This is a genomic window from Mammaliicoccus sp. J-M41, assembly GCF_022385935.1.
Classification (GTDB): domain Bacteria; phylum Bacillota; class Bacilli; order Staphylococcales; family Staphylococcaceae; genus Mammaliicoccus; species Mammaliicoccus sciuri_A.
In genome coordinates this window covers 1-57671 of the sequence record NZ_JAJNIR010000007.1, presented here as the reverse complement: position 1 = coordinate 57671, position 57671 = coordinate 1, and the positions used below count along the sequence as shown (strand labels likewise).

The 57671-nt window shown below is 30.2% G+C and carries 67 protein-coding genes, 1 other RNA gene and 4 pseudogenes; 15 read left to right on the top strand and 57 right to left on the bottom strand.

Going from position 1 to position 57671, the window contains the following annotated elements; all coding sequences use genetic code 11:
* Positions 1 to 87: 87 nt before the first annotated feature.
* Both aroD and LQ686_RS04425 read right to left on the bottom strand, forming a co-directional pair.
* Complete coding sequence (gene aroD, locus LQ686_RS04430; RefSeq protein ID WP_239733192.1) at positions 88 to 825, bottom strand: type I 3-dehydroquinate dehydratase; 738 nt, start codon at positions 823 to 825, stop codon at positions 88 to 90.
* Positions 826 to 937: 112 nt separating this feature from the next.
* Positions 938 to 1351 (bottom strand): universal stress protein, encoded by a 414-nt coding sequence (locus LQ686_RS04425; protein WP_025904362.1) that lies wholly within the window; start codon positions 1349 to 1351, stop codon positions 938 to 940.
* Between the two features lie 271 nt (positions 1352 to 1622).
* Here LQ686_RS04425 and LQ686_RS04420 point away from each other — a divergent pair, with 271 nt between their 5' ends.
* Entirely contained in the window at positions 1623 to 2405 is a 783-nt protein-coding gene (locus LQ686_RS04420; RefSeq protein ID WP_107565559.1) for a DUF4352 domain-containing protein, read from the top strand.
* Between the two features lie 69 nt (positions 2406 to 2474).
* On the opposite strand, the gene LQ686_RS04415 is transcribed toward LQ686_RS04420, so the two are convergent.
* Positions 2475 to 2657 (bottom strand): CsbD family protein, encoded by a 183-nt coding sequence (locus LQ686_RS04415; RefSeq protein ID WP_037588806.1) that lies wholly within the window; start codon positions 2655 to 2657, stop codon positions 2475 to 2477.
* Positions 2658 to 2738: 81 nt separating this feature from the next.
* Entirely contained in the window at positions 2739 to 3707 is a 969-nt protein-coding gene (locus tag LQ686_RS04410) for a DMT family transporter (protein WP_107565560.1), read from the bottom strand.
* Positions 3708 to 3846: 139 nt separating this feature from the next.
* On the opposite strand from LQ686_RS04410, the gene LQ686_RS04405 reads away from it, so the two are divergent.
* Positions 3847 to 4263 carry an organic hydroperoxide resistance protein gene (locus LQ686_RS04405; RefSeq protein ID WP_025904358.1) on the top strand — a complete coding sequence of 139 codons (417 nt, stop codon included), beginning with the start codon at positions 3847 to 3849 and terminating at the stop codon, positions 4261 to 4263.
* A gap of 57 nt (positions 4264 to 4320) precedes the next feature.
* Here the strand turns inward: LQ686_RS04405 and LQ686_RS04400 are convergent.
* The 6 genes and pseudogenes from LQ686_RS04400 to LQ686_RS04375 all read right to left on the bottom strand — a co-directional run bounded on the left by LQ686_RS04400 (position 4321) and on the right by LQ686_RS04375 (position 9555).
* A pseudogene (locus tag LQ686_RS04400) lies at positions 4321 to 5722 on the bottom strand (MFS transporter).
* A 196-nt stretch (positions 5723 to 5918) separates the two neighbouring features.
* Positions 5919 to 6851 (bottom strand): nucleoside hydrolase, encoded by a 933-nt coding sequence (locus LQ686_RS04395; protein ID WP_025904356.1) that lies wholly within the window; start codon positions 6849 to 6851, stop codon positions 5919 to 5921.
* 47 nt (positions 6852 to 6898) lie between these two features.
* Positions 6899 to 8089, bottom strand: coding sequence for a DUF4352 domain-containing protein (locus LQ686_RS04390; RefSeq protein ID WP_119475495.1), 1191 nt, complete (start codon positions 8087 to 8089; stop codon positions 6899 to 6901).
* Between the two features lie 166 nt (positions 8090 to 8255).
* Positions 8256 to 8393: a hypothetical protein gene (locus LQ686_RS04385; RefSeq protein ID WP_239733191.1), complete on the bottom strand. Its 138-nt coding sequence runs from the start codon at positions 8391 to 8393 to the stop codon at positions 8256 to 8258.
* A gap of 116 nt (positions 8394 to 8509) precedes the next feature.
* The gene (locus LQ686_RS04380) at positions 8510 to 8791 is read right to left on the bottom strand and encodes a hypothetical protein (RefSeq protein ID WP_239733190.1); all 282 of its coding nucleotides are present in this window, start codon (positions 8789 to 8791) and stop codon (positions 8510 to 8512) included.
* Between the two features lie 74 nt (positions 8792 to 8865).
* Positions 8866 to 9555 (bottom strand): MBL fold metallo-hydrolase, encoded by a 690-nt coding sequence (locus LQ686_RS04375; protein ID WP_119475420.1) that lies wholly within the window; start codon positions 9553 to 9555, stop codon positions 8866 to 8868.
* Between the two features lie 142 nt (positions 9556 to 9697).
* Here LQ686_RS04375 and LQ686_RS04370 point away from each other — a divergent pair, with 142 nt between their 5' ends.
* Positions 9698 to 10099 carry an NUDIX hydrolase gene (locus tag LQ686_RS04370; protein WP_065381021.1) on the top strand — a complete coding sequence of 134 codons (402 nt, stop codon included), beginning with the start codon at positions 9698 to 9700 and terminating at the stop codon, positions 10097 to 10099.
* Here LQ686_RS04370 and LQ686_RS04365 read toward each other — a convergent pair.
* The 11 genes from LQ686_RS04365 to LQ686_RS04320 form a co-directional block, all read right to left on the bottom strand.
* Complete coding sequence (locus tag LQ686_RS04365; RefSeq protein ID WP_025904351.1) at positions 10096 to 10596, bottom strand: GNAT family N-acetyltransferase; 501 nt, start codon at positions 10594 to 10596, stop codon at positions 10096 to 10098. The two genes, LQ686_RS04370 and LQ686_RS04365, sit on opposite strands and share 4 nt — an antisense overlap.
* Before the next feature lie 149 nt (positions 10597 to 10745).
* Positions 10746 to 12374: a peptide ABC transporter substrate-binding protein gene (locus LQ686_RS04360; RefSeq protein WP_239733189.1), complete on the bottom strand. Its 1629-nt coding sequence runs from the start codon at positions 12372 to 12374 to the stop codon at positions 10746 to 10748.
* 404 nt (positions 12375 to 12778) lie between these two features.
* Positions 12779 to 13282, bottom strand: a complete 504-nt coding sequence (locus LQ686_RS04355) for a GNAT family N-acetyltransferase (protein WP_119475418.1) — start codon at positions 13280 to 13282, stop codon at positions 12779 to 12781.
* 11 nt (positions 13283 to 13293) lie between these two features.
* Positions 13294 to 13800 carry a GNAT family N-acetyltransferase gene (locus tag LQ686_RS04350; RefSeq protein ID WP_107566061.1) on the bottom strand — a complete coding sequence of 169 codons (507 nt, stop codon included), beginning with the start codon at positions 13798 to 13800 and terminating at the stop codon, positions 13294 to 13296.
* A 131-nt stretch (positions 13801 to 13931) separates the two neighbouring features.
* On the bottom strand, positions 13932 to 15131 hold the full coding sequence (locus LQ686_RS04345) for a GTP-binding protein (protein WP_107566060.1): 1200 nt from the start codon (positions 15129 to 15131) through the stop codon (positions 13932 to 13934).
* Positions 15132 to 15179: 48 nt separating this feature from the next.
* The gene (gene rpsN, locus LQ686_RS04340) at positions 15180 to 15449 is read right to left on the bottom strand and encodes a 30S ribosomal protein S14 (protein WP_025904347.1); all 270 of its coding nucleotides are present in this window, start codon (positions 15447 to 15449) and stop codon (positions 15180 to 15182) included.
* A 277-nt stretch (positions 15450 to 15726) separates the two neighbouring features.
* Positions 15727 to 16278: a hypothetical protein gene (locus tag LQ686_RS04335; RefSeq protein ID WP_107566059.1), complete on the bottom strand. Its 552-nt coding sequence runs from the start codon at positions 16276 to 16278 to the stop codon at positions 15727 to 15729.
* 184 nt (positions 16279 to 16462) lie between these two features.
* A complete protein-coding gene (locus tag LQ686_RS14175; protein ID WP_275066766.1) occupies positions 16463 to 16585 on the bottom strand; it encodes a P-loop NTPase family protein in 123 nt (40 codons plus the stop codon).
* Positions 16586 to 16629: 44 nt separating this feature from the next.
* Entirely contained in the window at positions 16630 to 16950 is a 321-nt protein-coding gene (locus tag LQ686_RS04330) for an AAA family ATPase (protein ID WP_107573006.1), read from the bottom strand.
* A gap of 48 nt (positions 16951 to 16998) precedes the next feature.
* Positions 16999 to 17535 carry a GNAT family N-acetyltransferase gene (locus LQ686_RS04325; protein ID WP_239733188.1) on the bottom strand — a complete coding sequence of 179 codons (537 nt, stop codon included), beginning with the start codon at positions 17533 to 17535 and terminating at the stop codon, positions 16999 to 17001.
* A gap of 11 nt (positions 17536 to 17546) precedes the next feature.
* A complete protein-coding gene (locus tag LQ686_RS04320; RefSeq protein WP_239733187.1) occupies positions 17547 to 18290 on the bottom strand; it encodes a hypothetical protein in 744 nt (247 codons plus the stop codon).
* Positions 18291 to 18427: 137 nt separating this feature from the next.
* Between LQ686_RS04320 and LQ686_RS04315 the strand changes: the two genes are divergently transcribed.
* Positions 18428 to 19387: an arsenic resistance protein gene (locus LQ686_RS04315; RefSeq protein WP_119495267.1), complete on the top strand. Its 960-nt coding sequence runs from the start codon at positions 18428 to 18430 to the stop codon at positions 19385 to 19387.
* 51 nt (positions 19388 to 19438) lie between these two features.
* On the opposite strand, the gene LQ686_RS04310 is transcribed toward LQ686_RS04315, so the two are convergent.
* The 3 genes from LQ686_RS04310 to LQ686_RS04300 form a co-directional block, all read right to left on the bottom strand.
* Positions 19439 to 20428 carry a LysM peptidoglycan-binding domain-containing protein gene (locus LQ686_RS04310; RefSeq protein ID WP_119493957.1) on the bottom strand — a complete coding sequence of 330 codons (990 nt, stop codon included), beginning with the start codon at positions 20426 to 20428 and terminating at the stop codon, positions 19439 to 19441.
* A 135-nt stretch (positions 20429 to 20563) separates the two neighbouring features.
* Positions 20564 to 20941 (bottom strand): YxeA family protein, encoded by a 378-nt coding sequence (locus LQ686_RS04305; RefSeq protein WP_158011184.1) that lies wholly within the window; start codon positions 20939 to 20941, stop codon positions 20564 to 20566.
* A 166-nt stretch (positions 20942 to 21107) separates the two neighbouring features.
* Positions 21108 to 21314, bottom strand: coding sequence for a hypothetical protein (locus tag LQ686_RS04300; protein WP_239733186.1), 207 nt, complete (start codon positions 21312 to 21314; stop codon positions 21108 to 21110).
* 234 nt (positions 21315 to 21548) lie between these two features.
* On the opposite strand from LQ686_RS04300, the gene LQ686_RS04295 reads away from it, so the two are divergent.
* The 5 genes from LQ686_RS04295 (at position 21549) to LQ686_RS04275 (ending at position 25743) form a co-directional block, all read left to right on the top strand.
* Positions 21549 to 22088, top strand: a complete 540-nt coding sequence (locus LQ686_RS04295; protein WP_107566130.1) for a GNAT family N-acetyltransferase — start codon at positions 21549 to 21551, stop codon at positions 22086 to 22088.
* A gap of 116 nt (positions 22089 to 22204) precedes the next feature.
* A complete protein-coding gene (locus LQ686_RS04290) occupies positions 22205 to 23464 on the top strand; it encodes a Y-family DNA polymerase (protein WP_107566129.1) in 1260 nt (419 codons plus the stop codon).
* 197 nt (positions 23465 to 23661) lie between these two features.
* A complete protein-coding gene (locus tag LQ686_RS04285) occupies positions 23662 to 24465 on the top strand; it encodes a S8 family peptidase (RefSeq protein ID WP_107566200.1) in 804 nt (267 codons plus the stop codon).
* Positions 24466 to 24483: 18 nt separating this feature from the next.
* Positions 24484 to 25233 (top strand): SAR2788 family putative toxin, encoded by a 750-nt coding sequence (locus LQ686_RS04280; protein WP_107566199.1) that lies wholly within the window; start codon positions 24484 to 24486, stop codon positions 25231 to 25233.
* 3 nt (positions 25234 to 25236) lie between these two features.
* On the top strand, positions 25237 to 25743 hold the full coding sequence (locus LQ686_RS04275; protein ID WP_107572999.1) for a phage tail protein: 507 nt from the start codon (positions 25237 to 25239) through the stop codon (positions 25741 to 25743).
* Between the two features lie 396 nt (positions 25744 to 26139).
* Here LQ686_RS04275 and LQ686_RS04270 read toward each other — a convergent pair whose 3' ends face one another.
* The 10 genes from LQ686_RS04270 to LQ686_RS04225 form a co-directional block, all read right to left on the bottom strand.
* Positions 26140 to 26523: a hypothetical protein gene (locus tag LQ686_RS04270; RefSeq protein WP_107566159.1), complete on the bottom strand. Its 384-nt coding sequence runs from the start codon at positions 26521 to 26523 to the stop codon at positions 26140 to 26142.
* Between the two features lie 18 nt (positions 26524 to 26541).
* Positions 26542 to 27429, bottom strand: a complete 888-nt coding sequence (locus LQ686_RS04265; RefSeq protein ID WP_107566158.1) for a DNA/RNA non-specific endonuclease — start codon at positions 27427 to 27429, stop codon at positions 26542 to 26544.
* Between the two features lie 5 nt (positions 27430 to 27434).
* Positions 27435 to 27788, bottom strand: a complete 354-nt coding sequence (locus LQ686_RS04260) for a hypothetical protein (RefSeq protein ID WP_084756559.1) — start codon at positions 27786 to 27788, stop codon at positions 27435 to 27437.
* A gap of 142 nt (positions 27789 to 27930) precedes the next feature.
* Entirely contained in the window at positions 27931 to 28128 is a 198-nt protein-coding gene (locus LQ686_RS04255) for a hypothetical protein (RefSeq protein WP_084756558.1), read from the bottom strand.
* A 19-nt stretch (positions 28129 to 28147) separates the two neighbouring features.
* On the bottom strand, positions 28148 to 28468 hold the full coding sequence (locus tag LQ686_RS04250) for a hypothetical protein (protein ID WP_107566157.1): 321 nt from the start codon (positions 28466 to 28468) through the stop codon (positions 28148 to 28150).
* A complete protein-coding gene (locus tag LQ686_RS04245; RefSeq protein WP_107566156.1) occupies positions 28469 to 28885 on the bottom strand; it encodes a hypothetical protein in 417 nt (138 codons plus the stop codon).
* 105 nt (positions 28886 to 28990) lie between these two features.
* On the bottom strand, positions 28991 to 29209 hold the full coding sequence (locus LQ686_RS04240) for a hypothetical protein (RefSeq protein WP_107566155.1): 219 nt from the start codon (positions 29207 to 29209) through the stop codon (positions 28991 to 28993).
* A gap of 334 nt (positions 29210 to 29543) precedes the next feature.
* A complete protein-coding gene (locus tag LQ686_RS04235; protein WP_107596634.1) occupies positions 29544 to 30761 on the bottom strand; it encodes an MFS transporter in 1218 nt (405 codons plus the stop codon).
* A complete protein-coding gene (locus tag LQ686_RS04230) occupies positions 30761 to 32212 on the bottom strand; it encodes a formylglycine-generating enzyme family protein (RefSeq protein ID WP_239733185.1) in 1452 nt (483 codons plus the stop codon). The genes LQ686_RS04235 and LQ686_RS04230 overlap by 1 nt, the downstream gene beginning before the upstream one ends.
* Before the next feature lie 285 nt (positions 32213 to 32497).
* On the bottom strand, positions 32498 to 33043 hold the full coding sequence (locus LQ686_RS04225; protein ID WP_107566050.1) for a TcaA NTF2-like domain-containing protein: 546 nt from the start codon (positions 33041 to 33043) through the stop codon (positions 32498 to 32500).
* A gap of 58 nt (positions 33044 to 33101) precedes the next feature.
* Here LQ686_RS04225 and LQ686_RS04220 point away from each other — a divergent pair, with 58 nt between their 5' ends.
* Positions 33102 to 33296, top strand: coding sequence for a hypothetical protein (locus LQ686_RS04220; protein WP_107566049.1), 195 nt, complete (start codon positions 33102 to 33104; stop codon positions 33294 to 33296).
* Positions 33297 to 33415: 119 nt separating this feature from the next.
* Positions 33416 to 33664 carry a GlsB/YeaQ/YmgE family stress response membrane protein gene (locus tag LQ686_RS04215; RefSeq protein WP_025904335.1) on the top strand — a complete coding sequence of 83 codons (249 nt, stop codon included), beginning with the start codon at positions 33416 to 33418 and terminating at the stop codon, positions 33662 to 33664.
* 728 nt (positions 33665 to 34392) lie between these two features.
* Here LQ686_RS04215 and LQ686_RS04210 read toward each other — a convergent pair.
* The 10 genes and pseudogenes from LQ686_RS04210 to LQ686_RS04165 form a co-directional block, all read right to left on the bottom strand.
* Positions 34393 to 35790: pseudogene (locus LQ686_RS04210) on the bottom strand (MFS transporter).
* Between the two features lie 169 nt (positions 35791 to 35959).
* Positions 35960 to 36880 carry an AEC family transporter gene (locus tag LQ686_RS04205; protein WP_239733184.1) on the bottom strand — a complete coding sequence of 307 codons (921 nt, stop codon included), beginning with the start codon at positions 36878 to 36880 and terminating at the stop codon, positions 35960 to 35962.
* Positions 36881 to 37019: 139 nt separating this feature from the next.
* Positions 37020 to 37487 carry a GNAT family N-acetyltransferase gene (locus tag LQ686_RS04200; RefSeq protein WP_107566047.1) on the bottom strand — a complete coding sequence of 156 codons (468 nt, stop codon included), beginning with the start codon at positions 37485 to 37487 and terminating at the stop codon, positions 37020 to 37022.
* An 11-nt stretch (positions 37488 to 37498) separates the two neighbouring features.
* Positions 37499 to 38092 (bottom strand): histidine phosphatase family protein, encoded by a 594-nt coding sequence (locus LQ686_RS04195; RefSeq protein ID WP_107566046.1) that lies wholly within the window; start codon positions 38090 to 38092, stop codon positions 37499 to 37501.
* Positions 38093 to 38543: 451 nt separating this feature from the next.
* A complete protein-coding gene (locus tag LQ686_RS04190; protein WP_239733183.1) occupies positions 38544 to 39473 on the bottom strand; it encodes a thermonuclease family protein in 930 nt (309 codons plus the stop codon).
* A 184-nt stretch (positions 39474 to 39657) separates the two neighbouring features.
* Positions 39658 to 39816, bottom strand: a complete 159-nt coding sequence (locus LQ686_RS04185) for a hypothetical protein (protein ID WP_158011185.1) — start codon at positions 39814 to 39816, stop codon at positions 39658 to 39660.
* A 20-nt stretch (positions 39817 to 39836) separates the two neighbouring features.
* Entirely contained in the window at positions 39837 to 40190 is a 354-nt protein-coding gene (locus LQ686_RS04180; protein WP_107634375.1) for a hypothetical protein, read from the bottom strand.
* 122 nt (positions 40191 to 40312) lie between these two features.
* Positions 40313 to 40960 carry an SdpI family protein gene (locus LQ686_RS04175; RefSeq protein WP_107566043.1) on the bottom strand — a complete coding sequence of 216 codons (648 nt, stop codon included), beginning with the start codon at positions 40958 to 40960 and terminating at the stop codon, positions 40313 to 40315.
* A 17-nt stretch (positions 40961 to 40977) separates the two neighbouring features.
* Positions 40978 to 41232, bottom strand: a complete 255-nt coding sequence (locus LQ686_RS04170; protein ID WP_049319759.1) for an autorepressor SdpR family transcription factor — start codon at positions 41230 to 41232, stop codon at positions 40978 to 40980.
* Positions 41233 to 41595: 363 nt separating this feature from the next.
* Entirely contained in the window at positions 41596 to 41745 is a 150-nt protein-coding gene (locus LQ686_RS04165; RefSeq protein WP_182476238.1) for a hypothetical protein, read from the bottom strand.
* 126 nt (positions 41746 to 41871) lie between these two features.
* Here LQ686_RS04165 and LQ686_RS04160 point away from each other — a divergent pair, with 126 nt between their 5' ends.
* Positions 41872 to 42492 (top strand): LysE family translocator, encoded by a 621-nt coding sequence (locus LQ686_RS04160; RefSeq protein WP_107634417.1) that lies wholly within the window; start codon positions 41872 to 41874, stop codon positions 42490 to 42492.
* 162 nt (positions 42493 to 42654) lie between these two features.
* Positions 42655 to 43899, top strand: a pseudogene (locus LQ686_RS04155) (MFS transporter).
* Between the two features lie 111 nt (positions 43900 to 44010).
* Here the strand turns inward: LQ686_RS04155 and LQ686_RS04150 are convergent.
* From LQ686_RS04150 to LQ686_RS04140, 3 genes are all read right to left on the bottom strand, one after another.
* Entirely contained in the window at positions 44011 to 44616 is a 606-nt protein-coding gene (locus LQ686_RS04150) for a hypothetical protein (RefSeq protein ID WP_119494220.1), read from the bottom strand.
* 364 nt (positions 44617 to 44980) lie between these two features.
* Complete coding sequence (locus LQ686_RS04145; protein WP_239733182.1) at positions 44981 to 45391, bottom strand: hypothetical protein; 411 nt, start codon at positions 45389 to 45391, stop codon at positions 44981 to 44983.
* A 647-nt stretch (positions 45392 to 46038) separates the two neighbouring features.
* Positions 46039 to 46227 (bottom strand): hypothetical protein, encoded by a 189-nt coding sequence (locus LQ686_RS04140; RefSeq protein WP_107591091.1) that lies wholly within the window; start codon positions 46225 to 46227, stop codon positions 46039 to 46041.
* A 585-nt stretch (positions 46228 to 46812) separates the two neighbouring features.
* On the opposite strand from LQ686_RS04140, the gene LQ686_RS04135 reads away from it, so the two are divergent.
* Both LQ686_RS04135 and LQ686_RS04130 read left to right on the top strand, forming a co-directional pair.
* On the top strand, positions 46813 to 47346 hold the full coding sequence (locus tag LQ686_RS04135; RefSeq protein WP_107591090.1) for a hypothetical protein: 534 nt from the start codon (positions 46813 to 46815) through the stop codon (positions 47344 to 47346).
* A gap of 56 nt (positions 47347 to 47402) precedes the next feature.
* On the top strand, positions 47403 to 47855 hold the full coding sequence (locus LQ686_RS04130) for a GNAT family N-acetyltransferase (protein ID WP_107566212.1): 453 nt from the start codon (positions 47403 to 47405) through the stop codon (positions 47853 to 47855).
* A 324-nt stretch (positions 47856 to 48179) separates the two neighbouring features.
* Here the strand turns inward: LQ686_RS04130 and LQ686_RS04125 are convergent, their stop codons facing one another.
* The 10 genes and pseudogenes from LQ686_RS04125 to aroA all read right to left on the bottom strand — a co-directional run bounded on the left by LQ686_RS04125 (position 48180) and on the right by aroA (position 57327).
* The gene (locus LQ686_RS04125; protein WP_049320665.1) at positions 48180 to 48608 is read right to left on the bottom strand and encodes an Hsp20/alpha crystallin family protein; all 429 of its coding nucleotides are present in this window, start codon (positions 48606 to 48608) and stop codon (positions 48180 to 48182) included.
* Between the two features lie 181 nt (positions 48609 to 48789).
* Positions 48790 to 49197: a plasmid mobilization protein gene (locus tag LQ686_RS04120; RefSeq protein WP_107591180.1), complete on the bottom strand. Its 408-nt coding sequence runs from the start codon at positions 49195 to 49197 to the stop codon at positions 48790 to 48792.
* Between the two features lie 124 nt (positions 49198 to 49321).
* A complete protein-coding gene (locus LQ686_RS04115) occupies positions 49322 to 49507 on the bottom strand; it encodes a hypothetical protein (protein ID WP_016998735.1) in 186 nt (61 codons plus the stop codon).
* 419 nt (positions 49508 to 49926) lie between these two features.
* Positions 49927 to 51472: pseudogene (locus LQ686_RS04110) on the bottom strand (IS3 family transposase).
* A 78-nt stretch (positions 51473 to 51550) separates the two neighbouring features.
* Positions 51551 to 51907: a transfer-messenger RNA gene (ssrA, locus tag LQ686_RS04105) on the bottom strand.
* A gap of 79 nt (positions 51908 to 51986) precedes the next feature.
* Positions 51987 to 52454 carry an SsrA-binding protein SmpB gene (smpB, locus tag LQ686_RS04100; RefSeq protein WP_037560253.1) on the bottom strand — a complete coding sequence of 156 codons (468 nt, stop codon included), beginning with the start codon at positions 52452 to 52454 and terminating at the stop codon, positions 51987 to 51989.
* Positions 52455 to 52464: 10 nt separating this feature from the next.
* Positions 52465 to 54813 carry a ribonuclease R gene (gene rnr, locus LQ686_RS04095; protein WP_239733181.1) on the bottom strand — a complete coding sequence of 783 codons (2349 nt, stop codon included), beginning with the start codon at positions 54811 to 54813 and terminating at the stop codon, positions 52465 to 52467.
* Positions 54814 to 54850: 37 nt separating this feature from the next.
* On the bottom strand, positions 54851 to 55591 hold the full coding sequence (locus LQ686_RS04090; protein WP_025906374.1) for an alpha/beta hydrolase: 741 nt from the start codon (positions 55589 to 55591) through the stop codon (positions 54851 to 54853).
* 89 nt (positions 55592 to 55680) lie between these two features.
* Positions 55681 to 55914 carry a preprotein translocase subunit SecG gene (secG, locus tag LQ686_RS04085; RefSeq protein ID WP_025906376.1) on the bottom strand — a complete coding sequence of 78 codons (234 nt, stop codon included), beginning with the start codon at positions 55912 to 55914 and terminating at the stop codon, positions 55681 to 55683.
* Positions 55915 to 55983: 69 nt separating this feature from the next.
* Positions 55984 to 57327: a 3-phosphoshikimate 1-carboxyvinyltransferase gene (gene aroA / locus LQ686_RS04080; RefSeq protein ID WP_239733180.1), complete on the bottom strand. Its 1344-nt coding sequence runs from the start codon at positions 57325 to 57327 to the stop codon at positions 55984 to 55986.
* Between the last annotated feature and the right edge of the window lie 344 nt (positions 57328 to 57671).

The window sequence follows — 57671 nt, the reverse complement described above, 5'->3', positions numbered from 1 at the left end:
TCATAAAATAAAGAAGCGAGATAGAAATCTAAAATTATCCTAAAGATTTCTACACTCGCTTCATCATTATTATGCTTAATACAGTGATTAATTTTGATATAAAGCTAACTGCTCTTTAATATCTTTAACATGAATTTGTCCTGGTGCCGCTTCTTTACCTACGAAACCATAAGTAAATTTAGATCCAAACATACCACCAGTTATTCTTGTCACCTTACCTAATTCACCCATAGATATACCAATTACATCAATATCTAACTTATGAAAAGCTCTATTCATAGCATTTAACATCGATAATAAATGACGTTCGTTCTGTGGCATCACAGCTAATTTACCAATATCTGCACCTAACTCTGCCATTTTCTCATATGTGACAAACATTTCTTCAACGTCAGGTGTTGATTTAAAGTCATGATGTGAAATAATAATTTTCACATCATTATGCTGAGCTTTCGTAATGCAGTTCATAAGATTATCTTCATACGTATCGAGTTGAATATCGACGTATTCAGCTTTCTTGTTACATATAATATCTTGCATGATTTTGTAATATGTTTCATGATCAAAGTCGCCATGACCACCTTGTCCTACTGAACGATAAGTGAACAGAATTGGCACATCATGATATGCACTTTTAAATTTCTCTAATGTTTCATTAATGTTTTCAATTGAAGTGTTTTTTAAAGTATCTGCTCTAAATTCAACAATATCTATTGAATCCTTATGAGCATTGAGTTCTTGCACAGTTTTTTCAATATCATCTTGAGTTTCTAATGAAATCGTTGCAACGATATACGGAAACGCTTTCTTTTGTTCATCAGTCATAGTCATTCCTCCAATATGCTTCTATTTTCATTTTACATGAGTCAAGGACTTTTTTCTATGAAACGATGCATGATGATTCAAGAAATCTATTACTTAAATCAATGTGTGCTTACTACTTCACAATTAATACAGGAATTTTAGCTCTTTTAGCGACTTTATGGCTGACACTTCCTAATACCATTTTATCTGTGTCTTCTGCTTTTCTATTACTCAACACAACGATATCAAAATCACCACTATTTGCTCTATGCACTAATTCTGTTTTAGGATTCCCTTTCGCAAATTCAATTTTATATTGAATGTTTTGCTCATGGAAATAATCTAAGACATGTTTCATAGCTTCTTGGCGTTTTTCTTGAATTTCATCTAAATGAACACCCATTCTTACTGAAGCTTGAAGGTCTTTATCAGCGACAACATTCAGTAATGTAACCTGAGAACCTTCTCCGACAAGGTGATTAATTTGTTCTAAAACCTTTTGATTTTTCATTTCTGTATCAATGCCAAACAAAATATTTTTATACATATTTATCACTCCTTTATAACTATATTACCCCTTTTTGCATAAAATTTACAAATATTCATATTCTACAAAATCATTAAATATTAAAGTACTATAAATTTTTTATAAATTTAATAATAAGCCTAGATTTATTTCCCAGTTTACTATAAACTAAAAATAATTAATAAATAACACAATTGTTTATCAATAGTTGAAAACTTTCACACAAGAATTTCGATTAAGTGGAAACAATAATTTTTTATTAAAATAAAGTAATGAATAAGGGGGAAATATTATGGCTAATTCTAATCAATCAGATCAGAATCCTTTTAATCAGAACACCTCAGAACAACAAAGTAATCCATTTAACGAAACAAATGGTAACAATCAGCAACAACAATCGGGAGACGGCAATGGCTCTAGTATGAAACCTTTGTTATTCGGCTGTGGTGGATGTTTAGTTATATTCATTATTTTAGCTGTTATTTTAGGTGCATGCGCTGCTGGTCCAATTAAAGACCAAATCGATGAGTTCACAAACAAAACAGAAGAAAATTCTACTGAAGAGAATTCAACAGAAGAAGAAACAACTGAGGAAGAAACGACTGAAGAGTCTACTACTGAAGAATCTACAACAGAAGAAAAAACAGATGAAGATGATAACGATTCATCTATTATCGATAGACAAACATCAGTTGGTAACGGGATTAGTGCAATCGGTACAAAGATTACAGTTGAAAGAGCTGAATTTGTTACTCCACCATCTGACGGTACTAAACCATTAAAAGATAAAATATTAAAAGTTAACTACAAACTTGAAAATATTAATAACTCTAGCTTAATCGTTGGAGATGCTAACTTCGGTGTTACTGCTGATGGAAGCAGAGTTTCAAAATACTATGGTATGAATGACAAAAATGATGGATTCTCATTCAGTCTAAAACCTGGAGAATCTGATACTGGTTATGTATACTACGATGTTCCTGAAGCGGATCAATATGACGTACAATTACAATTACGTTCATCTGATAAACGTTACAAAATGAAATGGGAAATCGATAAAGACGATGTAAAGTAAATAAAAAGCCATTAGACAGTCATCGTGTCTAATGGCTTTTCTTATGTTATCTGAGAAGTTAAAAATGTATTATTTCTTAAATTTATCGATAACTTCGTTCGCTTTATCTTTAACATTTTCTACTGCTTCTTTAGCTTTACCTGAAGCTTTATCTTTTTTACCTTCAGTTTCTAAGTCCTTGTTATCTGTTGCATTACCAACTGTTTCTTTAATGTTACCTTTTGCTTGTTCGAATTTGCTTTCATCAGCCATTTTATATCACCCTTCATTAAACTTTATTGAATGATTGACCATTCATGTATATTTCACCCTGTAAAAGGATTTTTAAACATCTCACTCCACGATTTTTTTGAAAATTTTACCAATAGAAATATGATCGATAAAACTATATATACACATACCTATTATAATGAGTGCTACCCCTATCATACTTAAACCATTTGGTAATGGTAAGCCTAGGAGAATCATTTCACCAATAATGGCAAATACAACTTCTAATGACTGTGTTGCTTCAACTGCTGCTAATTGTTCTTGGTTATCTTTCACAATATTTGTAGCATAGAAAAATAGAATTGTTGCGATGATGCCTGAAAATAGTGCGACGATAAATGCTTGTACAACTTGACTAGAAGAAGGTAATCCTTCTTTAAGTACGCCCACAATAAAAATGACTACCCAAATAGGCAATGTGACTAACGTCATACCAAATACACGTTCAATAGTACCGAGCTCACCGTTCACAACTTGCATCATTTTTCTATTTCCTAAAGGATAACTAAAAGCTGCAATTAAAATCGGTAAGAAACCTAATAAAAACAAATTCAATTTAATTTCACTTGCTTGAGGAATTTGGATAATGATAATACCGATAAACATAATGCTTGAAATCAATAAGGAACGCCATGGAATTTTATGTCTAACGATTGTTTCTTTACCATTTATAACAACTGTTTCTACAAATAATGGCGCGAGTATCATGCCGCAAATAATTGTTATTTGCCAAGTACCTGAAATCAACCACCCCGGACTATACTCTGCTGAAAAAGTTATCGGTACATAAAACAATACAAATCCAACTGCACTCCAAATGAACCAAGCCTTTTTCTCTTGTTGAATATGCTTTAAAACAAATTTTGTTCTTCCTTTGATTAATACAAACAAATATAAAAATGGCAGCATAAAAATAAAACGTAAAGAGGAACTGAAATACCAACTTCCGCCATCATTAGCCATCATATGATTAACGACAAATGTAACTGCAAAAAATAAAGCTGCCAAGACACCTATTAAGATTGCTTTCATGTTGTGACCTCTCTTATTTTGATAATGTATATTATTTCATATTTCCGACAATTTATATATGAAAATTTATAATTTATAAATGATTTAAAAAAATATATACGGGTAAACAGATAATATACTTTAAAGGAGGTATTTTTTTATGGCAACTCATTATGAAACAAAAGCTACAAACACAGGTGGACGTAAAGGTCATGTTTACACTGACGATAAAGCAATCGATGTAGATGTATTACCACCACAACAAGCAGATGGTAATGCCACTAATCCAGAACAACTTTTCGCAGCAGGTTATGCTTCATGCTTCAACGGTGCTTTTGATTTAATTTTAAAACAAAACAAAGTTCGTGATGCTGAACCAGAAGTTACGTTAACTGTTCGTTTAGTAGATGACGAAAATGCTGAAAGTCCTAAATTAGAAGTAGATATTGCCGCTAAAGTAAAAAACGTATCTCAAGAAGACGCAGAGAAATATTTAAAAGCAGCGCATGATTTCTGCCCATACTCTAAAGCAACACGTGGAAATATTGACGTGAATTTAGAAGTAGAAGCTGTTTAATTGAATATAAGTTACACAAATAAAGACTGAGACAAATTTTGTCTCAGTCCTTATTTTTTATGATTTATTTGGTTCTTCGTGATTCCACCATAATGCATCTTTCGGATTTTCATAAACTTCTTGTAAGTCTTCTTTATTATCTACATTAGGATAAGATCCTCTTAATGATTTATTAGACGTTGTCTTAAACATAAATAAGAAAATGACAAGTCCAACGACATTAATCAATGTTAAATAATAAGATGGTGCAATTTTTTGACCAGTTGTTTCAACTAAAGTTGTTAAAATAAATGGTGTTAAACCACCAAATATCGCTGCGCCAATATTATAAACAAGTGATAATGTTCTTAATCTCACTTTTGTATAGAAAATACTTGGTAATACAGATGGCATAACGCCTTCAAATGTAGACATAAACAGTGCAATGATAAATAGTCCTAAAATAACAATTGGTATTGAAGGAATACTCATTAACCAGAAGGCTAATACTGAGAATAAACTAAATCCTATTAATCCAAATAAAATGGTATTTTTATTTCCAACTTTATCACTGTACCAACCAAAGAAGAATACTGCTGGTATCATTGCTGCCATCGTTAACGTGCTTAATAAACTACTCATCGTACCACCTAAATCTAAAGTTCCATTTAAGAATGAAGGCATATATGATAATACCATGTAATTAGCAACGTTTAAGAAAGCTACACCTGCGAAACAAACAATGATATCTCTCCAATATTTTCTGAAGATATCTTTATAAGAGTATTCAAGCTCTTCTTGCTCTTCAAGTGTTGTTTCATAAGCTGGACTTTCATCTAAATTATTTCTTAAATAGACACCTATAATACCAAGAGGTGCAGCTATAATGAATGGGATTCTCCAGCCCCAAGCTGCCATTTGATCATCACTCAATAGTGCATACATAATCCCTACTAAAGCAGCAGCTAAAATACTACCTGATAAAGTTCCAATTTCAAGTCCACTACCAAGTCTGCCTCTCGTCTTATCTGGTGAAATTTCTGCAATATAAGTCATTGCACCGGCATACTCACCACCAGTAGAGAATGATTGAATCATTCTAATAATTAATAATAAAATTGGTGCCCAAATACCGATTTGGTGTTGTGTCGGTAATAGTCCTAAAGCAAGCGTAGATAATGCCATCATAATAATTGTAGTTGAAAGGACGACTTTACGACCATGTTTATCTCCTAAATGACTAAAGAATATACCACCAATCGGTCTTACTATAAATGCAAAAGCAAATACCGCAAATGTTGATGCAAGCTGAATTTCTTTAGGCATATTACCAAAGAAATTCATACTGATAATGACGGCTAGTTGAGCGTATAGACCGAAGTCAAACCACTCAATCGCATTACCAATACCTGTTGCAACGACCGTTTTTTTTCGTTTTACTGGCGTCGACAACATTAACGTTCTTTCTTTTAAATTTCATAATTATAAACACTCCCCATTTTGTCTATATAATCATATAACCTAATAAAATGGTTTTAATCAGAAAATTCACTATTTTATGAGTTGAACAGTGTTGAGCCCTATCATTATGCAATTTAAAATTTTAATTTTTTCATAAAAAAACTTCATTCAGCTCGCTATTTTATCCTAACGACACTGAATGAAGTGCTTATTTGTTATATTTTTTTAGCTAAATCTGTCATGTAATCAAAGAATCCATCTCTATCAACATCATTAATGATATTAATCATTCTTCCTTCATCACTTTTGAATGTTCTACCTTGACTAGGTCCATCTGTAATGACAGATACTTTATGTGATTCTTTCTTAACGAGTTCAGGTTTACCAACATATGCCGTTGTTAATACATCCCATAAGAAATAAGTTGAATTTGTTACAAAATGCGTTAATGGTGGCACAAGCGCATAACATATACCTAAGAAATCAACACCTTCATATTGTCTTTCATTCGCCCATCGTTTACGTACATCAGGTGTTAAAGGTACTTTATTCGTGCTTTCTAATGCTACAATATCAATCGGTAATTGTGTATCAAAAACAGTCTTCACTGCTTCTGGATCCCAAAAAGCATTCCATTCAGCTGTACCATCATGTTCAGGTTCTTCAACATTACCTTTATTCAGCAATGTACCACCCATCCATACAACTCTTTCAATACGACTTTCAATTCTTGGTTCAACTTTCAAACTTTTAGCTAAATCTGTTAACGGTCCCGTAAACAGCATTGTTACCTTTTCAGAACTATTCATTACCTTTTCAATGATATCTTCATATGCTTCTTTTTCAGAAATTGTAGAATTTACTTCAACATCTTCATTTAACATTGGCATCGCATCTACAAAGAAGGCGTGCATTCTCCAATCTTTAGGAAATGGATTTTTCCCTCTTTCTTTCGAAGCTGCAACATTTAGTTTTTGTGATGAAAATCGATTAATGATTTTACAAGAAGCGTTTGTTGCAGGTTCTACATAGCTATCTGCACCAATTGCACTTACACCTATCAAATTAACATCTTCCATTTGTAATAATAAAAATAATGAAATTAAATCATCTACGCCACCATCATGGTTGAAATATACTGTCGTCATTTGGTTACCTCTTTCTTATGTTACGCATAAATTGTCCATTTGATTAACTAACGTTCTTTTTGTTCATTTGAATTATTTTGAGATTGTCTTTGCTCTGTTGATCTTTCTTTTGCTTTTTGTGCTGCATCTTGAGCTGCACGATCTTTCTCTCTTTGTGCCTCTTGATTTCTTTGTTGTTGCTGTTGTTGTTTTTCACGTTCAGCTGCTGCTTGTTCATCACGTTTTTTCTGCTCTGCTGCTTGTTGAGCTTTTTCTTTTTCAGCTGCTGCTTTTTCGTCAGCTTCTTGTTGTTTCTTTTCAGCTTCTTCAGCTTTTTTATCCGCTTCTTCTTGACGTTTTTCTTCTTCCTCTTTAGCTGCCTTTTCTTCTTCAGCTTTCTTCTCTGCTGCTTCTTTATCTGCTTTTTCTTTGGCCGCTTTATCTGCTTCTTCTTGTTTACGTTTTTTCTCAGCTTCTGCTTTTTTCTTCTCTTCATCAGCGTTATTGTTAGGTTGTTGAACCGTTCTTTGCTCATAAGTTGGCGCTTCTTGAGTAGAATTGATTTCTTCAGTTGGATTCTCTTTAGGCGTATTATCTTTAATATCCTTATCATTTATACGCCAATTAGCATTATACGTTTTCTTAGAAGTTTCGTAATTCATTTTAACATCATATTTATCAGCGTCCGCTACATCATAGTATAAATAACTTGATTTGCTGTCATCTTTATCAAGTTGATGTTGGAATCCACCTTTATTATCTTTCATACCATTAAATTGCGGTTGTACCGCTCCACCAATAGTAAGTTGAAAATTAGAATTATCGATTAATTTTTTATCTTTTTCTAAATTTTTGAACTTATAAGTGACTTTAAGAATTTTGCCATTTTGCGAATAAGAATAACCGTCATCAGGTTGAACAACTTCTGCTTTCGTAACGGTCACTTCTAGACCATCAACAATAATTTTATCACCTAGTTTGATATTTTTTAATTCTTTTTTAGGTGTGTCGGAAACATGTTTAACAGCTTTAGGCTTATCTTCTTTAAATAATTGTTGATATGAATATTCTTTATCGAATGACAGACTGACAAATATACATACAAAACTAATCACACCGATTACAAATAGTAAAATTGTGCTCACTAAATAGCTACTATACTGTTTTTCTTTAGCATATTTAACGACTGTAATAATCAAAGTCGTTATAAAGGCAATCGAAATAACAACCCATAATAACGCAAAAAGTAGACTACTCATTTTTTCTCTCCTCTACAAATGATTAATAATTTCATCATAGCATGAATTATTTAAAATAATAGTGCAAAATCAAATAATTATTAACTATAATTGACCTATTTATATATGCCTTCACTTTAAAAAAACAGGTTAAAAAATAAATTCAAAACCTGTTGATGTAATACCTTTATTCTTCTAATTTTTCAAAAGTTATTTCATATAAATCTTTATCATCCATATTTACAAAATCATCGATTGATATTCTATATTCATTGGAAGATCGTTTTTTAGAAACTTGACCATCATACTTCAACTCAATTGTCATATTCGTTTCAAAATAGTGATTGTCGATTGTCTTCTTAAATTCATTAAAGACTTTTTGGTTAAGAGGAATTAAATAGAATTGATTATTAGGTAAAATATTAATACGTTTACGTTGTATTATTCATCGCCATTTAACTTTAACACGACTTCAATATTTTTAGCAGAACCGCCGCCTAAATTTAATAGCTTAAAAGCCGTATTTAAATATTCATGATCAGACGAAGTTAAATTCATCACTTTAATACCACTTTGTTTCTTCTCCAATATAATCTGATCAAAAGACAAATAAGGTATAAATGATATTTTAATTTGGCGAATTTGAATCATGACGGATATAAAATATAGAATCGCCATAATAAAGGTCCCTATAGAACCAATCGCTTGAATAATATTAATCATGCGCTCACCTCACAATATAACCTTGTCCTAAATTATACCCTTTTGTGTACATGTAAATCATAGATTTATAATCTTCAAGCTTTCTCTAACAATCCGCCGTGGAAACAATAATATTTCTCAGCATTTAAATCTTTAATTTTCTTTAAGGAATTTTCCGCGTCTTCTAAATTCATACTATATTCAGGATTCGCTACGTTTAAAGTCTCTCCTTCTTTCACAGCAGCATCTCCAGTAATGACGCTATTGACTGATTGTATATATAATGAAATATGCCCTGACGTATGTCCTGGTGTCGCAATAACTTCCACTTCATTATTTAATATGAGCGCCCCGTTTGTAACTTCTACATCAACATCGACATGCTCTAATTCTAGTAGCATATTAACAAATGCTTCACCATATGGTTTTTCATCTTCTGACATTTCATTTAACAAATTTTCAGCTTGAATCAATCGTTCTGATTTAGCATGTCCACCTATATATTTAGCTTCTACAAAGCTACTTATAATTTGTGTATTAGGATATTTATCTTTAAAAGCTTTTAACGCACCGATGTGGTCATCATCATAATGAGTAATAATAATATTTTTCAAATTTTCTATATTGTAATTTAATCGTTTAATTTCTCGTTCAATTTTATCCATGAAACCTGGATAACCTGTATCAACGAGTGTCAATTCTTCATCTTGGATGATCAGCGTAGGATGTATTTCGTAGTTATCTCCTTCATAATCAAAATTTATATTTAACTGTTCTACTTTAATAGGCATAAAAGTTCTCCTTTATAAAATGACGTATATTTATATACATTTAAGGTAATTATATGACAATTTAGTCATTTAATCATAAAATATTATTTGTACGACTTTTGATTAAATAGAATCTAATTTTCACAGGAGGTTACTTATGGTTCCAAAACATATTGTTTCAGCTGCTTGTATTGTCTTAAATGACGAAGATAAAATATTACTTATTAAAGGTCCTAAACGTGGTTGGGAAATGCCTGGAGGTCAAGTTGAATTGGGTGAACCTTTATATGATGCGGCAATTCGCGAAGTTAAAGAAGAATCTGGTGCTGATATCGAAATTATAAGATTTTGTGGTATTTTCCAAAATACAAAAAGTTCTATCGTCAACACATTATTTTTAGCGCGTTATACAGGTGGCACGCTTCAAACGAGTGATGAGAGTTTAGAGGTAGGCTTTTTTACTTATGATGAAGTTATGAATATGGTTACTTGGAAAAACTTTAAAGAAAGGTTCGAGTACTGTTTAAATCGTACTGAACCTTTTGTTGTTAATTTTTAATATTCTTCTTTTAAAATGCTATAAATCAATGAATCTCTGTAGCCATCTTTAAGCTTTGTATCTTGTCTTAAGATGGCTTCATGTTTCATACCTAGCTTTTGTAGAACAATTTCAGATGCTGTATTACGAATATCTGTTGATGCCCAAATTCTATTAAGTTTCAATACTTTAAAACCATATTTAATAATCGTTCTACCAATATCCGTTGCGATACCGTTACCCCAATAATCAGGATGAATGATATAACCAAGTTCTCCGCTTTTATTTTTCGTATCACATACTAATTGCACTGCGCCAATGACTTTATCATGTTCTGCATCTACTATGACGTTGTACATCCAATTTTCATCTCGATTTAATAACATCTCAACAAATGCTTCTGTTTCTTCATAAGTTTGTGGCTCCCATGCTTGATACTGACTCACTTCAGGTAAAGCATTATATGCATGAATATCTTCTATATCTGATCGTTTCAAATCCCTAGTATAGTAATCCATTTAAAATCCTCCAATGATGATATGTAATTTAATGATTGGGAATATCTTATCATAATTTTCAAACTATACAAAACTATTCTTATAAGAATACTCAACTTTGCAAAAAATAAAGTGCTAGGACATTGAATCATGCCCTAGCAATAAATAAATTATCTATCTAATTTTACATGTTTGTACTCTTTCGTACCTACGTAATGAATGATACGCCCGTGTACTTCTTTTTTCGTTAATCTCGCTTTACCTTTTTGATAAAGTGGGATAACCATTGCATCATTCAATAACATTTCTTCTCCTCTAGCGAGTTCTTGCCATCTCTTGTCTGGATCTTGAAGTAATGAAGATTTACCTTCGTTGATAATTTTGTCGTATTCAGGGTTATTATATCCCGTTTCGCCTTTAGTTGTTTCACTATGGAATAAATCTAAAAATGTCATTGGATCTGGATAGTCTGGTCCCCAACCTGTAATTGCTACATCATAGTCACCTTTTTTAGTCAGTGCTATTTTCTGTTTGTTCGGTTGTTGTTTAATCGACATTGTTACACCAGGTAAATGTTTTTCAACTTGTTCTTTAAAATACTCTGCATCTTTTTTAGCATTATCTTGATCAAATGTTAAAAATTCTATATCAATTTTATCTTTACCTAATGCTTTTTTAGCTTTTTTCAATGAAGCTTGTGCTTTTTTAATATCATACGTATAAGGTGCATTGACTAACTTGTTATAATCTTCTTTTTTCTCATTTGTAAATACTTTTTCAGGTGTAAATGTATCTATTGGTTTCGAACCATCATTTAAATTATGTTCTACGTAAGATTTTTTATCGATTGCTTGTGCAAGTGCAGCACGTAAATCTTTATTTTGTAAGTCTTTATTCGTTTGTGTATTAATTTGAATATAATAAGTAGCAGATTCTAACTTCGTATCGAAGCCTTCTTTATCTTTGTTAGATTCGACATTTTGCGAACTTAATTCCGTTGTATCCACTTTATCATTATTATATAAATTGAGTGCCGTTTGTTCGTCTTTAATGACTCTATAATTGATACCTTTTAGTGATACATGATCTTTATCCCAATAATGTTTATTTTTCTTAAGCGAGTAATTATCTTCTACTTTCCAACTCTTCATTACAAATGGTCCACTATATAACGTCTTATCAACAGTCGTCCCATACTTACTGCCTTGCTTTTTAACAAACTTCTCATTCAACGGCATGAATGTTCCAAATGTTAATAGTTCTTTATAATAAGGTAACTCTTGATTGAGCGTTAACTGTAAAGTATGATCATCAATTGCTTTCACACCTAATTCTTCAGGTTTTTTCTCACTTTTGTTAATCGCTTCGGCATTTTTAATATCATACATGATGTATGCATATTCTGATGCAGTCTTTGGATCTACAACTCTTCTCCATGAATAAACGAAATCATGAGCAGTAATTGGATCTCCATTAGACCATTTCGCGTCTTTTCTTAATTTAAATGTCCAAGTCTTCCCATCGTTTGATTTTTTAGGATCACCAGTTGCAATCGCTGGTTCTGCTTTATCATCTTTGTCTAAACGATATAACCCCTCTTGTGTCGCATTCATCACTTCAAAAGCACCAGCTTCAACAGCCAAACTAGAATCTAATGTCGTTAAATCAGACGGTGCAATTAAACGTAGCGTATCCTTTGAATCACCACTCGCACCATCACTATCCCCACCACTACTACAACCAGCTAAAAATAACGCTAAAACTAATACATAAATCCCCACTTTATAAATATTTTTCATCAAATCAATCCCCTTTGTTTGTTTGATAATGTTTAATTGTGTTTATTCTATCATAATATTTTGAATATTCAATTGATTATGTTCGATTAATTTAATATACCAACAATAACGAACTGTTATGTAGTGTGTAGAAGCTGATAAGATGAAAATAAGCTGAATCGTCTTATGGACAATTCAGCTTATTACAATTTTCGGGTCGATAAATTTTTTTATCGGCCTGGTAATGCCGTTTTCGGGTCGATAATTATTTTTATAGGCCTGCAAATCCCGTTTTCGGGTCGATAATTTATTTTATCGACCTGGTAATCCCGTTTTCGGGTCGCTATTTTATTTTATCGGTCCATATTTTCCGTTTCTGGACCGGTAATTATTTTTATCGGTCCATATTTCTCGATCCAGTCTCTTCACTCTATTTCATATCTCATCATGTCTTCATCATGATAATCTTTTCCATCTAATATTGCATTAGGTTCAGTAGCATATTTGTTAAAGCCGACTTTATTATAAAATTCTACTGCGCGTTGATTATTAGAAAGGACACTTAAATCAATGTATTTTAAACCTGTTAACTTGGATGCTTCAATAATCAATTTATTGACTACTTTTTCAGCAATACCTGTACCTCGATAATCAGGATGACAATACATCGCCACTAAATTTCCTTTATGATGCATCTTCTTAACCGCTTCTCTATAAAAAGTAGCTACACAAACCAAATTTTCATCTTCAAAACCACCTATTGTAAATTTTGTATCACTACATTCTAATCGCTGTTCAAATTTACTAATCGGATAGTTTATTTCAATATCATATAAAGACGCAAATGCAGATGGATCTGTCTGCAAACTTAGTAACCTAAGACTCCTAAATGCATTTACATCATTTTTATTTAGTAACCTTACTTCCATCCCACCACTCCTTATTCACTAAAGTAATACACATTGCCTTGTCCGTCGTAATCATCTAGTTCTGGGTTATGTTTAAATCCTAATTTTTCTGCTGTCTTTATTGAAGGTGTGTTTTCTTTTTTAGTTAATGCTACGATTTTATATTGGTTATTTGTTAATTCTTTGACGTGCTCGATTATTTTTCTACTTGCTTCTGATACGAGTCCTTGTTGTGTTTCTGCAGCTTCTATTCGATAGTAAATATTCAAATATGTTTGTCCTAATATTTCTTTATACTGCAACCCACATACGCCAAACGCGAGATAGTGGTCTTTTTTAATCAAGACGTAATATCCAAATCCATGGTCTTCATAATGTTTAATCCATTGATCTAATGTTTCTCTAAAAGCTTCTATTGTTGTTGCTGGACCTGCTGGGTTGTATTTTTGATTTGCTGGATCATGATGAACTTCAAATAATTTTTCAAGATATGTATATGCTGGGGGTACGAGTTTGATTCTTTCCGTTTCTAATATCATTGTAATGACTCCTTTTTAGTTACAATTTAGTTATTTAATATCATAACATTAAGCATCTCATATTGGGAGGTCGTAGATATTTTTATGCATACAAAAAAGCATGAGCAATTACTTATACTCATGCTTTTAACTTATACTGTTGATAGTTGCCATTGGTAAGGTTCGTTTAACTTTGTCCAATCTGCATCAATTTCTTCTGAATTCAATAAGCATTGATCTAATGCTTTTGTAATTTCTTCTTTATTTAAGTCACTACCGATAATGACAAATTGTGTTTCTCTGTCGCCATATTCTGGATCCCAATCAGCTTTAATTTCTGGTCTAGAAGCAAAGATTTCTTGTTTCGCTTCTTCTTTCATCGCATCAACCCAGAATGTAATTGGGTGAATATTTACAAAAGAACCTGCCTGAGAAAATAGACATGCTACATGATTATATTGAGCTAACCAAACGATACCTTTAGCTCTTATAATATTCGTTGGCATATTTTCCATCCATTGATTAAATCTTTCTGCATGAAATGGCAGTCTTCTCTTGTAGACAAATGATGAAATACCATATTCTTCAGTTTCTGGTGTATGATGTGCATGGCCACCTTCTGTTAATTCTTTAATCCACCCGGCTGATTGACTTGCATCTTCAAAATTAAATAAACCTGTATTGAGTACTTCTTGAAGCGGTACATCTGCATAACTTGTCTTGATAAATTTCGCTTTAGGCTGTAACTTTTTCAAAACGATTTCTAATTGCTTTAAATCATTTTCGTCTACTAAATCAGCTTTATTTAAAATAAGTACATCACAAAATTCAATTTGATCAATCAACAAGTCTGAAATAGAACGTTCATCTTCTTCACTGACACCTTGATCTCTATCTTTCAACAAATCTTCAGAATACATATCATGAACAAATCTATGTGCATCTACAACTGTAACCATCGTATCTAAACGACATATACTAGTTAAATCAATGCCTAATTCATCATCTATATATGAGAAAGTTTGGGCAACAGGTACCGGCTCTGAAATACCAGTTGATTCTATTACGATTTGATCGACATCTCCTCGTTTAGCTATCTTTTCGACTTCTATTAATAAGTCTTCTCTTAAAGTACAGCAAATACAGCCATTCGATAATTCTACTAATTTTTCGTCAGTTCGTGAAATACCTCCGCCTTGTATGACTAAATCTTTATCTATATTAATTTCACTCATATCATTTACAATGACTGCAATTTTTAATCCTTCTCTATTTTTCAAAATATTATTGAGCAGCGTTGTCTTTCCAGATCCTAAATAACCACTCAATACTGTAACTGGTATTTTATTCAACACATTTCCCCTACCTTCTATCTATTTATCCCATATAAACCAAAAATCTTACCAACTTGATTTTTTCAATCCAGGTATTTGACCTTTATGTGCGTATTCTCTTAAAGCGATTCTAGACATACCGAATTTTCTATATACACCTCTTGGTCTGCCAGTCACTTGGCATCTTCGTGTAATACGTGTTGGAGAAGCGTCTCTCGGTAATTTTTTCAAACCTTCATAATCTTTATTAGCTTTTAATTCTTCACGTTTTTCACGGTATTTTTCAACCATTTGAATTCTTTTTTGCTCTTTTGCAATTTTTGACTTCTTCGCCATTTTATATACTCCTTTTTACATTTAAAATTTTTGAAATAAATCATTAGATATAAAGAGTGAGACGGCAATTGATGTCTCACTCTTTTGAAATCGTATATTAAGTAAGTAAAGTAGCCATCTCATTTCCGGAGGTAAATCGTAATGACTACGTTTTAACTATAATACATGAATTTTTATTTGGCAAGAGCAAATTTTTATTTTTCATTTAGAATTGAGAATTAGAATCGAAAAAAACAGAGTCTAAGACAACGTAATATGTCCCAGACTCTGCTTATCTCTATTCAACTTTCCATACATTAAATCCATGTAATTGGCTGTTTGCATCATATTTCAAATCTTCTTTACCATAAAAAGTATAGCTTTTGCCTTCTTCAAGTTTTTTATGATCATAATCTATAATATAATATGACACTTTATCGTCCCCACTACCTTTTGTAACTTCGACGATTTTATCACCTGCTTCACTATGGCTAATTTTATCAACCTTAGCATTTGTGATTTTTAACAATTCGTTATGGCTATATGTTTCATTATTATACTTGTCATAATTAATCTCTTTAGAATGGTTCATTTTTTTCTGAACATATTCATTCGCTTGTGCTTCTGCTACGTGATCATCGAACTTAATTTTTGATTGATTATCTTGGACAGGTTCAGTTGAAACAACTCCAACAGCACAACCTAAAGTTAAAAAGAATAATATAATGGTACTTAGCAACGGAATCCTGAACCTAGTATCTCTAATCGCTTTAACAACCGTCGTGCCTAACATCACAATAAAAGCTATTAATACTACAACTCCAATAACGCTAAATATAAAACTTTCCATTTTCATTACTCCCTTGATTTATTCACTATCATATTTGTACATATTAGAACATCTCAGCTAATATTTCATCTATTTTGTTTCAGTTTTCGAAATAAATCAATATTATGCTAAAGTATGAAAGCGTTAACCCATTTGCTATATAAAGGATAGGTAAGCATTAAATTTTTTTATTGAAAAGTCGCTGTTATTCTTTAAAATCAATATCTTCCAACACTTTTTCTACCATATCGTTTAAACTTATATGTTCTTTTATTATTTTTTCATTTTCTAAACCTAAATAATCATGCTCAACAAACCAGTTACTCATTTCTTCCTTACCAAATTCAGCATTTTCTTTATTCTTGTGTCTTCTTAACGTTTCTTCAAAAGATATATCATAGTAATACGTATACACATTTTTCTTGCCTGAAAATTTTTTCTCAGCATATCACCATACCTATGCGCTTTAAGAATACCTTCAATAATCATATAATCACAGTTTTCCAATCCATATCTGATTAAATGATCGATGAGTTCCACTGTCTTATTGCCAGGTTTATCGTATAACATTTCTCTTCTAATCGTATCTTGTGAAATTAACAAAGTATGAAATCCTATTCTGTTTTGTAATTCTTTTGCTAAAGATGACTTCCCACTTCCTGAATTCCCTCTAATTATAATAACTTTTGTCATTTTCCACCGCTTCTTCTTGTAATTATTAGTATGATTAGTCTCTTGCTACTATTGATTGATATAAAATTCAGATTTTAAAATACCCATATGAATATCGTTATAGTATTCACCTTTTATAAATGCACTATCACGTTCTTCTCCCTCAATTATAAATCCTACTTTTTCATATGCCTTAATTGCACGAGTATTATATTTCAATACTCTTAAGTAAATTTTATGTAATTTCAAATATTCAAACCCATAATTTACTACAGCTGCTAAAACTTTAGTTCCAATTCCCATAGACCAATATTCTGGATTAAATATCCCTATTGCAAATTTTGCTTTGTTATTAATATCATCAACAACTAATCTAACTTGCCCTATAAATTTATCTTGGTATACAATTGCCCATTCATAAGGTTCATTCTGAATTTCTTTAATTAATAAAGCTGCTTTTTCTTTTGATTTTGAAGTTCTATAATCCATTGTTGATCCATACATCATTAATAGTTCTTTATTAAAAGGAACTGAAAGATAATCATCTATGTCTTTTGTTTCTGCATTTCTTAATATTAAATCTTTATTTATATATATTTTATCCATATAATACTCCCTTATTTCCGAAATAGGTATTCACTTAATTTTTGTTTTTTCCCTTCTTTATTCCATTGTTGATATTGTTTGATCATCTTATGAATGTTGCCTTCATAGTAGTTTTCAACTAAATCAACTATTGCTAAAAAGCTTTTCCAGTAATGAAACATAACATATGCATTATCATTACTTTTATAAATTTCATATGTGAATGATTCTAAATTATTTTCATCATATTTTGATTTGTAATAATTAAATAATTCTGTTTCATACTGTATAATTTCTTTAAATTCTTTGTCATTATATAAATAATACCTTGGTAAGAAAGTAACCAATTCTTCTTCAAACCATAAGTCATCTGATGTTAAGTCAAGATCATCAAATTCTGTTAAAAAGAAGTCGCAATGGTGCGTAATTTCATGACCTAATATGCATAATATTTCTTTCTCTAAATAGTTATTAAATATGTCTTGAGTCGTTTCAGACATGTCACTTTTGATTTGACCATTTAAAAAGGTCTTCCAACTTTCTTTTTCAATATTCATAAATATACCTTTTTCATTTGTAAACGCTGGTACATTCTTCTTAAATACGTGTGTCATTACATAATCGCTTGTCCATATGACGTGTTCTGGCATGTCATTTAATTCGTAATCTTTTTTCAGAATATCAATATAATTTTCAATTTTATCTATAAAATATTTTGCTGTTTTTTGAGTTTCTTCCGTATCATTTATTTCATCCATCATAAAAATAGATTTCATGTGTCTATCCCCTTACAAATATCAATAAATATAGTATTAGTATTCATATTATAATAATATTCATTATCTTTTTATTCAATTGAATTAATTTCTACTTCATACTATGATTTATATTAAGCGATTTACAGGAGGTTATGATGTCTTACTTGAAGTCTTTTTTAGAGGATAAACAAATTTATATATATCTTTTATTTATTATGGTGGGTGTAGGTTTCGGTCTATTGTTTGACCATACTAGTCTTATTTTTGAACCTTTTATTTCTATTTTAATTGCGATTCTATTGTTTAGTATGTTTGCGCAAATTCCTTTTTTATCTTTACGTCAAAAGGCATTAAATTTTAAATTTCTTGTGACAATTATTATTGCTAATTTTATTTTTATTCCTATCATTGTTTTTCTAATTGTCACAGCATTTCATATTACATCTACACCGCTTCTAATCGGCATTTACTTAGTTTTACTGACACCTTGTATTGATTATGTAATTGTTTTTACGAAGTTAGGTCACGGAAATGAAAGCTTTATGTTGATTGCTACACCTATTTTATTTATTCTACAAATCATTTTATTACCGATATATTTTCTTATATTTTTAAACCAAGATTTCTCGGAATACATTGACTTTATACCTTTTCTAAAGACTTTTGTATACCTTATTCTAGTACCTTTATTCATAGCTATTTTTATGCAGATTTTAAGCAAAAAGTCCGATGCTATGTCGAATATTTTATCTTTATCAGAATGGTTGCCTGTTCCTTTTATGGGACTCGTATTAATGACGGTTATAGGCTCTCAAATTTCAAAAATATTTAATGATTTACACATCGTATGGATAGTTGTTCCTGTTTACATTTGTTTTATGGTCATCGCGCCTTTTATTGGTTATCTTTCTGGTAAAATCTTTGCTTTACCTTCAGATTTAAAACGCACAATTGCTTTTAGTACTAGCACAAGAAATGCATTAGTTGTCTTACCATTAGCTTTATCTCTACCAGACAAATGGTCAACAATTGTAACAACTGTTGTCGTCACACAAACACTTGTCGAGCTTATTGGCGAACTATTCTATATTAAATTGATACCTAAATTTAAATAAAGAAACACCTCTAAAGTTACAGTAACGCTTGCACTTTAGAGGTGTTTTTAATTATTTCAGTTTCAATACTTGTCCTACACTTATATCATTTGAACTTAAATTATTTAATGATTTAAGTTTAGCTACACTTACGCCGCTTCTTTGAGAGATATTATACAACGTATCTCCAGAAACAACAGTATGTGTATCGCCTGTAATACTGTCACTCGATTCATTTAAATCATTATAATGCTTTTGAACGAGACTATAAAATCGATCCATATCATAGCCCCACTGACTAAAGTAATTGATTGGATCTGTATGATCTGTTCCACCATAATACTGACTAATGGCATTGTGACTGATAACTGTACCTGTTCCTTCATTATTATCGGCTAATGATGGTTTCAGTCCATTTTGGTGTAACATTTTCGCAGTTAAATATGCTTGATTATTAACCGATTTCGCAAACTGGTCAAATGTACTAGATTGAGCCAATTCTATTTGATAGAAATATGGATTGGCTTTTGCACCTGCTCCCCAAGCTAAATAATCACTAGATGCTGTTTGAACAATTTTACTACTACTTGCATAAGCATGAACAAACGCACTTTCATAATTGTTATACATGTAATTGATTTCTTCATCTATTGTGCTATCAGGATTAGCTGTTTCATGTATAATCACACCGATAAACTTATCTGATTTATAGTCATATTTCGGCAAACTATCCATTCTAGAATCTTGCGTGATTGTAGACGGCTTAATATTATTTTTAGCAATATAATTATTAACATCTTGATACGCTTCATTTGTATGTTGATTGGATTCTATTTCTGTAGAATTTTCTTCTGCATCTTTATTATGTAATTTAAGATCTTCATCCGTTAGCAAGCCTGTTAATTCTTTCGGGTTCATCTTTTGTGCTTGTTCAAAACTAATCGATTTGCTTGTGTTCTCTGTTTGTTCACTTTGATGTTCTTCTGCATTGATATATCCAACAGATTGAGAAAATAATATACTTGTCGTCAAAATTATTGCTGTTCCAAACTTGTACTTCATAATAATCCCCCTTATATTTTATTTTTATATTGTATTACAAACTATAATTAATTAATATACTTGAAGAATATTTCGTTATATTAAATATTTATTACAAATAAAAAGAACGAGATAAATTGATCATCTCGTTCTTTTTTATTCTATAACGTTTAGCACTTTCTTTGGTATTTCACTTTTATCAACTTCTTCAAATGATTCCACATGTGCCCCTTTATGCTTAATTTTTAAATAGTGATTTGTTTTAAGCTCATCTGATGATATAAATTCCACTTTCGTACGTTTACCATCTTCATCTACAATATCTTGCTTATATCTTCTAATATTATGTTCTTCAACAGCATCAGGTAGCTTTGTCTTTACATAAGCGTATTTCTCTTTCATAAATGGATTTAATTGATCTGATACACCTTTAATCTCACTTGAGCCAGATGTACTAAATATAACGATTAATAAACAACAACATAAAATGACAAATATAATTAGAAAAACAATACCTTTTAATAAACCTTTCAATGTTATCTCTCCTTTCAAGTAAAATGATAGCATCATCTCACTTGAAATAGTCCTAACATTGTTGTCACAACAGGCTTCTAAGCTTACAATTTTGTAAGATTAAGTCTTTCTTATTAAAACACACCTAATATATTTCCAATTAACCCTGCTGGTGTTATTAATACACCTACACCCGATAGAACAGATGCAATAACCGCTTTTCTATTTTTCTTATTGTTTCATTAATACTTCTTTCAAAGTTGTTCATTGAAATTGTAATTTTGTCTTGAATGATACTTAGCAAATGATCAATCTTATTGTTCAAAGTATCGAAACGTTCATCAACACGCTTTTTAAATTGTTCAAATTCATTTCTCGTAACATATTCTGACATAATGAGCACCTCTCTTTTTTTATTTTATAATTTATAAATATTATTGTCAAAAACTTTATTTTAAAATTATGCGATGGAAAGTAACCATTTTTTATTAGATTATATTGATTGGCTACATATTCTTAATAATTCATATAGCTTATTTTCAAAACTGTAAACTTCAAAGAAATTATAATTTTTCCAATTCACATGATATAATAATTTTAATTATTTTATACAGAACTGAGGGATAACATGGGTGAAAATTGTGAATTACATATTAGACCTATTAAATTAGAAGATTTAAATAGTATATGGCAGATGGCTTTTAAGGACTCAAATCCTGAATGGAAGTTATGGGATGCGCCTTATTTTCCTCATCATGCTATGTCATATGATGATTTCTTGCTACAAAAGGATGATTGGATAAATGTTCCGAATAGATGGGCTGTGATATACAACAACGAAGTTATTGGTACAGTCTCTTATTACTGGGAACATGAACCTTCTAAGTGGCTAGAGATGGGTATTTCAATCTATCAATCTGATAATTGGGGTAAAGGCATTGGCACTAATGTCATGCGTATGTGGATTGATCATTTATTCAATACTTTAGATATTGTTCGCGTTGGTTATACGACTTGGTCAGGAAATAAAGGCATGATTAAAATTGGAGAACGTCTTGGTATGACGATGGAAGCTAGAATTAGAAAAGTAAGATATTATAACGGAACTTATTACGACTCTATTAGAATGGGGCTTTTAAGAGAAGAATGGCAAGATTTAAAGTCTTAATCTAATACGTCACAATCATCATATGATAATATATTGTGCTTTTACACAAGTTTATACTTTACAAAATAGAACATATGTTCGTATAATAAAAGTACAATATGACTAGGGTGATTTTTATGTATGACTACAGTTATTGTCTAAATCGGGATATTTTATGCGTGGATTTAAAAAGTTTCTTTGCGTCTGTTTCATGTATTGAAAAAGGTTTGAACCCGCTAACGACTAAGCTAGCTGTTGTGGCTGATACGAAGCGTAAAGGTTCTGTTGTCTTGGCAGCTACACCACCTTTAAAAGCAATTGGTATTAAAACAGGTTCTCGTTTATATGAAATACCTCAACGTAAAGATATCTATGTTATTAATCCATCTATGAAGAAATATATGCAATTATCAACACAGATTAGCAAAATTGCTTTGGATTATGTTGCTCCTGAAGATTTTCATCAATACAGTATAGATGAATTCTTTATGGATGTATCAGAGTCGTATCATTTATTTGCGCATTCTCCCTTTTCATTAGCGATGCAACTTCAAGAGCGTATATTTAATTATACTCAAATTCGTAGCACGATTGGCATTGGCTCTAATTTATTACTCGCGAAACTTTCGATGGATATTGACGCAAAGCATACGAGTCTTGGTATATCAGAATGGCGCTATGAAGATGTGCCGTCTAAAGTTTGGTCCATTCAACCTTTACGAGACATGTGGGGAATCAATCGACGTACAGAAGCTAAGCTTAATAAGAAAGGGATATTTACAATTGGTCACTTAGCTAACTATCCTGTGGAATATTTGAAGCGGGACTTTGGCGTTATTGGCGTTGACCTTCATTTGCATGCTAATGGTATTGATGAAAGCGTCATTAGAAATCCTCATCGTATATATGATAAATCTCTAGGTAAGTCGCAAATACTTATGCGTGATTACAGTATGAATGAACTTAAGACTGTATTAAATGAACAAGTAGATGAAGTTTATTTCCGTTCTAGAAAGCTCAATTTATACCCTACACGTATTAGCGTGAGTGTCGGTTATGCAGACGTTGGAGGCGTGCGGAAGCAATTTACAAATAAAACGGGATTTATGAATACTTATGTTATCACACAATTATTATGGGATTATTTATCTCAACGGTTAGAACCGGACAGACTTTATAGAACGATCGCGATATCATTTGGCAAATTTATTCCAAACCAAATTAAGCAACTATCTTTATTCGACGATCCGTATCAAATTAAGACAGAGACACTCGAAAATCATTTAGATTTTATACGTATGAAATATGGCAAAGATATTGTTATGCGCGGTTCAAGCTTATTAAATAGTGGTACATTATTAGAAAGAAAAGGACTTATAGCAGGTCATAAAGCATAAACATGAACTTTATAAACATATATTGTAAATACAAACAATCATTGACATAAATATGAAGATAAGTAAATATATAAAGTATATATATTCAGAATGTTTTTTATTCTTTATATTACTGAATATATAAATTTAAACAGGAGGTCTTTATTCTCTAAACAATCTCAATAAGGGTATATTTAGATAATAATGATGGGTGTCGTATGAAACGTAGTGTCAAATATCTATTTATAGTAATCATTATTCTTATAGTTTTTTTCTCATTTTATTTCTACAAACAGCCAAATAATTGGACGTGGGAAACGCTAAATTTAACAAAAAAAGATTCAAACAACTCTAATACCAAAGTGGCTATATTAGATACAGGTATTAATAATGAAAGAATTAACAATGCGTTTGTCATAAAAAAATATGATGCTATAAATAAACGTAATCAAATAAACACTAAAAGTAATCATGCCACACAAATCGCAAGTATTATCACATATGGGAAACATAAAGAAAAGTTAATCGGGATAAGCAAAACAGTAAGTATTTACGATGTTAAGGTTTTAGATGATGAACTCGGTGGAGAGACAGATAGTATAGTGAATGGCATCAATTGGTGTATTAAAAACGATGTAGATATTATCAATATGAGTTTTGGCTTTCAACGTTACAACAAAGAATTACATGATGTTATAAAAAAAGCTAAAAAACAAGGTATCATTTTAGTAGGTGCAGCGGGAAATAATATGGATGATTATAGTGACTATCCTGCTCGTTTCAATGAGGTCTATTCTATTACAGCAATAGATAAAAATAACAAACCATTTATTTATGCACCAACTAAAAAAGTCGATTTTAAAGCGCCCGGTGTCGAAGTTTATACATTAGATTCAAAAGATGAAATTACAACTGTAAATGGAACATCTTTTGCCGCTGCTTATTTCACTTCTTACCTAACAACTAAATTGGATTCAAGAAATAATTTGTCACATGTTTTAAAAAAATACCCAATAAATTGATACATCAAAGGAGAAAATATGAAAAACAAACTTATAGCTTTATTACTTGCTAGTATAATCACGATTACTTATGGAAACTTTGCGGAAGCTGCTGAAGTTATTAAAGAAACAGATATAAATAGTGCTAATAGTAAAGTGAACGAAAATAACATTGACGAAAATATTTATACCAAAGATAACCGTAATTACATTGAAAATAATTATAACTCAAATGATTTAGATATTGAAAGTAGCTTAGAATTTGATCAAAATACAGATAAAATTACCGTAGACGCTTCATTAAATGACGAATATGGTAATAACCTAGATAAAACATATGATGTAACGTTTTTAAGAATTGTGAATGAAAATGACTTTAAAGCTGAATTTACTGATCAAGATACTGGAGAAAAATTAGTATATGATACAAATGAAGTTAAAGCTTCAGTTGCTCCTGTAGTCGCTGTATTAGTTGGCTTTATAGCTAAACAAGGTCTTAAAATGGCTATCAAAAAATATGGTAAAACCGTTGTAACATCAATGATTCGTACAAGCCCTCAAGTTGCTGCTCAAGCAGCTAAAAACTTAGGTTATTCTGCAACAAAATCTGTATCTCATGGCAAAAAGGTCTTTAAGAAAAATGGTAAAGGCAATCCCAAATATATCTCTGTTGATAAAGATGGTCACAATGGAGGAGCATGGAAAGGTGCAAGTAGCATTAAAAATCTAGGTAGTAAGAAAACAAGAAGCGGTACATATGATGCCAACCTAAAAAGAATTGGAGATTAAAAAATGATTATTAACATCGGAGAACAACAAATAAATTTTGATTTAGAAAGTGAAATTCCATTTTTTCAATCATCTCATGAAAATAGAATGCGTTTTGATATAGATAGTTTTGAAAAAAAGCAACTTTCTAAAATTATTAATCAGTTGTTTAGCAACCAATCTAATACAAAGTGTTCATTTTTATCTGAGTATTTATATCCTGTTAAATTTAGAGAAAAAACACGAATTGGTCGTTTTCTATCTATTACAAACTGGCATGAAGAACTCCATTATACTGATGAAAAATATATTATTGCAACTATTGAAAATATAAAAAATACAGAAATAATTAATTATTCTTTATATATTCAAAAAGGATTAGTAGAACCATATATCATCTTCTATAATGATAAAAATATGATATATCTTAGTAATTCTGTGATAGATATCATAAGTTTTTCTAAAGAAACAATTACTAATATAAAAACAGAATTCGGGAATTATATAGATACAATTCAAGAAACTGTTTAATAATTATAAAGAGAAACATAGTTCCCTTTTGATCTATGTTTCTCTCTTTTTTTCCTTTAAAATCGGACTTATATATACTACCATTCGTATGTAAAATATTGTATAGTAAACTTATAGGTTGTTAATTACGGCAGCATTTAATCATACACTAATAAACCAACACTATGTCATATGAACGTTAAAACCACAACAAGTCGCTATAATTGTTGTGGTTTTTATATTTGTCATTGATATTTTACAATCAAGTATTTGTGAGGTTTTTCTTTCCTAATTTCATATACCTTATTACATGTATTACATCTTGATAATTTCATCGTGGCATTGTTAATTTTTTTAAATAAATTTCCATCATGATTATTACAATAAGGACAAGTAACCTCAATATATGTTCTATTATCATTTACCATTAGATACTTCATTATTTTTTCTTTCTCTGTGATATATATAAATTGCTATTATTACTATAATAAAAATGTAACATAGTACAATAAAAGGATTGTTAATCCAGTGATTGTCTACACTAAATATATACACACCTATAAAACATAGTATAAAAAGGATAATATTTAATATCATATTTACCCTAAAAGCTTTGATACTTAAAGCTTGTCTCTTGTTTCGAATGCCGATTAACCAAAAATGTATTGTCATAAATAAGATAGTTAACGGTATATAGTAATAAGGAGAATATATATTATCTCCAATCAAATTAATAATAGCTATAAAAATAACAATAACTATCATTCTTATTTTACTTGCATGTTTTACAATAAATTCCATAATATCCCCCTAACTATTTCAATATTCATAAGTACCATCTTTATAATTAATCGATACACCTTTTTGAGTATTAGATACCCAAACGTTTAAGTTAACAGTCTGACCGTTGTCATTAATAGAATAAGCTCTCACATGTGAACCCCGTGGTAATAATTCATCATTATTGTACACAGGGTGTACATCATAATAAATCTTAGCTTCAGGGTGGTTATATATCGCATTTCTCACTTGAGTTTCAGGATAACCCATACCGCCACCTTCACTAGCTCTATTACTACCAACATTTTGCGCTCTTGTACCTAGTGTTAAATTATGTGTTTCCATATCTCCACCCAATGACCATGCTAATGAGTGAGATTTGTTATAGATATAACCTCTATAACCATCTAACTGTAATATTTGATTATTACTTTCATTGCCTTTCCACCTTTTTTCAAGTGGATCGTAAGTACCATCTTTAAATTCGCCTGCAAGTCTAACTGTTGAATCAAAAGAGGGGCGTTCTTGTGCTTTAGATGAATGACTATCCACTGCTTCCTTAGTCACAAGCGCTGTAACTCTGCCACCTCTACCTAAATCATCTAAATCTGAATAGTTAGCCCAAAATTTATCATTACCATTTTGGTTCAAGAGTTGCTGATCATAATCTGTGAGTGTTGTTTTATTGTCGTTCAATAAAGCGTAATTTTCTTCGTTAGTTTGAACTTTGATAAGCGCCTTATCTTCTTCACTTGTTTTTACTGTCGATTTTTTACTAAACGCTTTCGACTTTAATTCATTTAAACCTTTATCTATTTGATTATTAGCTTCTTGTTTAAGTTCTCTTTTAATATCCTTTTCCAAATCACACCCAGCTAATAGGGTACTTGTTAGGATTATTGCGAGTAACGTCTTGATGTACTTCATATTTTTCAACCTTTCTTATCAAATTGTGATTCTAACCAAAAATAAGTATTGCCACGTTTTTGATGATTTACAAAAGCCGGTTTAGGTACTACATCATAATGTTCATTTTCTAAAGCCCAGCGCACACCATGTCTACTTTTGCCAAGTATATCTCCGACTTCTTGCATACCTAAGATTTTTATAGGTTCTTGTCCTATATTAGTTAAGTCATTGTTTTTTAAATCAGAAACCGAGTAAACACCACTTGTTTCTGATACATAACAACCTAATTCTGTATTAATTGCTACATTCATACCATTAGATTTTGTGTATATAGTTTGATCGTGATTTAAAACCTCATTAATTTTTTTGAAATCCATATTAGTTCCTCCGTCTATAATTATGTTATAATAAATATACCTTTTTGTTTGGTTCAATAGATGATTCTGTTAACCAAATGTGCGATCACTTGTGTGGTCGCTTTTTTTATATCCACCATAACATAGCAGGGGAATAACAGAATCAAACTATAACACCTAACTTTTTAAATTCCTGATGTGCAGTAATCAATTTGATTGCTTCTTCTACTGAATATTTTTCATTTAGATATCCAATTAAATCCGAATTTTCATATAAACCAATTTCTTCATCACCCCAAAGGTTAACAATCTTTGAGAACATATACTTTTTGTTATGTGCTTCAAATATTTGCTCTAACATAGTAACCCTCCTTAGAATTTTATAACGCTTTGAACCAAATTAATTCTTCATAAGTGGTTTCATTCAAGTATTCTTCTAAATCTTCAACTGATTTAAATGGCTTTTTCTCAGTTATCCAATCTTTAGGGCTTTTTATTTCTTTATCTAATTCCAATGTTTGAACATTAAGTGTTACAAAAGAGAATTGACTTTCTTCATTTACGATTTTCATATCTGAACCGATGAGTATAATTGATTTCTCATCTATATTTTTTGTAATTCCAGTGCCTTTTTCATTAACAAAATTATCAATCACATCTTGTAGTTTTTCGAGTGATTTTTGTGTATGATATTTAATCATTTAAACCACTCTCCTTTGAGATGAGTTCAAAATACCTAAAGCTCTAATTAAAACGATATTGTACTTATCTTCTGTATCTGATTTACTCAGATTGTCTATATATTCATTGTTTTTATATAACCTTACTTTACAATCACCATTTGATACATCTTGTAATCTTAATTCATACAATTCATTATCTTTTTCAAACTCTATAGCTTTAATAACAAAGTCTGTATCTCTCATAATCTCAATACTTTTTAATAAGACAACAATTTCAGAAGGTTCATTATTTCCTCTTGCAGCAACACCTTTTAAATAACCATTTTCGTATTGTCTGACTTTATCTTCTTTGTCGGTTTCTTGCAGTCTTAAATCATACAGATTACCATTTGAAATAAATTCAATTGAATTAATCTTTTTATTCATTCTAGTCATGATAATTACCTCCTATAGTGTTATAATAAGAGGTGGAATGTGTCCTCATTCCACCAGTTTTTAAGGTGATAACTTAGTTCACAAGCACTTTTAAAAACTTTCGATTTAGGCGTGCGTTTTTTCTAAAAACGTTGCGTCTTTTTTTATTTTTGAAGCGGTATCGAGTAACACGTTTTCTATCTGCTCATTTACAGGTAGATCTAATAATCCTAGAAAAACACCATTTTCAAAAACGACAATACAGGTATAACCTTTACCAATGTTATGCTTAGTCAGTGTATAAATCTTATTGTTATATACAAACTTCAATGCCTGCGTATTCATTTTTTCACTCCTTCCTGTTTTTAACTACAAACATATTGTAACACACAAACACACATATTATAAATTATTATTAACTATTTGTTGGTTGAAATACAAAAAAACTACCTATGTTTATTACACAGGTAGGTAAATCATAGCATTCATTTTTCCTTTTATCATGCTAGTCAATTATATATCACCATTTGATACGATTTTAAGTAATTTATTTTTATGATGCTACACTAATTCATATTGTGATTTAATCGGATTTTTCGATTTATTCTTTTTTGCTAGTTCAATATAGTTAAAGAAGATTTGTTTGAAATGAACAAGATTATATCAAATTTTATATAATCTATGTTTTTATATCACTTTTTTCTAAGTTTATATTTTTAGTATACATATACCTAGAAAACATAATTGCTATTAAACAAGTTAACACACCTGAAATAGTATAAATATACTGTATAGCTATATATTCAGTTATATAACCAACTAGTAATATAGAAAATAGAAAAGAAAGTTGCACAAGTGAATTCTTTAAACCTGTGATCTTAATCATATCTTTTTCATTAATTTTATTTATAAAGTAAGTTTCCTGAATAATATCTTTTATTTGTAAAACTGGACCGATTAGCACCACTAGTACTAATGCAATTACATCAATTATATTAAAAGAATATAGAATCAATAAAATTCCATATATAAACATAAAAATAGTAATCTTTTGGATAGGTCGTTTGTTAAAGAATTCAGCATATTTTATTACAATAAAAGCGCCTAATATAGTGCCTAAGTAGTAACTAGCATTAACATATCCCCACCATGTTACATCATGCTTTAAATGTACTTGAACAAATTTTAATGTCACGGATCCTATCCAAATAGAACCCATCAAAACTTCTAAACACTCAATGATAATTAAAACTCTAATTACAGGGATACCTTTTAAAACCGAAAAAGAATTCATAATTGTTATAATCGGATTTTTACCTTGTAGTTCTTCCTTTTCATTTTTAATTTTTATATTAATAATTGCAATAAAAGCTAATGAAAGTAATATTAAAGAAAGTAATAAAAGGTTATTATTACCAATCAATGAGATAATCCATGCTCCTAATATCCATCCTGAAAATAGCAGTATCTGATCTAAACTCGTAATGAGAGACAGACCTTTTGCCATTTCATTACTATCAAGATTTTCTTTCAGTATTCTTGATTTCAGTGGAGTGAAAATACCATTTGAAAAGGATAGAAACATGATTATTATATAAACAATAATCATGTTGACATTATTATTTATACTTATCAGGAGTATTATCATGCATAGTATTTGAAACACTGCATTAAATAATAAAAGGTTTTTTACTTTAATTTTTTCAGTTATAATACTTATACTTAACCCTGAAAGAATTTTTGAACCAACACTAATAAAAGTTATTAGACTTGAAAAAAAGACTGAATTAGTTAGTGTATATACATAATAAGTAATTGCCATTGTATAGAAAGAAAAAGCTAAATTAGTGGCAAGTTGCGTTACTAATAACGAATAAAAACTTAAATTGTAAAACATTAGTAGATTGCCTTATTTTCAATAGGTTTTTTATTTTCTTTTCTCAATAATGGTAATGGAATTTCTTTAACGCATCTAAATCCCATTTCATCATGCCTACAATACGGTATATCTTTCCCTCTAAATGCCGGATACATTAGCTCTTGATGTGAATAAAAAGATCCTCCCTTTAAAACTCCGAATTGATTTAATTTATCATGATTATGATTATAAGAAGGATGGAACATTCTCTTGGAAAAGTAATCACTCTTGGTCCATTCCCAATTACCTCCAAGCATATTATGAACTCCATAACTCGAAACATTTCTTTCTATACTAATACTTTCTGAGAGTTCTATATCTTGGTTATAATATACATCTATTAATCTATCATGCCATTCTGATATAGAATCTGGTTTTTTTTCAAAAAGAGTTCCTGAATAACATACTTTGCTACCATCAAAATCATTGCCCCAAGGCCACTTTGTTACAGAATTTCCTTTAGCAGCTTTTTCCCATTGAAATTCAGATGGAAGAGTTTTTCCTTTCCATCTAGCGTAGGCATAAGCATCATAAAAATCAATCCCAGATACAGGATGATCAGGTTTATATTTAGAATCATAGTAAGTATTTCTTCTGTGATTTTTATTTTTCGGTTCATTTGGATGACAAAAAATATGTCCATATTTTTCTACAAATTCACAAAATTCATCATATTCCTCATTAGTCACTGGGTATTTATCTATATAATAGGCAGGTAACCAAACTTTAGTACTAGGAGCATTGTCTGTCCAAGCAAAATCTTTTTCTTTAATATCATTTTCACTTATACCATAATTAAAGAAACCCTCTTCTATATAAATCATATTTTCTTCATTTAAAGATTTAAACTCATCTTTAATTACTGCAGAAATATCTACTTTGTTTTCATAATGATTCATAAATTTTAAATGTTTTTCAAAATATGCTTTTTTATATGATAGTTCTTCTTCATTTTTTGCTCCATAGATTTTCAGTAAATTATGTATTACTATTTGGGCACCTAAACCTACAGGCTTTCTAGGTGTGTTTCTTTCCGTAATATCTCCAACAATATCTGATAAATATTTTACTGATAATTCTATTTTTTCTTCACCACAAATACTCATAGCTTTAAAAGAAACAAGATCGTCTGGATCATGAGTTAGCCTAATTATTGTTTCAATTGCTGAAGGATAAGGCAACCAACTTTTAACAAAATCTATTAATTTTGACCTTACATAACTATTTTTAAATCCAATAGCCATTCCAAATAATTGTTCAGCCACTGCAAAATGTCGTATTTTACTAGATATATCTAATACAGTATGGATGGTATTTTCAGTTTCTTTCTTATCTCTTAAGTTTAAATTTTTGAGCAAGTTATCAATTTTAAATAATTCTTCCATGTCTTCATTGTAAATTTCTAAATTATCATTAGATGTATATATCATTTTATTCATCCTTTCTAAATTCAATAAACAAAAGTCTTATAGAATATATTCTATAAGACTTTTGTTTATTGAATTTAATCCCATTTGTCATTACTTACATTAAGTACAGGTTCAAAAATACTTTCTTTCCAATCACGTTCTAAAGTTTTCATATTTATCGCCTCCTGAAATTAAATATATGTACGATTATTATTATATCATCAATAAATAAAAAAACACACTATTTTATCAGAAAATTTCCAATTTTTAAAATACATTCAGTGAATTATTAATCCTTTTACTAACTTATGTTTTTTGAATATCACCATATGATACGATTTTAAATGACTTATCTTTATGATCATACGCTAATTCATATTGTGATTTAATCGGATTATTAGACTTATCTTTTTTAACTAATTCAATATATATCTTTGAACCATCTTTTTTATAGCCTGTATATGTCGGCATAGTGTACTTAGATTTATTTTTACTGTCTACCATAGATTTAATATGATTAGACAAGCTAGAATTAGGTTCAAAATACTTTTCTACATGCTTAAACTCAACTTCTTTATAGGCTTTATTTAAGTCTTTGGTATAGTCGTCCATAAATGCCTTAGCTTCGTTTTCTATTTCTCTATCTTTTTTAACCATTTCATCTATCTTCGTTGTATCAAATTCTAAAGTTATATTTTGATTATTGATATCTTTATTTTCTTTAACTTTAACCGTATTAGACTTTAAAGTTTTACCTTTATATTTACCCTCAGCATATACAGAAATAGATCTATTAGATGGGTATGGTCCATATACACGTTTTTCTTCATACTTTGTTTGAACACCATTCACATAAACGAAAAAACTTAATTGCAGGTCATAAAGCTTAATATTTATGGAGTGTATGGTTATGAAAGAACTTAATATAAACTGGAAATCAGATTTTATTGAATACCAAACTTTATTATATAGTAGTGTCGATCCAGAATGGTTCTATGCCTGTATTAGAAATGATGTTTTAGTACCAGCATATACAGGACAAGGCAAACAATATTTTTGGACTAAAGATATCCTAGAAGCTCATAAAATAATACCAATATTTTAAAAAACCAACTATTTACTACAATTATTGTTTAATTTTACCAATAATTTTCTTTATAAGTGTTTAACGTATCTTCACTTTGGATATATATAAAGAAGTGTAAAAGTAGGAGGTAATTATATATGGGCTTTATATTAATGTTAATCGTCGGCGGTTTAATCGGCTGGCTAGCAGGTGTTATTTTAGGTAAAGATATTCCAGGCGGTATTATTGGTAATATTATCGCAGGTATTATTGGTTCAGCAATTGGTGGTAAATTATTAGGAGATATGGGACCAGTAATAGGTGGAATTGCAATTATTCCAGCATTAATCGGTTCAATCATCTTAATCTTAGTACTTTCATTCATTTTAAAAGCAATTAAAAAATAGAAAGTACAATAAATATAAAGAAGCATATCACTTAATTAATTTTGTGATATGCTTCTTTTTTGATACAGATATATTTAACAAATAAAAGCACCACACAAAATTGTGCGGTGCTTATGTCATATACGAATAAATATTTTCAAAACCACTCTAGGTAAATAGCTTTGTAATAATAAAATACCCGACGTATATAAACTCTAAACATTATTTTAATAATAATCTAAAGAAATTCATGATTCTTTAACGTTTATTAGAACCTTTACTAAAAAGATTTCTTATAAGTCTCATAATTAAAACTGTACCAACATATCTTAAAATACGTTTTACTATGTTTCCCATCCTTATCAGCTCCTCTTACAATATATCATTTACTATTACTTCTTCACTACTTTACCCAATTAAGTCTTTCATTACACATATAACAAAAAGATTTCGTAGTCCCGCCCCGGCAAGGATCACTAGAGTTGAAAAAACTTAGTACAAGCGTATTTCAATTAAGACATCTACTGATAAGATACTACAAGAGACTGAGACATAGCATTATGTCCCGGTCTTTTTTATAAGGAAAAATCAATGTAAACGTGAGTTTCTATGTTGCTTGTTTGGGCTGTCTTGCAACATAGGGATCGTCTATGTTGCTTGTCGCACCTCACTTGCAATGTTGACCCTCATATTTCTAAAAATATGAAAAAGAGTCTAGAACTTTTCAGTCTCAGACTCTTTAATGTAAATTATGATTTTGTACTTTCGTTATGCCACCATAATGAATCTTTCGGATTTTCTACAGCATGAACAAATTCTTTTTTCGATGCTACAGTTGGATAAGATCCTTTTAATGATTTTTTAGAAGTATCTTCAAATAATGTTAAGACAACAATCAGACCAATAATACTCACACCCAATAAATAGAATGCAGGTGCTAAATTATTACCTGTCACGTGTACTAACCATGAAGCTACTAATGGTGTTGTACCACCAAATAACGAAACTGAAATATTAAATGTCCATGATAATGTTCTGTAACGAATATCTGTATGGAACAATGTTGGTAATGAACCTGGCATTGTACCTTCGTAAACTGATAATACGATACCTAACAATAGTAATCCAAGGAATAAGAATCCTAGTCCACCAATGTTTAAGAATTGGAATGAAACAACAGATACTAATATACCTAAGATTAGACCGAAAGAAATTACTTTCTTATTACCTATTTTGTCGCCAAGTCTACCAAATGTAAGTGCGAACGGTACCATAATCAGTAATACAACCGCTGTTATCGGTGTACTAATACGATCACTAATACCAACCGTTTCATCTAGATAAGAAGGCATGTAACCTAATAATACATAGTTTGTAATGTTAAAGAAGGCTACAAACACAATACATAATAAGATATCTTTTTTATATTGTTTTATAATTTCAATAACGCTCAGTTGATCTTTTTGATCAGCGATATCATTTTCAAAAATTGGTGTTTCTTCTAATTGCGCTCTCAAGTATAGACCAATCAATCCAATTGGCGCGCTTAAGAAGAATGGAATTCTCCAACCCCAAGAATTCATTTGAGCGTCTGATAGTGTCCAGAACAATACTGTAACAAGGATAGATGCCACAATATAACCAGATAAAGTACCAATTTCTAATCCACTACCTAATCTAATTCTTTTATTATCCGGTGAAGACTCTGCGATATAAACCATCGCACCAGCATATTCCCCACCTACTGAGAAACCTTGTAAAATACGAGCTAGCAATAATAAAATTGGTGCCCAAACTCCGATTTGATCATATGTAGGTAATAGTCCAATAATCAAAGTAGAAATTGCCATCATAATAATAGTAAATGTTAAGACAACTTTTCTACCTAGCTTGTCACCTATTTTACCAAAGACGATTCCGCCCACTGGTCTAAGTAAGAATGCTATCGCAAATGTTGCAAAAGTGAAAATTAATTATAATTCATCATTTTGAACTGGACTGAAGAAATTCTTACTAATGATAACTGCAAGGTAAGAATATAGTGCAAAGTCAAACCATTCCATTGCATTACCAATACCAGTAGCAAATACACTTTTCTTTGCCATACCGATATCTACGACGTTGATTTTCTTTTTATTAAACTTCAAACGTATACAGCTCCTTTTCATGTTTAAAGAGTATACGCTCACTTTTTATAGTGTCAACTTAATATTTAAATATAATAATATACATTTTTCACCTAATAGTATACGACAAATAAATGTCCACGCTTACATCTTAGTAAGCATGGACATTATAAATTTAAACGATATTCACTTAAGTAAATAGTATATATGACAAATAAATGACGATTGAAACTGTGACTGAACTTAATAATGTGGAGAATAATACAATTTGAGCATGTAGTTCAGGTTCCACATCATATTCAAAAGCAATTGTTGATGTATTTCTTGAAGTTGGAAAGGCACTAGCTATAAATAACGATTGTGCAATAACGCCATCAATATGGAATAAATAAATTAAACCAAGTGCAATAAGTGGTCCAATTATCAACCTACCAATCAACGATCCCATAATCGCTCTATGCAATAATTTCAATTTAATATGCGCTAATTGAGCACCTAATAAAATTAAAGCAATTGGCGCAAAACTATCTGAAATTTGATGGATTGGAATAAGAAACACTTGAGATAATTTAATATGCCCTACTTGAAATATAATACCTAAAATCAGTGCGTGAAAAACTGGTAACTTCAAAAAAGAAATGACAATATCTTTTAAACTTTTAGTAGTGGAAAGTAAATTATACATACCATAAGAATACGTAAGTAGATTTTGGAAAATAAGCACGAAGATTTGTACCGCAACACCAATAGGATTTTGACTAAAGATTAATTGACTGACCGGCAAACCATAGTTCCCAGAATTCATCAAAGAGATACTATTCTTTAAAGCAGCACTCTCACCTTTTTGAAGATTCAATACTTTAGCAAATAAATTACCAATTAAAATCATAACTAAACTATAAGCTACAATATAGTATAGAACCTTTAATAACAAATCCATCTGAATCGTAATATCATAAATATTCGCAAAAACCGCAACAGGCATTAAACAATAAGTAATAAGTGTAGAAAAATGTTTGAAATTAAATTCAAACTTTCTCTGTAATAAAAACCCAACAAAAATTAAAATAAGAAGCGGTAATAACACTTCCGTTAAAATGAAAACAAACATAATATCCTCTTTCTCACTATATTTCTCTTATATTCAAGCTATCACAAATGAATCATAATAAATATGACAAATTTAGTATTTTGAATGATAAGTTTAAGTTATGAATATAGAAATATAGATAACTAAAGCTTAGGTAGTTTTATTTAAATTTTTCCATTCTATAAATACCTTCAGCATCTTGAAATTTGATACCATTCTTGAAATCATAACCATACTTTTTATAGAACTCTACTGCTGTAACTGATGCTGGAATTTCTATACGTTGTGCACGTTTATAATAATAGTCATTTTCAAGGGTTTCTATTATGAACTTACCAATACCTCTTCCTTGATGATCTGGTGATACAAAAATGGTAAACAAGCTACTTTCAGTTTGGCTACCCCAATACGGTCCAATTGCACCTGTTGCTATTATTTGATTATTTTCTTCAAATATATAAAAATTTGTAAAACTTGCTCTTTCAATTATTGCTTCAGGTGTCATGCTACTCACAACTTTTTCTATCTCTTCAACTGGTTCATCTTTTACATTGGTTGTTCTCAATGTGTGAATAATCATTTCACTAACTGCTTTTGCATCTTTTGAATCGAACATTCTAATTTTCAAACAATCATCCTTTATATCTCACCAATTTTCTTATATTGAGACAAGTGATTTACTTGATTACATTCTAATATTTCTACTTTATCGTCTGATATTTTTAACGACGATATGCTACCGTTTGTAAGTTTAATTTTTCCTGTCCCTGTTTCTCCATTTGAATAATGATATAATATGGCATTAATAAAGGCACCATGAGATACAACTACTACATTTTGATTTGGATATTTTTCATGTAATTCAGACAATCCATTTACGAATCTATGCTCGATACTAGCCCCATCTTCACTATTAGGATATATTCGATTTGGGAATCGTTCGAGTTTTTCAGCAAGCGTCATACCTTCAGCATCACCAAACGATAATTCAATAAACGCTTCTCTCTCAATCAAATCTACATTCAATTGTTCTTGAACGATTTCGGCAGTTTTTTTAGCTCTTTTTAAAGGACTCGTAATAATCACATCAATCTTTTTATCCTTTAAAGCTACACCACTTTCGTTAGCTTGTAATTCGCCATTACGATTCAAAGGAATATCCGTTCTGCCTTGCGTTCTACCTTCCAAATTCCAATCCGTTTCACCATGTCTTAAAAAATATACATTTGTCATCATTCAAACCTCACATTAAATAATTTAAAATCTATTGTATCACTTATAACGGTACATAACACGCTAAATTTCAGTAAATATACATTAAAAATTGTGAAGAAAACTTTTGAATTGGACTTATCAATATTGTATAATATTTCCATACAATACAACCATGATAGCTTCCATCATGGACAACACCACCCCCCTTATTCTCGGAAAATAAGGGGGGTTTTTAGTGTGGTTATTTATCTATTTTTTCTAATTCTAATGAATACCGTTTCAACAACTATACTAACGAAAATCATTACGATTAATAGTACAACTAAACTCCAAACATATCCCAATTCCAAATAACTAGTTAAAGTATTACATCCCCAAATAGCTAAGAAATAGATTAATAATCTTAAGATAAAAAATATAATTTTATTATTCATAATAATCTCCTTTAACTAAGATAAATAAAATAAATTTAATTTGCTTCACATGCAAAGTTATCTTTGTCTCTATCTAGTTTACCATTGTATGCTGGATGTGTACTAGGTACGCCATTTGGATATACTTTTCTAAGTGCTGTACAATTTGGATAATATTCTGATCCTGCATTTTGAGAAGTATTTTTTGGTGTTTGTGTTGCAGAATTTCCTGCTCCATTTGAACTTTGAGTATTATTTGATGCTGGTTGATTAGTTGTAGATTGTTGTGTGCTTGCTTGATTATCTTCAAATGCACTTCCTAAACTCCAAATACCTAATTTTTCTTCTTTTGCTTTTTCTTGTGCACTTTCTAATTGATCTAAATATCTTGTATTTGGCGGATATACATATGCTACTTTAGCTAATCCTTCTCTCACCAATATTTCATTAAGCATTTTACCATCTACATATATATATGCTAAATAACGTTGATATTTATCTGTTTGTCCACCTACATCAAACTCTACTTCGATTTTCTTTGCATTCGTTAACAATTCTTTTGTTCTATCTGATGCTTCTTGTCCAAATGGTTGCTTACCTAATCTTGGATGTTTCGTTTCAGGTGTGTCAATTAGTAAAAATCTAAATGATTGTTGGCTGCCATTATAAATAAATTTCGCAGTATCTCCATCAACTGTACCCGCTAACTCAACTGGAATTCTGTCAGTTGTACCTGGTTTGTATGTTTTTTCTTGAGTACCATTTTGACTAGATTTCTCATTATTATTTGAATTTTTCTCGGAGTTCTCTACTTTTTCCTTCAGCATTTTATTTGTCTCTTCTAATTCTTTTTGTTTACTTTTTAATGCTGTATACTCCTGTTTTACTTTTTCTTTTTCACTATTATCAATACTTACATTACTACATCCACTTTCAATAGTTGCTAAGAATAAAATACTTACACATAACAATATAATCTTTTTCATAACACTTACTCCTACTTAAATATTCACTTGTTAATTATACTAAATTCACAAAAATTTATCGTAAATTTTTATTATCTTGTTCGATTAAATTACCTTACCTTAAAAGATTATATTAATAGCATTTATAAATAAAAAATATTCAATGGATTAAAATCAAAAAAATAAAAACACCTTTACGATGTTTTTAGTCAAATAATCGAAAAATCATTCTAAATATCCAGCCTATAGCTCTTGGAATTGTAACAAATATTGCTCTGATAATATCTCCTATATAAAAGAACCCTTCTAAAAAATCTCCAAAAGATAATTTATCAGCTTTATGTTTTTTATTTTCTTTACCCATATGACGCCTCCTATCTTAATTTATAAATGTACAGAAGCAAATTCAACTAGATAGTTGATACCTTTTATAAATATATAAAATGCATAAGCCATAGTGCCTAAAATAAATAAAGCAGACATTATTTTAATTTTTTCTCCCTTATCTCTATAAACAATATGTACGATAATAAACAATGTCATTAAAGAAAGATAAGCAAAAGCCACTGCAGTTAACGTACCTACAGCATTTCGCTTCGTATGTAAGTGACTCGTAATCCATGAATCATAAAATGCATCTCTAATACCAAGATGCCCAGTATAAAGATCAAAGCCTACTCCTAGTAATATCAGTAAACCTTCAACAATAAATGCCATCAACAATAAGAATGTTTTCATTTAATCACCTTAGTATTTTAATTAATTCCATAATTAATAAATAACAATAGTTATGGATAATAGTAATATACTTATGAAATAAGGGCAACATGTCGAAACACATTACCCTTCAAATATTTAAATTAATTTTTAGATAAGATTTGATATGTGTACCAAGAATAAAGTAATGGTATTAATACAAGAATTACAATTAAAGTAATCGTTACAACAGTGTTAATCATGTGTAATAAACCTAGAACAAACATCATGAGTCCAACTATTATATAAATTAAAGCTGTAAATCTATGCGTCTTCTTCCATACATATTCACTAGCTTTCGTCCACTTATTTTTAATCCCCAATGTATTATTTTTCGGTACTTTAGGTAAATAATTACCTATTATAATCAGAAGTACACCAACTAAAACTGGTATTATAAAATTGGCTGAGATTTCATACCCTAGTCCATTACTTATTACAATTAACGTAATGACATATATAAATCCTTGAACTAAAGGATTGAGTAAATCATTTAAAGATTTTATATTAGAAAATTTGCGTTGATCTTTATCTTTAGCAATTTTTAAATTTGTGATGATATAACTAAACAACATAATACCAATCATTACAATAGCTGCTACAAATTTATTAGCTGACCAATTTATTTCTCCATTTGCATTATATTGCATTGGAACATCATGAGGTAGAAACGGAATTGCTATAATCCATGTAATAATAGCAATACAAATAATAAATATACTGAGTTTAGATTGTTTATATATTTCTTTCACTTCAAAAACCCTCTCATTTAGTTTTTAAACTGAATCACCCATTTAATGACTTCCTCAAAAACAGATAAGTTTAAGTGATAATATATATACTTTCCTTGTCTTTCAGAATAAATTAAGTCATTCAGTCTAAGTATTTTCAAATGTTGCGAAACACTAGCTTGGCTCATATCGAAATGACTTGCGATATCACTAGCAGTCATCTTTTCATCCTTTAACATTTCTAAGATTTCTCTTCTTGTTTCATCTGATAAAGCTTTAAAAATATCTTTCATAAATCACACCTTTTTCTTTATCATCATTTAATCATTTAATTAACTACTTAAATGTTATAATAAAAAAATTTATATGTCAACTTCGTAAGTTTAAAGACTATTTAATTAAAAGTTTATGATAAAATAATGATATTCAAAAAAACATTCAATCTGTTAAATCAGACGTAGGCACTATGTACTTAATATGTGGCATTACGCTAATACTTATAAGCATTATCATATTTATCTGGGAAGGCAAAAGTATCTTCAATATATTTATATTTGCTTTAGGAATTTTATTAACTTTAGGTTCTTTGTTAAACTTCCTTTTAAATTTAATATAAAAACTAGTCATACTGTCATAACTAGTTTTACCTACAAACATTAATCTTTTTCAATAGCACCTCTTCTGTATGCGAAATATACTAATGATAAAACAGAAAACCACATAAATGGTGCAAATAATGATACAAATCCAACTCCAACAATCATACTTAACCAGGTTGAATCCACTCTATATTTACCAAAATTCATATAATACTCCTAAAATAATTATTAATTTCAGTCGAATATACCACTTAATTATAAAATAGTATAGTTATTTTAATATTTCTTTGTTATATTATTTAAAACAAATCATCAATAAGAGGTGTTGCATATATGGATAATTGGTTAAGTTTCGTAGTTATTGCATTAATGATCATTATTATTCCGGGACCAGATTTCTTCATTGTATTGAATAATACTTTAAAAGGAAATGCTAAAAATGGCATTATGGCTGGCTTAGGTATATCGAGTGCACATGTTTTTTATTCAGCTTTAGCAGCATTTGGATTAATTTTTATATTAACAACATCATATTATGTTTTTAGTGCTATCAAAATATTAGGTTCTGTTTACATTGCTTATTTAGGCGTTAAGACCATTTTAAACGCTAAAAAGACTTTTCACATTACAACTGAACCTACAATACAGACGAATATTAGTCTGACATCATCATATAAACAAGGATTTTTAAGTACAATTTTTAATCCAAAAGCAATACTATTTTATGTGAGTATATTACCTCAATTTATTACAAAACAAGATGGATCAATGACAATAATCATTCTATCCTCTTTATTTATCATCACAGTATTTGTGTGGTTCTTTATCTGTAGCTTTCTATTTAACTACATAAGACAATTATTTAATAATCACAAATTCAAATCCATCCTCGACTATGCAATAGGCACCGTCTTAATCGGCTTAGCCATCAGTATATATAGATTGGAGAAATAATTAACTCTATACCTAGACAAGAATTCTGCTAATAACAGTTTTCTTGTCTTTTTTTGATACACCTAATACTTTTTAATTAATCTATATCCTAATTGTTAACATTGATATATAATTTTAAAAAAAGTATATATTTCACCAACCTTTTAATAAAGGAGGAAAGCGATGAATAAACATAATAAATATATAGAACTTTTAAGCACTAATTTAGAGGAACGTCAAAAGTATTATAAAAAAATACTCTTTATTGTTAGCTTATAACAAGTGTTTGGAGGTGCTGGTTTAGCTGCTGGTTTAACAGTAGGTGCTTTAATAGCTAAAGATATATTAGGTACAGATGCATACACAGGGATCCCCACTGCTTTATTCACATTTGGTTCAGCTGGTGCAGCATATTTAGTAGGGCTATTTTCTCAAAGATATGGGAGAAGAATAGGATTATCCTTTGGCTTTGCTTTAGGTGGACTTGGCGCAATCGGCGTTATTATTTCAGCTATAACTGAAAATATTTGGTTACTATTTATATCATTACTAATTTATGGATCAGGTTCTGCAAGTAATCTTCAAGCTAGATATGCAGGTACAGATTTAGCTCAACCTAAACAAAGAGGTAAAGCAATTAGTACCACAATGGTTATGACTACTTTTGGTGCAGTATTAGGACCTAACTTAGCAGAAACGACCGGTAATTTTGCAAAACTTATCAATTTACCACCATTATCCGGCCCATTTATACTCGCAGCAGCTTCCTATATTATTGCTGGTACAATTTTATTTATAATGTTAAGACCTGACCCATATTTAGTGTCGAAATATATGAGAAGTAATCATAAAAATGATCTTACTTCACCATTAAATAACAATCAGAAAGGTATTATGATTGGTGCATTTGTAATGATTTTAACGCAAATGATTATGATCGCAATAATGACAATGACACCTATTCATATGCAATATAATGGACATTCGTTATCATCAATCGGAATGGTTATCGGTATTCACATCGGTTCAATGTACTTACCTTCACTTATAACTGGAACATTAGTAGATAAAATTGGTGTGACAAAAATGAGTATCGCATCAGCTATTACATTATTAGCATCAGGAATACTAGCTGCATCAGCACCTGAACACTCCATTATTGCACTTTCAATAGCACTTTCATTATTAGGGATCGGATGGAATTTTGGACTTATTAGTGGAACAACCCAAATAGTAAATTCCACTACACCAAATAACAGAGCAAAAATACAAGGTAAAATCGATATATTCATCGCACTTTCCGGAGCAACAGGAGGTGCAATATCAGGTATGATAGTAGCAAATAGTAGCTATGCATTCCTTTCTATATGGGGTGGCATACTCTCATTAATATTAATCCCAATTGTCATACTTCAAAAACAAAAGTAGTTTTTTTAATATAAGTAAAGTCCTGGCTAATTAAATAGCTAGGACTTTTTATTAGACGTAAACATTCATTTTATTATTCAATTACTCTAGTATCTAGAGTTGGGAAAGCATTTATAATAAAATATTATTTTCCTTTTCATAGGATTCAATTTTCTGACGGCTCTCTTCTTCTTTATCTAAAGTAATACGTAATTCATATGTTCTATTTGTATGTTCATCTATGGAAAGATAAGTCTTTACATCTCCCCCTGCAAAAACTTTTCTATACGCATCAATGATTTCTTGATCTGCATCTGTTACTGGTACATTCAGTATCTCAGAATAAGGATAATAAGGTTCGCTATTGAAATAATCTTTTACTAAATCATATAATACGTTATTACAATAACTTGGTTGGTTACTTTGGAATTCAATAAAATGTTCTTTTGGGTCAAATAATAAATCATATACTTTTTTGCCTTTTAACATGTGATACAACTCATATAAATAATGATTAGTATTACTTTTTATTTTCTTTACCCGTTCTTCTGACTGATCTTTATTAACACCAAAAAAACTAGTATGCTCTCCATCATTTCGAATCATGCGAAAATATGGTTGAAATTCTTTTCTAAAATCTCCATATAAGCCTGATCCGAGGTTTACTTCATATTCATACAAGTCATGAAACATACAATACCAATCAATATAAAATTCAACATATGCTTTATTTGTCAAAAGTAGCACCTCCTATAGATTACCTCATAAAGAGCTATTAAATAATTTCAAAATCGGGTCAAAGTTAGTACTGATTATTTTTTATGTTTTTAGCGAAAACCTATTATTCATAATCAGCTGAATCATATTCATTTCCATATTTTTCAACGTCTCGTTTCATAATTTCTTCTTTTTCAGCTTCGGTTGCATTATTCCATTCGTCCTGTCCATTTACCCATTCTTCATGTGCAGCTTGTTCTTCAGGAGTTCTGTATACACCATTATTCTCATAATCATAAGTTTCTTCTTCATCTTCATTAGCTTGTTCGTCATAAATAGATTTTTCTTGTCCACTTTCAACTCTTAATGAACTTTCATACGCAGCTTATGCTGGCCCTTCAAGTACATTACCTTGAGGGATAACACCATTTGAAACTGCACTATTGTATGCAATAATTTTCTGCTCTTCAGTATAATTACCATTCAAAATTTGAACTAATGAATTTCTATCAGTTATATTATTATAATCAATTGTGCTAGTTGACTCTTGTTCGTTTGGAGATTCTTGCTCATTAGTTATATTTTCTTCAGTAGACTCTTCTTCTGTTTTAGAGTCTGATTCCTTAGTTGTTTCTTTGTCTTTTGAATCATTCTTTTCTTTATCTTCTTTTTTAGTTTCTTTCTTGTCTTTTTTCTCATCTTTTGGTGCAGGATCTAAAATTGATTCTTCTTTTTTCTCTCCACATGCTCCTAATACTAGTAATGATGATAATAATAAAACAATTAGCTTTTTCATATTTCTCCCCCTAATATAAGTAAAATGTTATTAACTTGATTATAATCTAATTACACTTGATTAGTATATACTTTTTATATTTAATTTTTTAAGTCTCAACTAATAATGTTAGCTTTCTTATTATGGGGACAAATTCAATTTATTCTTCTACATATTTAACCTATCATTTGAAGTAGACAACATAAATGAAATATAATAATATTTATATAGAAAAAGGTGATAAACATATTGTGCATCACCCAAGTGAGTATGTTAAAAAGACGGTGACTTTGTATAAATGCTTAAATAACCATCAAACTCGGTCAAAGTTAGTGATGTTTTTTGGTTTTCTTTAATCATGACTAAAGCAATGACAGTAAATACTATTATTAAAAGCTAATAGTCCGACATGCTGTTTTTTCTAGGAGTAACAACTATAACCATAGACATCACCCTATATAAGAAATTAGCCATCCTCTCTCTAACTTGCTCACTTTTTATTAAATTTACAAATTCAATTTATTCTTCTACAACATCTTCATCTACTATATATGAATCTGCAAGATCATCATCTTTAGTATAAAATGCAAATACCCAACTACCGTCATCTTTCTTTTCATGTTCTCTATACTTATAAATATCTAATGTACTTTCCTTATAATCTTCTACTATGGTTTAATATCAGAAGATTCTACAGTATATTTATTAGATGTGTTATTCACCGTAGAAATACTCGAACTATTAATTTCCCATTTTGCTTGAGTCGGATCAATATTACTTAATACAAAACCGAAGAATAGAATAAATGCAAATATACCCAATATTCCTAATAAAACTAAATTAAATTTATCCTTCATTCGCTCACCTTTGTTTATATTAATCATACACCAATTTTCAAGAATAATATATCACTCAAAGCGATTTCTAGGCAAGTTAGCCTATAACTACGCACATAAAAGTGTTTCGAGGCGTTAGAATCACAATGATTAACATGTTTTTTTGTCTAATATCAAGATTCACAACTATTTTATAAATAAAATCATTTGTAGTGAAGTTATATATCTGTATTTAAAAATTTCTAAAATTGGAATGTGTATAATTTTAAACTATTGTTATGGTGTAGTGTTTCCCTTCTCCAATATCTTATACACTGAATTTTGTTCTCCTCTTATAAAGGTATACCTGTTATCATGACACCTTATAATCTGTGGTACTCATTTGTTACTATAGTTCCTTGACCTGAGTAGCCAATAGAACAATGCAGGTAAACTTAATCGTAACAGTTGTGAGTAAGTTATTAATAAGCCTATACATATAAGTAACATGTAGACTATTTAAACTATTCATTGTTATCAAATACTATTAAATACAATATTGAGTATGGATTGTATTGTAGGAATAGAGTAGTATGATGATTAACATTATTATAAAGGGAGTTCATTATGCTAAATATTTTACAAGCGATAGGTTCAATCGGAACGTTTATTATGGCAATTTTATATTTCATTTCAGTAATGATACAAATAAGACAAATTAAAATTTCTTTTATACCATTTTTAGCCTTTGATCAGATTATTATTGAAAAAACAAATCATTTAAAACTGAAAAATTTAACTGAATCTGATTCTGACTATGTAAACACAGCTTTTAAACTACAAAATTTAGGCGGTGGAACTGCTAAAAATATAGATATAACAGTTTATTTAAATGAAAATGAAGTATTACAAAAAAAACACATTAATGTTTTACCTAGTAATAAATTTTATCTAATGCCTATCAATAAAAAAGCATTTGAAGAATTTGAAGATACAATTGAAAATAATGGTTATACAACTAATATGTATATAAATATAAGATATTATAGCCAAATATCTAAAAAACAAAATAGTATCACCTATAGAGTAAATATTGAAGAGTTTGTTAATTTAGATGATAAAGACTTGTATGAAATGACTTTTGAGACTACTAATTCATAAAATTTCCAGAATTATATGAACTTGCAAAAATCTTTATTATCAAAAAGGAGCAGAAAATGATATTTAAATTAGATAAAAAAGACAAAGACACCCTAAATAAACTAGGAGCAATCTGGTTGAATTCCAATATAACCACTCATAATTTTATTGATGCCCAATATTGGCATAATAATTACGAAGATGTCCTTAATGCATTCGAAGAGGCGGAAATAGTTGTATATACGAAAAATGGAAATATTTTAGGTTTTTGTGGTTTAGTTGATAATTATATAGCAGGTATGTTTGTTGATGAGAATGAAAGAAATCAAAATATAGGAACAAACCTATTACAATATCTTCAAAAAGAAAAAGAATACCTATCTCTAAAAGTATATAAAGAGAACAAAAAAGCAGTTAATTTTTATAAGAAAAACCACTTTAAAATTGAAGAGTTAAGTGAAGATGAAACTGGAAACGATGAATATACAATGTATTGGAAAAATAAAAATAAATTCGCTAAGCAAAGGTAATTATAACAATAATAAACAAAATACAAATAAAAAGATTACCAAGTAACATAGTTGGTTATATGTTCTTAAGACCTCTTTCGTCTAATGAAATTATAGTATAAAAAATAGCCACCAATTATTGTAGAATTTACTTATTCGTATAGATGTTTTTTACAAATTTTCTAGTTCTTTTGAAAACTATTCTTGACTTTTTTACAGTTTGATAGCACTTAAGTAAGACTAGATAATCCAATATATAGCTTCCATTAAAAGAGAGAGAAATTCAATCATATGAATTTCTCCCTCAATTTGTAGTTAGCACATTAGTCAAAGAGTATTATTAATTTATTGAATATCAATTATTTTAGATTTTTTGTTAATAGAATTTAGTTTGGGAACTGATACATGTAGTACCCCATTCTCAAAATCTGCTTTAATATTGTCCTCATCTCCATTTGGTAAATGATAATACCTACTTATTTGTGATTTTGATCTTTCTGTAAACACAGTGTTCCCATTATTATCTTTTTGTTCATTTTCATTACTTTGTATAGCACTTAAGTACAGTGTATTGTCTTCATAAGTTAAATTAATATTTTCTTTATTGATACCAGGTAAATCAATATCAACAATATACTCGCTATTTGTTTCCCTTAAATCTGTTTTTGGAATAGCTGTATTAAAATATTTAAAAAGCGAATTAAAATGATCATCAAATATTCTTGATGGTGAAAAGTCAAAAATATTTTTATTAAATGGTGTTAAGTTTGACATATAACTTCACTCCTTATTTAAATTTGTTTTATCATTTTGATAAACTTTAGAAAAATCTAAAAAAGGTAGTTTGTCATTTTCGACGTTTTTAAATATATCATTAGTTTTAATTTTACCATCTTTATATTGATTTATAGTTTCAACAATATCTTTTAAAAACAAGGTCAATCACCACTTATTATCAGTAATCTAATTGACTTAACGCAGTTAACAAATCTTTATCATTTTTTAATGCTTCATTATCAATTGTTCCATCTATTTGTATATATGGTATCAGTTGGTTTATTATAGATACTTTTTCATAATCTTTATTAATATTCTCTATAGCCTTTTGATAATCTTTAGTGATTTTAAGGTTTTTAGCTTTTTGTTTTACATATGCCTTTTCTAATAAATTAAATTGGTGAGATGAAACATGATTTTCTGAATCTGTAACTTCCAACACTGTTGGTGTTATTTGATTACCTAGAGCTTGGTGTCTTGAAAACTCCGTTGGAGACATATGACAAGACTTAGCTATTTGTTTGATTTTTTCATATTCCTTAGTTGTTATTTTAAATGTAATTGCCTTTTGATCGCTTCTAGTCATATACTACTCCACTTCTTAACTTATAATATCGAACAACCACGGAATATGTTTAGAAAAATTAGTGTCATTAATTTTCACACCACCTCCTAAAGTTGCTTGAGTTATCAAATGATAATTATTTGAATTATTTTTTCTCAATATTTTTCGATATATCTATAGCTTTTTTGTATGAATCCCACGTAAGTGGCGAAGAAAATTCAATAAATTTATTATTATTGGATTCTCTAGACAATAAATCAATGCTTTTTAACTCAGTAATTCGAGGTGAATAGTTAATGTAATAAGAAGTTTTTGGTTTATCTTTTAACATAATATCTACCTCCAGTTACTTAAAATTACCATTTGATAACTTTCAATTATTTTATAACATTTTTTTTATTGTAATGCAACCATTTTTTAAAACTTTTTTTAGTTATTCAAATTTTATCATCGCTATATATATAACCTTCATATTATCAATGTGCTCACGATTAAATCAGTAATCAAAAAAATGCGCATTCGGTATAAATAAAAACTTGATATTTATGGCTTATTAAAAGACTACTTTAATGCAAAATAATAACCTACTCTATTACATGAGTAGGCTCGCCGTATAGTTGTGTTTAATATGTCTATTTAAATGGTAACATACATGTTGGTTTAAGTAAAAAACAACCCTACCTAGTTTGAAACGCACCCTGTCAAGTAGACAACTAAATAATAAAAATGTATTTTTGGTCGAATTCATAGCTATGCTATAGATTCGGCCATTTTTAATGTAATTCTATTAGTATTATAAAAATGGATATACTTAGTTAATTCATCTACTGCCTGTTCATAATTTATAAAAGAAAAGTTCTTGTTTCCTTTATAAATTTCACTTTTCATCATTCCCCATACTGATTCTATTGGCCCATTATCAATACAACAGCCTACACGTGACATACTTTGAATCATTTTATACTCTTTTAATTTTGCTTTGAAACTTCTAGAAGTATATTGAAACCCTCTATCGCTATGAAAAATAATACCCTTGGTATTTTTTACTTGTTTAACTGCTTTTTCAAGCGTATTAAATACTAATTGGTTATTATTTGAACTACTCAATTCATAACTTAAAATTGTTTTACTACCCAAATCATAAATCGCACTTAAGTATATTTTATTACCATTTTTTAATTTGTATTCAGTCACATCGGTTAACCATTTCTTATTCTTCTTACTTTCATTAAATGATCTGCTTAAAATATTTTGCGCAGTTACTTCAGGAGTAAAAAGTTTATATCGCTTGGCTTTACGACGTATAATAGCTTTTAATTTTAATTGTTTCATTAATCTATAAACACGCTTATGATTAACATGTTTATTTAATTTAAGACGGATATAAATATAAATGCGTCTATAACCATAAATACCTTGATATTGATGATAGATATCGTTGATATCTTCCATTAATGTATTATTTTCAATCTCTCTCTTAGATGGTTTTCTGTTTGTCCATTTATAATAACTTGATCTATTTATTCCTAAAACACTACATAACCATTTAATTGGATATTTATTTTTTAGCGCTTTGATCGTTTTGTATGACGCGATTTGTTTACTTTTTGATTCATCATCTCTCTTTCGAATTCTCTCCGCTTTTTTAAAACCTCATTCTCCATTTCTAAATATTTATTTCGTTCTTTTAATGCTTTAATTTCAGCATCTTTTATTTCATCTTCTGTCATTATAGATTGAGGTTTCCCTTTGCCTCGTCCATCTTCTAAACCAGCATTACTATGATTTTTATATTTTTCACCCAATTATAAACTTGACCATAAGTTACTGAGTACTTATCAGCGATTGTTTTATAATCACTATTACTTTCTATGTAATCTTTAACTATTTCAATGCGTTCTTCTAAATTTGTTTTCCTTGCTTTCATCGTATACACCTCGGGTTTTGGAGAATATGTTTTGTTCTCTTTTCCCATAGTATAACGTTTTATCCAATTTCGAACAGTGCGATCTGAGGGGATATTGTATTTAATAGCCAACTGTACAGGCAATATTCCCTTTTCAAAATACTCATTAATAATTTGTTATTTAAAAGATGACGGATACGAGTTATTTTTTGTTTTAGGTAACAATCCATTAACTCCATATAATTTATACCTCTGGTATTTTTCACTTAATAATCTATGATTTGTATTCAATGACAACATTTTCATAACATTTAAGAAGCTATAGCCTTGTTCATATAAATCAAAAGCTTCTAATAATGTATTTATATCTATTTTAATATTTCTAGTCATAGTAAAACTCCCTGCTAAGTTTTCACTATTTAAGTGTTTCCTTAACAGGGAGCATATCAACAAGGGTTATAGGCTATATAATGGAGACGGCGGGAGTTGAACCCGCGTCCAGAGATCCTGATACAAATGTTTCTACGTGTGTAGTCTAGTCGTTAAGGTTTCGCGTTGTCTCAGGGGACTGACACCCGAAGACAATGCTAGCTTGATTAATCTCTTCTCGTCAGACTTCAAACGGCAGTGACGAGCGTATCCTACTTAAGTTGAATCACGTTAACGGCACATAGGCGATGCGGTTAGGTGATGCAGAGTGCTATTACGCAGCTACTGCTAAATTATCTTGTTTGCCAGTTATTATAACTGTTGTGTTGATAACGAAGACAACCCTCCGACACGCTTCATAAGCTCGGGGACCCCTGTCGAATCCGTAACGTCCCCTCAATAAGAAATATACTTCCTTTTAACAGAAGTATATTTAATCTTAACAATTTTTGATTGATTTTTCAATACAAATTGCTTAATATCGTTGTTTCATTGCTCTTTCAACGTCACGTTTTGCTTCTTTTGCTTTTAATGCATGTCGCTTATCATAGTCACGTTTACCTTTAGCTACACCTAAAAGAACTTTACAGTAACCGTTTTTAATGTAGAGTTTAAGTGGGATTAATGCATACCCTTTTTCTCTTGTAATACCAAAGAGTTTATCTATTTCTTTTCTTTTTAAAAGTAATTTACGGTTTCTCAGTGGATCATGATTAAATCGGTTACCTTCTTCATATGGCGCGATATGCATGTTATATACATACATTTCTCCATTAAATACACGCGCATATGAATCTTTTAAGTTTGCACTACCTCGGCGAATGGATTTGATTTCAGTACCTTGAAGTACAATACCCGCTTCAACCGTATCTTCTATTGTGTAATCATGGCTAGCTTTACGATTTTGTGCTAGTGGTTTACTTTGAACTTTTGGCACATCCATCACCTACTTTCTATTTTTTCTTTCGTCTTGCTTTGTTTTTCACAGCTTTTGCTTTGTAATAAGGCTTTTTATCTTTCTTACCTTGTTTACCTTGATTGCCGCCTTGTTTACCTTTAGCTCTACCCTTTTTATGCTTATTAGGTTTATCTTGTTCTTTAGCTGTTCCACGTTTTTTAGCTTTGATAGTTTTTTCTCTTGCTAAGCGTTCTCTATTCTTTTCAGCTATTGGCATACCAACAATTTGAAAATCAATCATACGCTCATCAACGTTAACATTAATTACTTTAACTTCGACTTTGTCACCAATTCTAAATACTTTAGCTTGGCGCTCACCTATAATGGCCATATTACGCTCATCAAAGTTGTAATAGTCATCTGTTAAGTTAGAGATATGCACCATACCTTCAATTGTGTTCTCTAGCTCTACAAACATACCAAAGTTCGCTACTGAACTGATAATACCTGTAAACACTTCTCCAACGTGTTGAATCATATACTCTGACTTCTTCAAATCATCTGTATCACGTTCAGCGTCAATTGCTCTTCGCTCACGTTTAGATGTATGGTCAGCGATGTCTGGCAACATTTCTTCCCAATGTCTAATTTGTTTACTGTTCATAGATTTTTCAATTAAATATTTACGAATTAATCTATGCACAATTAAGTCAGGATATCTTCTGATTGGAGATGTGAAATGTGTATAGTAATCTGCTGACAAGCCAAAGTGACCTAAATTATCTTCACTATATCTAGCTTGTTGCATACTTCTTAACATTAAAGTAGAAATAACCATTTCTTCTTTCTGTCCAGCTACTTCTTCTACAATTTTCTGTAATGTTGCAGGGTGTATGTCTTCACTTGAACCTTTAACAGCAAGTCCAAAGTTTGAAATAAATTCAAAGAATTGGTTTAATCTTTCTGCTTTTGGATTCTCATGTACACGATAGATAAATGGCACTTCGAGTTTACTAAAGTGTTCAGCAATCGTTTCGTTCGCAGATAACATAAAGCTTTCGATTAAACGCTCTGCATCATTTCTTTCTCTCACTTTAATGTCTGTAGGTATACCATCTTCATCTACTAATACTTGCGCTTCTTTAATATCAAAATCAATTTCCCCACGTCTTTTACGTTTAGCGATTAATTGTTTTGATAGTTGTTGTGCTAAATCAAGCATTGGTGTAATTTCTGAATACTTTTCACGAATTTCTTGATCGTCATTTTCAATAATGGCATTTACATCTGAATATGTCATTCTATAATCTGAATGAATAACACTTTCAAAAATATCATGTCTGATGACTTCACCTTGTTGATCTATTTCCACTCTACAACTCAATGTTAATCTATCTTCATGAGGGTTTAATGAACAAATACCATTACTTAATCTATGCGGAATCATAGGGATTACTCTATCTACTAGATATACACTTGTCGCTCTGTCATATGCTTCTTTGTCTAACTCACTATTTTCTGTTACATAGTAGCTGACATCAGCAATACTAACTGTAAGCTCTGTTAAACCATTGTCTAAAGCTTTTACAGAGACAGCATCATCTAAATCTTTCGCATCTGCACCATCTATCGTGATGGTAAGTTCGTCTCTTAAATCTCTTCTACCTTTAATTTCGTCTGGACTGATTTGATCTGGTACATTTTCAGCTTCTTGAATAACATTGTCAGGAAATTCAATATTAATACCATGTTGATATATGATAGATAAAATATCAACACCTGGATCATTCTTATGACCTAGAATCGCTTTAACATGACCTTCTGGGTTATGCGTACCATCAGCATACACTGTAATTTCTACTAATACTTTATGACCTTCAATTGCACCAAGATTTTTACCTTTAGGAATAAAGATATCTTGTGTAATACGTTTATCATCGGGTAACACGAAACCGAAATGTTTCGCTTCTGTATAAGTACCAACTACTTGCGTAATATTACGTGTCGTAATTGCTTTAACTCTACCTTCAATCTTACCTTTATGATCTCCACGAGATGGCACAACTTCTACTAATACTTCATCGCCATCCATCGCTTTGTTAATTTGATTAGGTGGGATAAAGATGTCTTCTATTGTGTCATCTTCCGGTCTTAAAAAGGCAAATCCTTTTTTGTGTTGACTTAAAGTACCTTTTACAAGGTCTGATTTGTTACTTTTCTTCTTATATCTATCCGTTTTTGTTCTTTCTAGTTGACCCTTTTGTTCTAAATCAACTAGAACTTTAATTAATTCTTTAAATGAATCAGCATTACTAAGTCCTATCGCATCTTGAAATTCACTTACGGTCATAGGACTGTATTCTTTATCATTGATGATTTCTTCAACTTCTTCTCTTAGATTCATAGTGGGCCTCCTTTCTCGTTTATATTATGTGTGTGTGTTACTCGGACCAATCTAATGATTCTAAGAATTGATATACGTCTTCAAATACTTGTTCTTTTTCTTGTCCGATTGTTATAACATGACCAGATTCTTCATACCATTTAATATTTTTGTCATCAGAAGATGATTCATTATAAATAATATTAGCTGAATCAGGGTTAATCATTTCATCTAGTCTACCTTGTACAACAAACAATGGATCAAATACTTCGTCTACTTGATCTCTCACACCTTGAATGGTTTCTTGTAAATCTTTCAAAGTATTCGTAGGATGAAAATGTTTCATTTCTTCTTCAATTTGTTCAGGTGTTTTGCCTTCATATTTTTTAAATTCTCTAGCATAATCTAATACACCTTCAAACATCGTGCCTTCAGTTTTTATATACATAGGTGAGCACATTGTTACAATACCTTTTACATCTCTGTTTAAACTTAATTTTAAACTAAATACGCCACCTAGTGATAATCCAGCTACTGCTATTTCAGTATATCCTTTTTCTTCTAAAAAATCATATGCATCTAAACAGTCTTTAAACCATACATATGGACTTGATTCCAAAATTTCTTCAGGTGGTCTACCATGACCTTCATAATGCGGAGCATATGATGTATACCCTTTTTTCTGTAAGTACCGTCCTAATTGTCTAACATCTGATGAATTACCTGTAAATCCATGTAAAAGTAATACTGCTCTTTTTCCTTCTTCAAAAAAGAAAGGTTTAGGTAATTGAATTCTCATGAATGACCATCCTTTAACATAATCTAGTTCTATTGTATCGTTTTTTCACTTGTATATAAATAAAAAAGTCCGACAATACAGTCGGACCACTACATTTTGAAGTAAGTAATTGCTAACATTAATAAGAAAAATAAAATTGCTAAAATAATTGTAACTCTGTGTAAAATTAAATCTATTCCACGTTGTTTTTGTTTTCCAAATAATTGTTCTGCTCCGCCACTAATTGCACCAGATAAACCAGTACTTTTACCTTCTTGAAGTAATACGACGGTAATCAATGCAATACAAACGATGATTAATAAGACGATTAAAAATGTATGCATGGACTCGGTCCTCCTGTCTATTATAACAGTAGCATTATAGCATATTTACAATATGCACTCAAGTTTTCATTAATGATACTCAACCGATATACCTAACGATGCTAACATTTCAAAATATGTTGGGCAAGTCTTTGATACACATGAAGGATCTAATAATTTAATCCCATCAACTTTAGTACCCATTAAACTTAATGACATTGCAACACGGTGATCATCATAAGTATCTAAAGTTGCTGCCTTTACATCACCCGGTGTGATAGTCCAACCATCTTGATGTTCAGTAACTTCAATACCTAATTTTGTTAAACTTTCTGTTAATGCCGATACACGATTACATTCATGATGACGTATATGTTCTACACCTGTAATAGTAATTGGACCATCAGCAAATACAGCTAAACTGCCAATTGTTAAAGCTTGATCTGAGCAAGCATTCATATCAATTGTTAAGTTCCCTTTTAATTGTTCAGGACCAGAAATCACAACATAATCAGGACCTTTTTCAACAGTTGCGCCCATTTTTTCAAGAATATCGACAACTTCTAAATCAGGTTGATGACTTTCCATATTTAAATGATTAATTTTAATCGTAGACTTATTAAGTGCTGCTAATGCCATGAAATAGCATGCTGTAGATAAATCAGCTTCTAATGGTAAAGTAGCTGCTTCATACTCACCTTGTTCTACTTTCATATGTGTATAATCATCTGATATATCTACATGTATGCCAAATTGTTTCATCATTTCAATTGTAATATCCACATAAGCGCTTTGAACTATCTTAGTCGTAAGTTCTATTTCAGTTGGTTTGTTAAATAAAGGTGCCGCCATTAATAAACCACTTATAAATTGACTTGATTGATTACCAGCAATTGAAACTTTTCCGCCCGTTTCCGGTGTACCTTTTATAGTTACAGGTAACTGACCATCTTTTTCAAGATACGTTAATTGAACACCTAATTGTTTTAACGCATCGTGTAAAGTCTTGTGAGGTCTGCCAGCAAGTTGTTCAGTTGAAGTAATTGTGATTTCACTTTTCTCTTGAGTCCCTAAAATACCTGGTAAAAATCGAGCAGTCGTACCAGCAGAACCAATAAATACTTGTTGTTTCTCAGGTAACTCTGAACGATTAATACCTGTAATATGAAGTTCATCACCTACAGCTTCAACAGTAGCACCTAGTTTTTTAATTGTTTCCATACACCAGTATGTGTCATCACTCTTTAAATATCCAGATAATTTAGATGTACCCTTACTAAAACCAGCTAAAATAAAAGCACGATTCGTTACACTCTTACTACCCGGAATCATGACTTCTTTATTAAATGCTTCTTTAATAGGATGAAGAGATAATTGATCCACACCATCTAAACTAGACCAAGGTGATTTTGCACTTTTTAAATTAATCGTCATTATGATCCTCCTATAAAATTCATTGCCTCTATTATAGAACATTTTCAAATAGAATGAAATGATAAAATGGTATTGATTTAAAGCGTTAAAGAATTTGTTTGATGAAGGAGGTTGTGTGAGATGTGAGAGATGAGAGGTATATAGTGTGTGGTTTAAATGTGAAGAGTAGGATTTCTTAGGTTTATAAGTGCGAGGATACGATTTGGAGGATCTCTTGGCTTAAGTCAGGAGTTAAGCTACGACTTGGACCATCTCTGTACTGAACCCAAAAATCTAAACCTTAATTAGTATATTATTTCAAAGGTTTGTCTCCTGTAATTTTTGGGAGATAAGCCTTTTAATTT

Bases quoted from the DNA above. Each gene is read 5' to 3' on its own strand.
- aroD (WP_239733192.1), bottom strand. From the start codon at position 825: ATGACTGATGAACAAAAGAAAGCGTTTCCGTATATCGTTGCAACGATT.
- LQ686_RS04425 (WP_025904362.1), bottom strand. From the start codon at position 1,351: ATGTATAAAAATATTTTGTTTGGCATTGATACAGAAATGAAAAATCAA.
- LQ686_RS04420 (WP_107565559.1), top strand. From the start codon at position 1,623: ATGGCTAATTCTAATCAATCAGATCAGAATCCTTTTAATCAGAACACC.
- LQ686_RS04415 (WP_037588806.1), bottom strand. From the start codon at position 2,657: ATGGCTGATGAAAGCAAATTCGAACAAGCAAAAGGTAACATTAAAGAA.
- LQ686_RS04410 (WP_107565560.1), bottom strand. From the start codon at position 3,707: ATGAAAGCAATCTTAATAGGTGTCTTGGCAGCTTTATTTTTTGCAGTT.
- LQ686_RS04405 (WP_025904358.1), top strand. From the start codon at position 3,847: ATGGCAACTCATTATGAAACAAAAGCTACAAACACAGGTGGACGTAAA.
- LQ686_RS04395 (WP_025904356.1), bottom strand. From the start codon at position 6,851: ATGACGACAGTATATTTCAACCATGATGGTGGCGTAGATGATTTAATT.
- LQ686_RS04390 (WP_119475495.1), bottom strand. From the start codon at position 8,089: ATGAGTAGTCTACTTTTTGCGTTATTATGGGTTGTTATTTCGATTGCC.
- LQ686_RS04385 (WP_239733191.1), bottom strand. From the start codon at position 8,393: ATGACAATTGAGTTGAAGTATGATGGTCAAGTTTCTAAAAAACGATCT.
- LQ686_RS04380 (WP_239733190.1), bottom strand. From the start codon at position 8,791: ATGATTAATATTATTCAAGCGATTGGTTCTATAGGGACCTTTATTATG.
- LQ686_RS04370 (WP_065381021.1), top strand. From the start codon at position 9,698: ATGGTTCCAAAACATATTGTTTCAGCTGCTTGTATTGTCTTAAATGAC.
- LQ686_RS04365 (WP_025904351.1), bottom strand. From the start codon at position 10,596: ATGGATTACTATACTAGGGATTTGAAACGATCAGATATAGAAGATATT.
- LQ686_RS04360 (WP_239733189.1), bottom strand. From the start codon at position 12,374: ATGAAAAATATTTATAAAGTGGGGATTTATGTATTAGTTTTAGCGTTA.
- LQ686_RS04355 (WP_119475418.1), bottom strand. From the start codon at position 13,282: ATGGAAGTAAGGTTACTAAATAAAAATGATGTAAATGCATTTAGGAGT.
- LQ686_RS04350 (WP_107566061.1), bottom strand. From the start codon at position 13,800: ATGATATTAGAAACGGAAAGAATCAAACTCGTACCCCCAGCATATACA.
- rpsN (WP_025904347.1), bottom strand. From the start codon at position 15,449: ATGGCGAAGAAGTCAAAAATTGCAAAAGAGCAAAAAAGAATTCAAATG.
- LQ686_RS04335 (WP_107566059.1), bottom strand. From the start codon at position 16,278: ATGGAAAGTTTTATATTTAGCGTTATTGGAGTTGTAGTATTAATAGCT.
- LQ686_RS14175 (WP_275066766.1), bottom strand. From the start codon at position 16,585: ATGAGTAACTGGTTTGTTGAGCATGATTATTTAGGTTTAGAAAATGAA.
- LQ686_RS04330 (WP_107573006.1), bottom strand. From the start codon at position 16,950: ATGACAAAAGTTATTATAATTAGAGGGAATTCAGGAAGTGGGAAGTCA.
- LQ686_RS04325 (WP_239733188.1), bottom strand. From the start codon at position 17,535: ATGGATAAAATATATATAAATAAAGATTTAATATTAAGAAATGCAGAA.
- LQ686_RS04320 (WP_239733187.1), bottom strand. From the start codon at position 18,290: ATGAAATCTATTTTTATGATGGATGAAATAAATGATACGGAAGAAACT.
- LQ686_RS04315 (WP_119495267.1), top strand. From the start codon at position 18,428: ATGTCTTACTTGAAGTCTTTTTTAGAGGATAAACAAATTTATATATAT.
- LQ686_RS04310 (WP_119493957.1), bottom strand. From the start codon at position 20,428: ATGAAGTACAAGTTTGGAACAGCAATAATTTTGACGACAAGTATATTA.
- LQ686_RS04300 (WP_239733186.1), bottom strand. From the start codon at position 21,314: ATGTCAGAATATGTTACGAGAAATGAATTTGAACAATTTAAAAAGCGT.
- LQ686_RS04295 (WP_107566130.1), top strand. From the start codon at position 21,549: ATGGGTGAAAATTGTGAATTACATATTAGACCTATTAAATTAGAAGAT.
- LQ686_RS04290 (WP_107566129.1), top strand. From the start codon at position 22,205: ATGTATGACTACAGTTATTGTCTAAATCGGGATATTTTATGCGTGGAT.
- LQ686_RS04285 (WP_107566200.1), top strand. From the start codon at position 23,662: ATGAAACGTAGTGTCAAATATCTATTTATAGTAATCATTATTCTTATA.
- LQ686_RS04280 (WP_107566199.1), top strand. From the start codon at position 24,484: ATGAAAAACAAACTTATAGCTTTATTACTTGCTAGTATAATCACGATT.
- LQ686_RS04275 (WP_107572999.1), top strand. From the start codon at position 25,237: ATGATTATTAACATCGGAGAACAACAAATAAATTTTGATTTAGAAAGT.
- LQ686_RS04270 (WP_107566159.1), bottom strand. From the start codon at position 26,523: ATGGAATTTATTGTAAAACATGCAAGTAAAATAAGAATGATAGTTATT.
- LQ686_RS04265 (WP_107566158.1), bottom strand. From the start codon at position 27,429: ATGAAGTACATCAAGACGTTACTCGCAATAATCCTAACAAGTACCCTA.
- LQ686_RS04260 (WP_084756559.1), bottom strand. From the start codon at position 27,788: ATGGATTTCAAAAAAATTAATGAGGTTTTAAATCACGATCAAACTATA.
- LQ686_RS04255 (WP_084756558.1), bottom strand. From the start codon at position 28,128: ATGTTAGAGCAAATATTTGAAGCACATAACAAAAAGTATATGTTCTCA.
- LQ686_RS04250 (WP_107566157.1), bottom strand. From the start codon at position 28,468: ATGATTAAATATCATACACAAAAATCACTCGAAAAACTACAAGATGTG.
- LQ686_RS04245 (WP_107566156.1), bottom strand. From the start codon at position 28,885: ATGACTAGAATGAATAAAAAGATTAATTCAATTGAATTTATTTCAAAT.
- LQ686_RS04240 (WP_107566155.1), bottom strand. From the start codon at position 29,209: ATGAATACGCAGGCATTGAAGTTTGTATATAACAATAAGATTTATACA.
- LQ686_RS04235 (WP_107596634.1), bottom strand. From the start codon at position 30,761: ATGTTTTACAATTTAAGTTTTTATTCGTTATTAGTAACGCAACTTGCC.
- LQ686_RS04230 (WP_239733185.1), bottom strand. From the start codon at position 32,212: ATGATATATACATCTAATGATAATTTAGAAATTTACAATGAAGACATG.
- LQ686_RS04220 (WP_107566049.1), top strand. From the start codon at position 33,102: ATGAAAGAACTTAATATAAACTGGAAATCAGATTTTATTGAATACCAA.
- LQ686_RS04215 (WP_025904335.1), top strand. From the start codon at position 33,416: ATGGGCTTTATATTAATGTTAATCGTCGGCGGTTTAATCGGCTGGCTA.
- LQ686_RS04205 (WP_239733184.1), bottom strand. From the start codon at position 36,880: ATGTTTGTTTTCATTTTAACGGAAGTGTTATTACCGCTTCTTATTTTA.
- LQ686_RS04195 (WP_107566046.1), bottom strand. From the start codon at position 38,092: ATGACAAATGTATATTTTTTAAGACATGGTGAAACGGATTGGAATTTG.
- LQ686_RS04190 (WP_239733183.1), bottom strand. From the start codon at position 39,473: ATGAAAAAGATTATATTGTTATGTGTAAGTATTTTATTCTTAGCAACT.
- LQ686_RS04185 (WP_158011185.1), bottom strand. From the start codon at position 39,816: ATGGGTAAAGAAAATAAAAAACATAAAGCTGATAAATTATCTTTTGGA.
- LQ686_RS04180 (WP_107634375.1), bottom strand. From the start codon at position 40,190: ATGAAAACATTCTTATTGTTGATGGCATTTATTGTTGAAGGTTTACTG.
- LQ686_RS04170 (WP_049319759.1), bottom strand. From the start codon at position 41,232: ATGAAAGATATTTTTAAAGCTTTATCAGATGAAACAAGAAGAGAAATC.
- LQ686_RS04165 (WP_182476238.1), bottom strand. From the start codon at position 41,745: ATGAATTTTGGTAAATATAGAGTGGATTCAACCTGGTTAAGTATGATT.
- LQ686_RS04160 (WP_107634417.1), top strand. From the start codon at position 41,872: ATGGATAATTGGTTAAGTTTCGTAGTTATTGCATTAATGATCATTATT.
- LQ686_RS04145 (WP_239733182.1), bottom strand. From the start codon at position 45,391: ATGAAAAAGCTAATTGTTTTATTATTATCATCATTACTAGTATTAGGA.
- LQ686_RS04140 (WP_107591091.1), bottom strand. From the start codon at position 46,227: ATGAAGGATAAATTTAATTTAGTTTTATTAGGAATATTGGGTATATTT.
- LQ686_RS04135 (WP_107591090.1), top strand. From the start codon at position 46,813: ATGCTAAATATTTTACAAGCGATAGGTTCAATCGGAACGTTTATTATG.
- LQ686_RS04130 (WP_107566212.1), top strand. From the start codon at position 47,403: ATGATATTTAAATTAGATAAAAAAGACAAAGACACCCTAAATAAACTA.
- LQ686_RS04125 (WP_049320665.1), bottom strand. From the start codon at position 48,608: ATGTCAAACTTAACACCATTTAATAAAAATATTTTTGACTTTTCACCA.
- LQ686_RS04120 (WP_107591180.1), bottom strand. From the start codon at position 49,197: ATGACTAGAAGCGATCAAAAGGCAATTACATTTAAAATAACAACTAAG.
- LQ686_RS04115 (WP_016998735.1), bottom strand. From the start codon at position 49,507: ATGTTAAAAGATAAACCAAAAACTTCTTATTACATTAACTATTCACCT.
- smpB (WP_037560253.1), bottom strand. From the start codon at position 52,454: ATGGATGTGCCAAAAGTTCAAAGTAAACCACTAGCACAAAATCGTAAA.
- rnr (WP_239733181.1), bottom strand. From the start codon at position 54,813: ATGAATCTAAGAGAAGAAGTTGAAGAAATCATCAATGATAAAGAATAC.
- LQ686_RS04090 (WP_025906374.1), bottom strand. From the start codon at position 55,591: ATGAGAATTCAATTACCTAAACCTTTCTTTTTTGAAGAAGGAAAAAGA.
- secG (WP_025906376.1), bottom strand. From the start codon at position 55,914: ATGCATACATTTTTAATCGTCTTATTAATCATCGTTTGTATTGCATTG.
- aroA (WP_239733180.1), bottom strand. From the start codon at position 57,327: ATGACGATTAATTTAAAAAGTGCAAAATCACCTTGGTCTAGTTTAGAT.